54 protein-coding genes (1 of these 54 running past the window's edge) are annotated in these 56,669 nt (G+C 70.3%); 21 read left to right on the plus strand and 33 right to left on the minus strand.

Annotation, left to right across the window (positions count from 1 at the left end; translation table 11 throughout):
• On the plus strand, nt 1–911 hold a 911-nt coding region (locus HQQ79_RS01195; protein ID WP_254066046.1), incomplete at its 5' end, for an Ig-like domain-containing protein.
• A 102-nt stretch (nt 912–1,013) separates the two neighbouring features.
• Entirely contained in the window at nt 1,014–1,439 is a 426-nt protein-coding gene (locus tag HQQ79_RS01200; RefSeq protein ID WP_173032232.1) for a DUF3060 domain-containing protein, read from the plus strand.
• A 212-nt stretch (nt 1,440–1,651) separates the two neighbouring features.
• Here HQQ79_RS01200 and HQQ79_RS01205 read toward each other — a convergent pair whose 3' ends face one another.
• From HQQ79_RS01205 to HQQ79_RS01225, 5 genes are read right to left on the minus strand one after another with little or no spacing between them, the layout of a single operon-like run.
• On the minus strand, nt 1,652–2,743 hold the full coding sequence (locus HQQ79_RS01205) for an NAD(P)-dependent oxidoreductase (RefSeq protein ID WP_173032233.1): 1,092 nt from the start codon (nt 2,741–2,743) through the stop codon (nt 1,652–1,654).
• A complete protein-coding gene (locus HQQ79_RS01210) occupies nt 2,740–3,606 on the minus strand; it encodes a glycosyltransferase family 2 protein (RefSeq protein WP_173032234.1) in 867 nt (288 codons plus the stop codon). Before HQQ79_RS01210 ends, HQQ79_RS01205 begins: the two co-directional genes overlap by 4 nt.
• Nucleotides 3,603–4,862, minus strand: coding sequence for an O-antigen ligase (locus tag HQQ79_RS01215; protein ID WP_173032235.1), 1,260 nt, complete (start codon nt 4,860–4,862; stop codon nt 3,603–3,605). The genes HQQ79_RS01210 and HQQ79_RS01215 overlap by 4 nt, the downstream gene beginning before the upstream one ends.
• Nucleotides 4,859–5,902, minus strand: coding sequence for a glycosyltransferase family 4 protein (locus tag HQQ79_RS01220; RefSeq protein WP_173032236.1), 1,044 nt, complete (start codon nt 5,900–5,902; stop codon nt 4,859–4,861). Before HQQ79_RS01220 ends, HQQ79_RS01215 begins: the two co-directional genes overlap by 4 nt.
• Nucleotides 5,903–5,943: 41 nt before the next feature.
• Nucleotides 5,944–6,696 (minus strand): WecB/TagA/CpsF family glycosyltransferase, encoded by a 753-nt coding sequence (locus tag HQQ79_RS01225; protein ID WP_173032237.1) that lies wholly within the window; start codon nt 6,694–6,696, stop codon nt 5,944–5,946.
• 83 nt (nt 6,697–6,779) lie between these two features.
• Between HQQ79_RS01225 and HQQ79_RS01230 the strand changes: the two genes are divergently transcribed.
• On the plus strand, nt 6,780–8,042 hold the full coding sequence (locus HQQ79_RS01230) for a hypothetical protein (RefSeq protein WP_173032238.1): 1,263 nt from the start codon (nt 6,780–6,782) through the stop codon (nt 8,040–8,042).
• A gap of 76 nt (nt 8,043–8,118) precedes the next feature.
• Here HQQ79_RS01230 and galE read toward each other — a convergent pair whose 3' ends face one another.
• The 3 genes from galE to HQQ79_RS01245 form a co-directional block, all read right to left on the minus strand.
• Nucleotides 8,119–9,078 (minus strand): UDP-glucose 4-epimerase GalE, encoded by a 960-nt coding sequence (galE, locus tag HQQ79_RS01235; protein ID WP_071246145.1) that lies wholly within the window; start codon nt 9,076–9,078, stop codon nt 8,119–8,121.
• A gap of 76 nt (nt 9,079–9,154) precedes the next feature.
• Nucleotides 9,155–10,573, minus strand: coding sequence for a polysaccharide biosynthesis tyrosine autokinase (locus HQQ79_RS01240; RefSeq protein WP_173032239.1), 1,419 nt, complete (start codon nt 10,571–10,573; stop codon nt 9,155–9,157).
• Nucleotides 10,573–11,679: a polysaccharide pyruvyl transferase family protein gene (locus HQQ79_RS01245; RefSeq protein ID WP_173032240.1), complete on the minus strand. Its 1,107-nt coding sequence runs from the start codon at nt 11,677–11,679 to the stop codon at nt 10,573–10,575. Before HQQ79_RS01245 ends, HQQ79_RS01240 begins: the two co-directional genes overlap by 1 nt.
• Before the next feature lie 83 nt (nt 11,680–11,762).
• Between HQQ79_RS01245 and HQQ79_RS01250 the strand changes: the two genes are divergently transcribed.
• Together HQQ79_RS01250 and HQQ79_RS01255 are read left to right on the plus strand one after the other, a co-directional pair.
• Nucleotides 11,763–12,947 (plus strand): acyltransferase, encoded by a 1,185-nt coding sequence (locus HQQ79_RS01250; RefSeq protein ID WP_173032241.1) that lies wholly within the window; start codon nt 11,763–11,765, stop codon nt 12,945–12,947.
• Between the two features lie 86 nt (nt 12,948–13,033).
• A complete protein-coding gene (locus HQQ79_RS01255; RefSeq protein WP_173032242.1) occupies nt 13,034–14,221 on the plus strand; it encodes an ankyrin repeat domain-containing protein in 1,188 nt (395 codons plus the stop codon).
• Nucleotides 14,222–14,328: 107 nt separating this feature from the next.
• On the opposite strand, the gene HQQ79_RS01260 is transcribed toward HQQ79_RS01255, so the two are convergent.
• The 7 genes from HQQ79_RS01260 to HQQ79_RS01290 all read right to left on the minus strand — a co-directional run bounded on the left by HQQ79_RS01260 (nt 14,329) and on the right by HQQ79_RS01290 (nt 23,215).
• Nucleotides 14,329–15,513 (minus strand): glycoside hydrolase family 1 protein, encoded by a 1,185-nt coding sequence (locus HQQ79_RS01260; protein ID WP_216852199.1) that lies wholly within the window; start codon nt 15,511–15,513, stop codon nt 14,329–14,331.
• A gap of 36 nt (nt 15,514–15,549) precedes the next feature.
• Entirely contained in the window at nt 15,550–16,422 is an 873-nt protein-coding gene (locus HQQ79_RS01265) for an alpha/beta fold hydrolase (protein WP_051596585.1), read from the minus strand.
• Nucleotides 16,419–18,215, minus strand: a complete 1,797-nt coding sequence (locus tag HQQ79_RS01270) for an ABC transporter ATP-binding protein (protein ID WP_216852143.1) — start codon at nt 18,213–18,215, stop codon at nt 16,419–16,421. Before HQQ79_RS01270 ends, HQQ79_RS01265 begins: the two co-directional genes overlap by 4 nt.
• Complete coding sequence (locus HQQ79_RS01275) at nt 18,212–19,153, minus strand: ABC transporter permease (protein WP_110858726.1); 942 nt, start codon at nt 19,151–19,153, stop codon at nt 18,212–18,214. Before HQQ79_RS01275 ends, HQQ79_RS01270 begins: the two co-directional genes overlap by 4 nt.
• Nucleotides 19,150–20,130, minus strand: coding sequence for an ABC transporter permease (locus tag HQQ79_RS01280; RefSeq protein ID WP_017886395.1), 981 nt, complete (start codon nt 20,128–20,130; stop codon nt 19,150–19,152). The genes HQQ79_RS01275 and HQQ79_RS01280 overlap by 4 nt, the downstream gene beginning before the upstream one ends.
• Nucleotides 20,127–21,869: an ABC transporter substrate-binding protein gene (locus tag HQQ79_RS01285; protein WP_216852144.1), complete on the minus strand. Its 1,743-nt coding sequence runs from the start codon at nt 21,867–21,869 to the stop codon at nt 20,127–20,129. The genes HQQ79_RS01280 and HQQ79_RS01285 overlap by 4 nt, the downstream gene beginning before the upstream one ends.
• A 245-nt stretch (nt 21,870–22,114) precedes the next feature.
• Entirely contained in the window at nt 22,115–23,215 is a 1,101-nt protein-coding gene (locus HQQ79_RS01290; protein ID WP_173032243.1) for a LacI family DNA-binding transcriptional regulator, read from the minus strand.
• 228 nt (nt 23,216–23,443) lie between these two features.
• Here HQQ79_RS01290 and HQQ79_RS01295 point away from each other — a divergent pair, with 228 nt between their 5' ends.
• The gene (locus tag HQQ79_RS01295) at nt 23,444–23,593 is read left to right on the plus strand and encodes a hypothetical protein (protein ID WP_155896754.1); all 150 of its coding nucleotides are present in this window, start codon (nt 23,444–23,446) and stop codon (nt 23,591–23,593) included.
• Between the two features lie 79 nt (nt 23,594–23,672).
• Here HQQ79_RS01295 and HQQ79_RS01300 read toward each other — a convergent pair whose 3' ends face one another.
• The gene (locus tag HQQ79_RS01300; protein ID WP_231495634.1) at nt 23,673–24,374 is read right to left on the minus strand and encodes a GntR family transcriptional regulator; all 702 of its coding nucleotides are present in this window, start codon (nt 24,372–24,374) and stop codon (nt 23,673–23,675) included.
• Nucleotides 24,375–24,472: 98 nt separating this feature from the next.
• Here HQQ79_RS01300 and HQQ79_RS01305 point away from each other — a divergent pair, with 98 nt between their 5' ends.
• On the plus strand, nt 24,473–25,684 hold the full coding sequence (locus HQQ79_RS01305; RefSeq protein WP_173032244.1) for an MFS transporter: 1,212 nt from the start codon (nt 24,473–24,475) through the stop codon (nt 25,682–25,684).
• A 77-nt stretch (nt 25,685–25,761) separates the two neighbouring features.
• Here HQQ79_RS01305 and HQQ79_RS01310 read toward each other — a convergent pair whose 3' ends face one another.
• Together HQQ79_RS01310 and HQQ79_RS01315 are read right to left on the minus strand one after the other, a co-directional pair.
• On the minus strand, nt 25,762–26,928 hold the full coding sequence (locus tag HQQ79_RS01310; protein WP_110864925.1) for a Vms1/Ankzf1 family peptidyl-tRNA hydrolase: 1,167 nt from the start codon (nt 26,926–26,928) through the stop codon (nt 25,762–25,764).
• The gene (locus HQQ79_RS01315; protein ID WP_173032072.1) at nt 26,909–27,250 is read right to left on the minus strand and encodes a hypothetical protein; all 342 of its coding nucleotides are present in this window, start codon (nt 27,248–27,250) and stop codon (nt 26,909–26,911) included. The genes HQQ79_RS01310 and HQQ79_RS01315 overlap by 20 nt, the downstream gene beginning before the upstream one ends.
• A 247-nt stretch (nt 27,251–27,497) precedes the next feature.
• Between HQQ79_RS01315 and HQQ79_RS01320 the strand changes: the two genes are divergently transcribed.
• From HQQ79_RS01320 to HQQ79_RS01340, 5 genes are all read left to right on the plus strand, one after another.
• Nucleotides 27,498–28,817: an ABC transporter substrate-binding protein gene (locus tag HQQ79_RS01320; protein WP_254066047.1), complete on the plus strand. Its 1,320-nt coding sequence runs from the start codon at nt 27,498–27,500 to the stop codon at nt 28,815–28,817.
• The gene (locus HQQ79_RS01325) at nt 28,814–29,929 is read left to right on the plus strand and encodes a carbohydrate ABC transporter permease (protein WP_173032246.1); all 1,116 of its coding nucleotides are present in this window, start codon (nt 28,814–28,816) and stop codon (nt 29,927–29,929) included. The genes HQQ79_RS01320 and HQQ79_RS01325 overlap by 4 nt, the downstream gene beginning before the upstream one ends.
• The gene (locus HQQ79_RS01330; protein ID WP_138802466.1) at nt 29,926–30,861 is read left to right on the plus strand and encodes a carbohydrate ABC transporter permease; all 936 of its coding nucleotides are present in this window, start codon (nt 29,926–29,928) and stop codon (nt 30,859–30,861) included. Before HQQ79_RS01325 ends, HQQ79_RS01330 begins: the two co-directional genes overlap by 4 nt.
• Nucleotides 30,858–33,920, plus strand: coding sequence for a glycoside hydrolase family 2 TIM barrel-domain containing protein (locus tag HQQ79_RS01335; protein ID WP_173032247.1), 3,063 nt, complete (start codon nt 30,858–30,860; stop codon nt 33,918–33,920). Before HQQ79_RS01330 ends, HQQ79_RS01335 begins: the two co-directional genes overlap by 4 nt.
• Before the next feature lie 160 nt (nt 33,921–34,080).
• Nucleotides 34,081–34,431, plus strand: a complete 351-nt coding sequence (locus HQQ79_RS01340) for an SdpI family protein (RefSeq protein ID WP_173032248.1) — start codon at nt 34,081–34,083, stop codon at nt 34,429–34,431.
• A 140-nt stretch (nt 34,432–34,571) separates the two neighbouring features.
• Here HQQ79_RS01340 and HQQ79_RS01345 read toward each other — a convergent pair whose 3' ends face one another.
• On the minus strand, nt 34,572–34,997 hold the full coding sequence (locus HQQ79_RS01345; RefSeq protein WP_138802464.1) for a DUF3151 domain-containing protein: 426 nt from the start codon (nt 34,995–34,997) through the stop codon (nt 34,572–34,574).
• A gap of 274 nt (nt 34,998–35,271) precedes the next feature.
• Between HQQ79_RS01345 and HQQ79_RS01350 the strand changes: the two genes are divergently transcribed.
• Nucleotides 35,272–36,903 carry an ABC-F family ATP-binding cassette domain-containing protein gene (locus HQQ79_RS01350; protein WP_173032249.1) on the plus strand — a complete coding sequence of 544 codons (1,632 nt, stop codon included), beginning with the start codon at nt 35,272–35,274 and terminating at the stop codon, nt 36,901–36,903.
• An 18-nt stretch (nt 36,904–36,921) separates the two neighbouring features.
• On the opposite strand, the gene HQQ79_RS01355 is transcribed toward HQQ79_RS01350, so the two are convergent.
• The 4 genes from HQQ79_RS01355 to HQQ79_RS01370 all read right to left on the minus strand — a co-directional run bounded on the left by HQQ79_RS01355 (nt 36,922) and on the right by HQQ79_RS01370 (nt 39,742).
• Nucleotides 36,922–37,617 (minus strand): SDR family oxidoreductase, encoded by a 696-nt coding sequence (locus HQQ79_RS01355; RefSeq protein ID WP_173032250.1) that lies wholly within the window; start codon nt 37,615–37,617, stop codon nt 36,922–36,924.
• A 10-nt stretch (nt 37,618–37,627) separates the two neighbouring features.
• Nucleotides 37,628–38,119, minus strand: a complete 492-nt coding sequence (locus HQQ79_RS01360) for a VTT domain-containing protein (RefSeq protein ID WP_027464919.1) — start codon at nt 38,117–38,119, stop codon at nt 37,628–37,630.
• A gap of 71 nt (nt 38,120–38,190) precedes the next feature.
• The gene (locus HQQ79_RS01365; protein WP_111094900.1) at nt 38,191–39,222 is read right to left on the minus strand and encodes a YihY/virulence factor BrkB family protein; all 1,032 of its coding nucleotides are present in this window, start codon (nt 39,220–39,222) and stop codon (nt 38,191–38,193) included.
• Nucleotides 39,223–39,226: 4 nt separating this feature from the next.
• Nucleotides 39,227–39,742, minus strand: a complete 516-nt coding sequence (locus tag HQQ79_RS01370; RefSeq protein WP_173032251.1) for a hypothetical protein — start codon at nt 39,740–39,742, stop codon at nt 39,227–39,229.
• 63 nt (nt 39,743–39,805) lie between these two features.
• Between HQQ79_RS01370 and HQQ79_RS01375 the strand changes: the two genes are divergently transcribed.
• Nucleotides 39,806–40,546, plus strand: a complete 741-nt coding sequence (locus HQQ79_RS01375; RefSeq protein ID WP_173032252.1) for an MBL fold metallo-hydrolase — start codon at nt 39,806–39,808, stop codon at nt 40,544–40,546.
• 193 nt (nt 40,547–40,739) lie between these two features.
• Here the strand turns inward: HQQ79_RS01375 and HQQ79_RS01380 are convergent, their stop codons facing one another.
• The 7 genes from HQQ79_RS01380 to HQQ79_RS01410 form a co-directional block, all read right to left on the minus strand.
• A complete protein-coding gene (locus HQQ79_RS01380; protein WP_027464923.1) occupies nt 40,740–41,783 on the minus strand; it encodes a Gfo/Idh/MocA family protein in 1,044 nt (347 codons plus the stop codon).
• Between the two features lie 73 nt (nt 41,784–41,856).
• A complete protein-coding gene (locus HQQ79_RS01385; RefSeq protein WP_173032253.1) occupies nt 41,857–42,783 on the minus strand; it encodes a prenyltransferase in 927 nt (308 codons plus the stop codon).
• On the minus strand, nt 42,780–43,211 hold the full coding sequence (locus HQQ79_RS01390; protein WP_173032254.1) for a lycopene cyclase domain-containing protein: 432 nt from the start codon (nt 43,209–43,211) through the stop codon (nt 42,780–42,782). Before HQQ79_RS01390 ends, HQQ79_RS01385 begins: the two co-directional genes overlap by 4 nt.
• The gene (locus HQQ79_RS01395; protein ID WP_027464925.1) at nt 43,208–43,540 is read right to left on the minus strand and encodes a lycopene cyclase domain-containing protein; all 333 of its coding nucleotides are present in this window, start codon (nt 43,538–43,540) and stop codon (nt 43,208–43,210) included. Before HQQ79_RS01395 ends, HQQ79_RS01390 begins: the two co-directional genes overlap by 4 nt.
• Nucleotides 43,540–45,180 carry a phytoene desaturase family protein gene (gene crtI, locus HQQ79_RS01400; protein WP_139178940.1) on the minus strand — a complete coding sequence of 547 codons (1,641 nt, stop codon included), beginning with the start codon at nt 45,178–45,180 and terminating at the stop codon, nt 43,540–43,542. Before crtI ends, HQQ79_RS01395 begins: the two co-directional genes overlap by 1 nt.
• Entirely contained in the window at nt 45,177–46,115 is a 939-nt protein-coding gene (locus HQQ79_RS01405; protein WP_110858704.1) for a squalene/phytoene synthase family protein, read from the minus strand. The genes crtI and HQQ79_RS01405 overlap by 4 nt, the downstream gene beginning before the upstream one ends.
• A complete protein-coding gene (locus HQQ79_RS01410) occupies nt 46,112–47,170 on the minus strand; it encodes a polyprenyl synthetase family protein (RefSeq protein ID WP_071246198.1) in 1,059 nt (352 codons plus the stop codon). The genes HQQ79_RS01405 and HQQ79_RS01410 overlap by 4 nt, the downstream gene beginning before the upstream one ends.
• Nucleotides 47,171–47,191: 21 nt before the next feature.
• Here HQQ79_RS01410 and idi point away from each other — a divergent pair, with 21 nt between their 5' ends.
• The 6 genes from idi to HQQ79_RS01440 all read left to right on the plus strand — a co-directional run bounded on the left by idi (nt 47,192) and on the right by HQQ79_RS01440 (nt 54,708).
• Nucleotides 47,192–47,734 carry an isopentenyl-diphosphate Delta-isomerase gene (gene idi / locus HQQ79_RS01415; RefSeq protein WP_071246200.1) on the plus strand — a complete coding sequence of 181 codons (543 nt, stop codon included), beginning with the start codon at nt 47,192–47,194 and terminating at the stop codon, nt 47,732–47,734.
• A 246-nt stretch (nt 47,735–47,980) separates the two neighbouring features.
• Complete coding sequence (locus HQQ79_RS01420; protein ID WP_071404930.1) at nt 47,981–49,030, plus strand: magnesium and cobalt transport protein CorA; 1,050 nt, start codon at nt 47,981–47,983, stop codon at nt 49,028–49,030.
• Between the two features lie 117 nt (nt 49,031–49,147).
• Nucleotides 49,148–50,167: a LacI family DNA-binding transcriptional regulator gene (locus HQQ79_RS01425; protein ID WP_017886425.1), complete on the plus strand. Its 1,020-nt coding sequence runs from the start codon at nt 49,148–49,150 to the stop codon at nt 50,165–50,167.
• A gap of 562 nt (nt 50,168–50,729) precedes the next feature.
• Nucleotides 50,730–52,253 carry a multiple monosaccharide ABC transporter ATP-binding protein gene (gene mmsA, locus HQQ79_RS01430; protein ID WP_138803433.1) on the plus strand — a complete coding sequence of 508 codons (1,524 nt, stop codon included), beginning with the start codon at nt 50,730–50,732 and terminating at the stop codon, nt 52,251–52,253.
• Nucleotides 52,250–53,542, plus strand: a complete 1,293-nt coding sequence (mmsB, locus tag HQQ79_RS01435) for a multiple monosaccharide ABC transporter permease (RefSeq protein ID WP_173032255.1) — start codon at nt 52,250–52,252, stop codon at nt 53,540–53,542. Before mmsA ends, mmsB begins: the two co-directional genes overlap by 4 nt.
• A gap of 62 nt (nt 53,543–53,604) precedes the next feature.
• On the plus strand, nt 53,605–54,708 hold the full coding sequence (locus tag HQQ79_RS01440) for a sugar-binding protein (RefSeq protein WP_027464932.1): 1,104 nt from the start codon (nt 53,605–53,607) through the stop codon (nt 54,706–54,708).
• Between the two features lie 175 nt (nt 54,709–54,883).
• On the opposite strand, the gene HQQ79_RS01445 is transcribed toward HQQ79_RS01440, so the two are convergent.
• The 3 genes from HQQ79_RS01445 to dcd all read right to left on the minus strand — a co-directional run bounded on the left by HQQ79_RS01445 (nt 54,884) and on the right by dcd (nt 56,423).
• Nucleotides 54,884–55,231, minus strand: coding sequence for a HepT-like ribonuclease domain-containing protein (locus HQQ79_RS01445; RefSeq protein WP_173032256.1), 348 nt, complete (start codon nt 55,229–55,231; stop codon nt 54,884–54,886).
• On the minus strand, nt 55,228–55,743 hold the full coding sequence (locus HQQ79_RS01450; RefSeq protein WP_173032257.1) for a helix-turn-helix domain-containing protein: 516 nt from the start codon (nt 55,741–55,743) through the stop codon (nt 55,228–55,230). Before HQQ79_RS01450 ends, HQQ79_RS01445 begins: the two co-directional genes overlap by 4 nt.
• Before the next feature lie 92 nt (nt 55,744–55,835).
• A complete protein-coding gene (gene dcd / locus HQQ79_RS01455; protein ID WP_027464935.1) occupies nt 55,836–56,423 on the minus strand; it encodes a dCTP deaminase in 588 nt (195 codons plus the stop codon).
• Nucleotides 56,424–56,506: 83 nt separating this feature from the next.
• On the opposite strand from dcd, the gene HQQ79_RS01460 reads away from it, so the two are divergent.
• Nucleotides 56,507–56,669: the 5' end (the start) of a GNAT family N-acetyltransferase gene (locus tag HQQ79_RS01460; protein ID WP_173032258.1), read on the plus strand. It continues 929 nt past the right edge of the window; 163 of the gene's 1,092 nt are visible here — the first part of the coding sequence; it begins with the start codon at nt 56,507–56,509; its stop codon lies beyond the right edge, outside the window.

A 56,669-nucleotide genomic window follows, 5' to 3' on the forward strand; every position in this document is an offset into this window, starting at 1 on the left:
AAGCAACCTCTGACGTCACCCTCGCACTGGGCAGCTACGCCGGCAAGGCATGGCAGACCGTCAACGGCAAGACCACCACGGCGGACTTCCGCTTCACCGTCGTGCAGGCGATCGCCCCGGTGACGCTGGCCGCCCCGGCGATCGGCGCCGAGGTCACCAACACCAAGCCCGTCTTCACGGGTGAGGGCCAGCCCGGCGCGACCGTCGAGGTCAAGGGCACCTACGGCACCCTCCTCGCCACCGCCACCGTGAAGGACGACGGCACCTGGGAAGCAACCTCTGACGTCACCCTCGCACTGGGCAGCTACGCCGGCAAGGCATGGCAGACCGTCAACGGCAAGACCACCTCGGCCGACTTCCGCTTCACCGTCGCCGCACCCATGATCCCCGTTTCGCTGACCGCTCCTGCACAGAACGCGGTGGTCGTCACCCCGAACCCGGTCTTCACCGGTAAGGGGACTCCGGACGCCGACATCACCGTGACCGGTGCTTCCGGGTCCCAGCTCGCTTCGGGCAAGGTGCGGAGCAACGGCGAGTTCGACGTCACCTCGACGATCGCGCTCGGAGCCGGTTCCTACTCCGGGACCGTTCGACAGGTCGCTGACGGCAAGGTGACCACCGCCCCGTTCCAGTTCCGTGTCGAGTTCACTGCGGTGACGCTCGAGAGCCCCGAGATCGGCGCGACCCTGACCGGCGGCACGCCGGTGTTCTCCGGGGAGGGCACGCCGAAGGCGCCTCTGGTCATCAAGGGCTCTGGTGGCACCAGCCTGGCCACGGGAACGGTCAAGGACGACGGCACGTGGACGCTGACGTCGACCGTCACGCTGCCGGCGGGTCGCTACACCGGCACCGTGCTGCAGTCCCTGCCTGGCTCGGACACGACCGCACAGTTCTCCTTCACGGTGAGCTGAGCACTCCGAATCCGGAGCACTCGTCGAGGCCCAGGCTCGCTCACCGCGACCTGGGCCTCGCCCCTTCCCAACCACACAATGCAATCGACGTCAGGATCTCTCATGCAGTTCATCAAGCCACTCGCCATCGCCACGGCCGCCTTTGCCATCGCCACCCTCGCGGGCTGCACGGCGGCAGAGACGAACACGGCCAAGCCCAGCTCCAGCCCGACGTCCGCAGCGACGACCCCGCCCGTGGTCAAGAAGGACGTCGCGTGCAAGGACGGGACCGCGAAGGTCACCGACGACAGCGCTGAGCTCACCGTGCAGGGCGACTGCGAGAACGTCGAGATCTCCGCGTCCAATTCGCTCGTCACGGTGTCCGGAGCCGTCGGGCACGTTTCGATCACGGGTGCCATCAACACGGTCCGTGCGGAGTCGATCGGATCGGTGACCATCGGTGCCGGCTCGAACGGCAACGTGGTGAAGGCCGCGAACACCCCCACGGTCGACGACAAGGGCGAGCAGAACGAGATCACCGCGGAGTAGCACGCGCACGAGCGTGTTGTTCCCGCACACCACGAGATGCCCCGGCTGCTCATTACGAGCAGCCGGGGCATCTTCGTGCGCTCCCCAGCATCGCCCTGGTTGATTGCGGCGGACGACGTGTGCGTCGATCAATGACCGGAAGGTACTCAGCGGGAAGCAAGAAGCCCCGACCGCTCCACACGGGAGCGGTCGGGGCTTCTTGTGCGAGCGCGTCAGCCCGCCAGCCGTGCCTCGACCGGCGTTCCGAGCTGGCCGTCGATCCAGTCCTGCAGGCGCACGACGCCAGCGTCCAGGTTCCACTGCGGCTGCCAGTCGAGCGCAGCGACCGTCGGAGCAACGTCACACGCGGCGAACCGGACGTCGCCGTCACGGAACGCCCCGGTGATGTGCGGCGCGGGTGCTCCGTGGTGATGGGCGATCGTCCGAGCGAGATCGTTGATCGTCGAAGGCACGCCGGACCCCACGTCGAACGTCGTGGTCCCGACCGAGCGAGCGGTCCCGAGGGCAGCGACGAAGGCGTCGGCGATGTCGTCGATGAAGACGAAGTCGCGGGTGATCTCGCCGTCCTCGTAGATCGGGATACTCTGACCGGCACGGGCGAGCTGCGAGAACAACGAGACGATCCCGGTGTAGCTGTTCGTCAGGGACTGGCCGGGCCCGAACACGTTCTGCAGGCGCAGCACGGTCAACGCCGTGTCGCGCGCTCCCACCCATGCCGCCAGGATCTGCTCCTGCGACAGCTTGGTCGACCCGTAGACGCTCGTCGGATGCGGGACGTTGTCGCCGGCGCGTGCGGGGAGCGGCACCAGTCCGTCGAAGTCCCACGCCCCACGCTCGAGCTGTCCGTGACTGCGCTGGCCCGGGTACCGGACGTCCCCCCGCTCGGAGATCCAGCGCCCCTCGCCGTACACGGCACGACTGCTGCTGAGCAGGATCCGCTCGGGGACGATGCCGTGACGACCGAACCCGTCGAGCATGCGCGTGGTGCCGACGACGTTCACCTCGGCATGACGCGAAGCCTCGTCGAGCGACTGCGCTGTTCCTGTCTCTGCAGCGAGGTGGATCACGATGTCCGGGCGGATGTCCGAGAGCACACGGTCCCAGGTCGCGCTCTTCGTGATGTCGCCCACCACGAGCTCTGCCGAGTCGTGGAGTCCATCCGGTCGGACGCGCTCGGGGTGCACCTGTGGGTGCAGCGAGTCGACCACCACCCAGCGGGTGAACGAACTCGCGAGCCGCTGGGACAGGGCGCAGCCGATGAAGCCGGCACCCCCGGTGATGAGGACGGTCTTGGTGGTGTTCATCTGTTTCTGCTTCCTTCTTCTGAGGGACGGTTGAGACGCCGCCGTTCGCGAACGGCGTCGCGAGCTGACACAGCGACGTACCGGAGCACCTCGAGGGCGCGACGTGGTGGGGCGCTGGCAGCACGGAGGTAGGGCGCGATGGGAGTCGCACCGGCTCGAGAGCGGCCGGCCGCGAGGACACGGGCGGTGATCGCACGACGGTGCCGCTCGTTCTCCCACCAGTAGCGCCACGGCCGGACGGCTCCAGGGGACGCGTAGACCACGACGGGTGCGGGGTCGGGCACGACGGCTCCTGGGCGCCATCCGCGTGCGAACAGGTCGTAGTCCTCGCACCAACGGATCTGTGGGTCGTACCCGCCGGTGTCGAGGTACCACTCGCGGCGGAACGCACTCGCCGGGTGCGCCACCGGCATCTGACCGCGCTCGAACATCGCGTCGACGGCATCGGAGTCGGGTGGGAAGCGATCGGCGAGGATCGTCCGCGAGCCACGCTGCTCGACGAGCCTGCCGAACGTCGCGACCGCGTGCGGGTTTCCCCGGAGCTGTCGGACGTGTGCCGCGAGCCTTCCAGGAAGCGCGACATCGTCCGCGTCAGCGATCGCGATCACCGCTGCGGTCGTCGCTCGGATGGCGCGGTGGCGTCCGACCGATCGACCGACGTTGTGCGGGGAACGGATCACGCGGAGCCTCGGATCGGCGAGTGATCCCAGCGCGAGATCGGTCCCGTCGGTCGATCCGTCGTCGAACACCACGACCTCTACGGCGACCTCGGTCTGGTCGAGGAGCGAGCGCACGGCGGGGATGATCGTGTCGACGGCGTTGTACGCGCTCATCACGACTGCGATGTCGGGGCGACCGGTCATCGGGATGCTCCGAGGAGTCCGCGGTCGCCGATTCGAGGCTCTCGTGCGCGCGCTCCCTTCGTCGGTTGCTCGGAGAGACCGACCGGGAGACCGAGCGACAGCCCGATGAGGACCGAAGCGGGAAGCAGGACGAACGGGTAGACGAGGACGTTGTCCGTGGCGGCGGCAGCGAGTGTCGCCGTCAGGGCGAACAGCGCGGCCCAGTGGATCGGCTGGTCCGTCCGTGCGATCCGCTTGATGACACGGACGAGCACGAGCAGACAGCCCAGGACGAACGGGATCAGTCCGACGAGCCCCTCGTCGTGCAGGACGCGGAGGTACTCGTTGTGCGGCTGCGTGATCCCACCGAACCGCTCCGTCACGAAGACGACCGCGGAGCCAGGACCATGGCCGAAGAAGGGCGCGTGCATCGCGTTCTGGCTGACTGCTTCCCAGAGCGCCGAACGGCCGGAGGTGTTGATCGCGAGGCCACCGACCTCGACCGCGTTGTCGCCGACGAGGAAGCGATCGCGCAACGGTGCGAAGGACGTCAGGAGCACCCATGTGGCGAGCGCGACGCCGGTCACCGCGCCACAGGCGAGCAGGAGCCGGTGTCCGCGGCGGAGCCGGACGACGAGTCCCACCAGCATCAGGATGCTGATCGCGGACGCAGTGCGGGACAGGCTGAGCACGATGGCCCCGACGATCACGATCGGAGCGGCACGGGCAAGGAGGTCCGTCGGTGGCAGCACCACCGCAGCGGACAGCAGCACGAGGGCAGTGAGGGCGAACGCACGGGTCATGTAGACGTCCGCACCCGACACACTGCCAACAACGAACACGACGGCGACCAGGACACCGACACCGGCGAACACCCGGAGCGTCGCGCCGGCGATCTCCACCGTCGCAGACCGCGCCGAGAACGCGATGCCGAAGGTGAACATGGTGAGGATCGCCGCGTTCTGGAGCCCGTCGGGGTTGGGAGCGAGGACGAGACGGACGACGACGAAGCCGTAGAACAGGAGCAACGGCAAGGGGACGGTTGCGAGTCCCGCTCCCACGACGAGCGGTGCCAGCGCGATGAGCACCGCCATCACACCGAGCGAGATGAACGCGGAGAGGCTCACCGGCCCCAGACCGACACGGCCACTCGTGTCGATCACGACCGCCATCGCCACCGCCACCCAGGTGAGCCAGGGCAGGGCAGGGGCTCGCCAGCGGTGTCCTCGGAACGATCGACGGCTCGGAAGGAACGTCGTGCCGGGACCGACGCTCATCGGGTGCTCTCGTCGAGGACGTGTCGCCAGGCGTCCGTGTAGGCGTGCTCGGACAGACGCGCCGAGAAGGTCCGCGAGGCACCAGCGGACAGACGTCCGCGGAGTGCAGGGTCTCTGATCAGGGACTCGATGGCATCGGCGAACGCATCATCGTCGCCGACGTCGACGAGGAAGCCGTTGACACCGTGCTCGATGAGGTCCGGAACGCCGCCGACGCGGTACGCGACCACAGGCGTGCCGCTCGCGAACGCCTCGACGATCGTCAACGGCTGCGCCTCTTCGAGCGACGACGTGAAGGCAAGACACGTCGACACCGCCAACGCTTGCCACTTCTCCGCCGCACCGAGCGCGCCCACGACCGCGACACGCGCCGTGGCGTCAGCGTCGACCAGTTCCCGTTCGACCGCTGCGACGACGGCTGCATCGGCGGGCGAACCCGCCAGCGTGAAACGCCAGCGCTCGGTCCCGGAGCGACCACGGAGGAGGCCGGCGATCCGCGCGAAGTCCTCGGCGCCCTTGCCGGGGATGAGGTTCGACAGGAAGAGGACGCTGCACGGGTCGGCCGCGGTGGTCACTGCCGGCACCGGGCCCGGAGTGTTGGCGAGACACAGTGCAGCGCGGCCCGGCAGGTCTGCGAGCAGGGACGGACCGAGTGTGACGATCCGGTCGCTCGAGCCGAGGAGACGATCGACACACCACGCCCACAACCGACCTCGACGACGGAGGTCCTCGAAGCCGACCGAGTGCACGTAGAGCACCAGAGAACTCCGGAAGAGCCGCAGGAGCTCGGACACGGCCCAGTCGACGAGGAACGATCCGCCCCGGGTGGTGACGAACACCACGACCACCTCGGGCCGGAAACGGACGCTCGTCCAGACGACACGGGTGAGCAGTCCGACCACCGCGACCACCTTGCGCAGCGAAGGCACACCGACCTCGGCGACCGTCGCACTGAACCGACGGTCGATGAGTCGTGACGGTCGCCCCAGCCGCTCCAACACGTCGAGGAAACGGAGGGTCATCACGGTCTGGCCGTGCACGGGCGGAGGAACCTGGCTGACGACCGCCACGCGTCCGCCGGTCATCGGCGTCGCCGCAAGGCGGCGCGGAGGAACACGAAGTTCCCGATGAGGTAGCGCTTCCAGAGACGGCGCGGTTCGCTCGCGAGCCGGAAGACCCACTCCAGCCCGGCACGGGTCATCCACTCCGGAGCCACTGGCTTCGTCCCCGCGATGAAGTCGAACGCCACCCCGACCCCGATCGCGACCTTCCCGAGGTGTTCGGCGATCCGTCGCGTCTCGACGTCCTGCAGCGGTGTGCCGAGGCCGACCCAGATGATGTCCGGATCAGCGGCGACGATCTCGGCGTCCTGCGCGGCGAGCTCGTCGTCGATCAGCGGCCGGAAGTACGAGCGGTGCGTCCCGACGATCGAGACGCCCGGGTACCGCCGCTCGAGTTCGGCGCGGAGGGATGCCAGCACCTCGTCCGTGTTGCCGAGCAAGAAGTGCCGGAGTCCCCGGGCCCGCCCCCGGTCCATCATGTCCGGGAACAGCGACGGGCCCCTGACCTGCGACAGCGCGCGGCCCGGGAGCACTCTCGACACCCACGTGAGGGGCTTCCCGTCCGGGTAGACGGCCGCCCCGGAGGCGATGAGCCGGTGGTAGTCCTCGTCCTGCGCGGTGAGGGAGATCACGTACGAGTTCGCCAGGTGGACGTCACCGGCACCACCGCTCTGCGCGACCGCCGCGATCTGTTCGATCGCTTCGTCACGGGTCGCGACGATGATCGGCACGCCCGCGATCTCGGTTCGCTCGAACTCGGCAAATGTCAGCATCTCGGTCCTTCACTCATCAGGTGGGTCGCCCACAGGTCGGTGATATACTAACACGTGACATCCATAATGAGAGAGGCGCGAACATGCAGCGACTCGGCCGACTCGCGCTCCCCTTCGCCGCTCAGGCAATGCTGAGCCTGGGCCAGATGGGCATCACGATCGTCGGCACCGCCCGCCTCACTCCCGACGGATGGGGCCGTTTCGCCGTTCTGCTCTCCGTGTTCTTCATGGCGGCCGGCTTCGTACGCGGGTTCGGAGCACTGCCCGTCGTCATCTACCTGTCAGGCGACCCGGAACGGTCTCGAGCCGCACGCCGCGCTGCGGTGCTGCTCACCCTCGTCGCAGCGGCTCCCGCGTCGATCACGATCGCGGTCGTCGGTCTCGGTCTCGCAACCGCCGCATCCGGACTCGCGCTCGCAGCCGCACTCGTCACGTACGCCCTGTACGACACGACACGATCGGTCGAGATGTCGGCTGTCCGCTACGGCCGCGTCGTCTCGACCGACGCCGTGGTGATGGTGGTCCTGGCTGGACTCTGTGCTGTCGGGCTGTTGCCCGGCGTCGACGCGTCGGTGGCGCTGCCGGTGGCGATGACGATCGCGTACGGAGTGGGTGCCGCAGGACTCGCACTGCGCGGACGCCCGACCGGGTCGTGGAGCGTCCGGGTCTTCCTCGATGAGTACCGGCGGGACATCCCGTTCCTCGCGCTCGACGGCGTCCTGATCGGCACCACGATGAGCGCGGTGGTGATCGCGCTCGGCGCATCGACGTCACTCGCCGTGGCCGGCGCGTTCCGGAGCTGCACCACCCTCATCGCGGGACCGTTCCAGATGCTGCAGACAGGACTCTCCCCGACCGTCATCCGCTCGATGCGAGGCCGCGCGCTCGAGGAACGATCGGCCGATCACCGGGATCCCACTCGAGCTGTGCCGTCGTCCTTCCGCGCACGGTTGCGGTCGCTCGCCTTCCCCGCAACGATCGCCGCGAGCGCGATCCTGGCCGGCGTGCTCTGGGGCACGACGGCTGCTGCGGTCGTGCCGTTCGTCCTCAGCGCCATCCGCCTGACCGCGCTCTCCGACGCAGTCCCGTTCAGCGTCGTCGCTTGCCTCCTGGTGGCAGCACTGTGGACCAGCACCGTGTTCTCGACGTTCCAGCGCTACCGCCGATCGAACGCCGAGCTCACGACTGTGCGGGTCGTCACGCTCGCGTGTTCGCTCGGCATCCTCGTCGCCGTACCGTCGGACATCGCTGTGCCCGTCCGGCTGATCGCCGCGACCGCGCCGTGGGTTGTCTTCCCTGCGCTCCATGCCGTGCTCCGCTGGGTGCCCGTGTCGCGGCGACTCTGACGAGTCCCGAGCCGAGAACGCAGCGGCTCCCGGGCGCTCCGCGCGTCGATGCGAACAGCGCGCTCATCAGCGTGCGTCAGGAGTGGACTGCTCCGAGGGCGGACCGGACGATCGCGTCGAGACCGTGACGAGCCCGCCACCCGAGCTGATCGGCTGCGACGGACGGGTCCGCGACGACCGCGGCGGGATCGCCAGCACGAGCTGCGGCGACCCGCAGGGTGCTCGGTCGACCGAGGGCGCTGCTCACCTCGGCCACGACCTCTCGGACGGACGCCCCCTTGCCCGTGCCGATGTTGACCGGGCCGGCGAAGTCGCTGGCGTCGCGGAGCGTGTCGACCGCGGCGAGGTGCGCCCGTGCGAGGTCTGCGACGTGGATATAGTCGCGGATGCAGGTGCCGTCCGGGGTGTCATGGTCGTCGCCGTAGACGACCGGTGACTCACCGCGAAGGATCCGATCCACCACGATCGGGATGAGGTTCTTGGCAGCCGTGTCCGCGAGGTCGTCCCATCCGGCGCCGGCGACGTTGAAGTAGCGCAGCGAGATCGCCCGCAGCCCCCAGGCGTGGTGCGCTGCGTCGAGCATCCACTCACCGATCAGCTTCGTCTGGCCGTACGGATTGATCGGCGAACACGGGGTCCGCTCCGTGACGACGACGTCCTGCACATCGCCGTACACGGCAGCCGAGGACGAGAAGACGATTCGGGTGACGCCGACAGACCGCATCGCTTCGAGCAGATGCCCGAGTCCTCCGACGTTGACGCTGTAGTAGCGCTCCGGTTCGTCGACCGATTCCGCGACGTCCTTGAGGGCTGCGAGGTGAATCACCGAGGACACGTCGTGCTCGCGCATGACGTCGATGAGTGCTGACGTAGCGTCGGCGGCCGCGAGGTCGAGTTGGACGACGACGGCTCCGACCCGCGACCTAAGGCCGCTCGAGAAGTCGTCGACCACGACGACCGACTCGCCTCGCTCCTCGAGGAGGCGCACCACGTGCGAGCCGATGTACCCGGCGCCGCCGGTGACGAGGATTGACAAGTTCAGCTCCCAGAGGGTTCGGGGTCGGTGAGGGCGGCGCCGACCGGGCGCGCGACGGTCGAGCTGACACCGTGGGTCATGTGGTCAGACCGCGTCGGCCGCGCCGCTCCTCGGGCACCGGCTCGATCACCGGGATGTCGCCGTCGTAGTAGGCGTACTTGCCGTAGGACCCACCACCGGCACCGCGCAGCGGCAGCATCTGGCCGACCACGCCGAACGTGACCGCCTTGACCGCGTCGAGCGCCCGGAGTGCCGCGATGACATCCGCCTTGCGGACCTTGCCGGCGGCGGCCACGAAGAGGATGCCGGCGACCGCGCTGAGCACGGCGGCATCGGCGACCAGCAGGACCGGAGGCGCATCGATCACGACGTAGTCGAAGTTGCGCTCCAGGTGTTCCACGGTTGCACGCATCGCAGCGGAGCCGAGCATCTCGCTCGGGTTCGGGGGGATGCGTCCGGACGGGAGCACCGAGAGCGCTTGCTCACCCCACGGCTGCAGGACGTCGGCGATCTCCGCACGTCCGATGAGCAGGTCCGTCAGCCCGGCGTTCCCCTCGATGCCGAGGTAGTCCGCCACACGGGGGCGCCGGAGGTCCGCATCGACGAGGACGACACTCGCTCCGGTCTCGGCAAGGGCGATGGCCAGGTTCGCTGCGACGTAGCTCTTGCCCTCGCCCGGCCCGGAACTGGTCACCACGAACGAGCGGCCAGCGTCGCCGAGACCGACGAACTGCAGACTCGTCCGGAGTCGACGGAAGGCTTCCGACCGTGGGCTCCTCGGGTCGGCGTGGACGATGAGGGGGCGTTTCTGGGCGTCCGGATCGACGAAGATCCCGCCCAGGTAGGGGCGACGCGCGACTGCCTCGATCTGCTCCGCGGTCCTGACCCTCGTGTCCAGGTTCGTCCGGAGCACCGCGATCCCCACCCCGGTCACGAGACCCACCGCGAGGCCGATCGCGAGCATCAGCGGGATCCGTGGAGCACTCGGCGCGCTCGGTACGGTTGCCGGCGCGATCGTCTTCACGGCGATGAGGGACGGCCCGACGCTCGGCTTCTCGAGGTCCTCGGACACGACGCGTGCGAAGGACTCCCCGACGGCGTTCGCGATCTCGGCCGCACGCTTCGCGCTGGTGTCCGTCACGGAGACCTCGAGGAGCACGGTGTTGGCAGGGGACGAAGCGCTGACGAGCGGCGCGAGTTCGGCTGCCGTCATGCGCGGCTCCAGCTCGCGTCCGGCGCGATCGAGGACGATCGGGCTGTTCACGACGTCGACGTAGGTGGAGATCGCTTGTCGCGCGAAGCTCGTCCCCTGGTTCAGATCCGTACTGGCTGCGCCTTCTTGCGCACGGACCGAGACGTAGAGACGGGTCGCCGCGGTGTAGGCGGGTGTCGACGCAGCAGCGAGCGCACCACCGCTGAGGATGCCGAGCAGCGCCGTCGCCGTGATGAGGAGCCAGCTCTTGCGCAGGATCCGGACGTACTCCTGAGCCTCCATCAGGCAACACCTCCGTGGGCACCAGCGGGTTCGACCGTCTCGAACGGGAGCGGCTCGCGGAGCTGGTCGGTCATGGTGACGCCCTCGCGCCAGTCGGCTATCCGTTGCACCCCGACCACGAGGCGCTGGCGGAGCGTGCTCGCCAGCGCCTGGGTCGCCGAGCGCTCCAGGGGGTCGAGTGCCCGCATTGCAGCATCGACGATCTGCTGCTCCGTCGAGCCCGGAACGACCGTGGGCCGTTCACCCGTGACGCTGAGCCAGAAGTCGTCACACTTCGAGGCGTAGGCGAGCGGCACCGTGGGGACGCCCAGGCCGACCGCGGCGACGGCGCCGTGCAGTCGCTCGGTGAGCATGAGACTGCACCGGCTGATCTCCGAGGTCGTTGCGCGGACGTCGCCGTCGAACCGGTGGATCCGCGACGGGCGGTGCAGTTCGGACTGCAGGGTTCGACAGGCGGCGAGGTCGTTCGGGGACAGCGCGAACAACACGATCTCGGTGTCCGCTCCGGTCGTCCTGCGCACCGCCGCTGCAACCGACCGCGGGTCGAACCGCGACACCGGATCAGCGCCGACGCTCACACCGACCGGGCCGTCGGCGTCGTGGACGTGTTCGATGCCCGCCACGACCGGGTACAGCAGAGCGGGGTCGCCGACGACCGCAGGACGACCCCAGGTCCGCTCGCACTCCACCGCTGTGAGCGGACCGCGGACACCGAGCAAGATCGATCGGAGCTCCGCCCAGCGCCGCCAGTCGCGCTCCTGCAGGCCCAGGGCGAACGTGTCGGTCGACTCAGCCGCCCCCGCTCCGAGTGCGACCACTGCGTCTGCGCGGTACACCCGAGCAGCATCTGCCACGTGCCGTGCCCAGTTCTGGAAGCCGAGCACCGTCCCGCCACCGAGGAGGAGCATCCGCTCGGTACGGCCTCCGGTGCGGTACGAGTGGATCGCGCTCCGGACATCGGCGAGTCGCTCCCGTCGAGTCACCGGCGAGACGGCGTCGATCCCGAGGGCGAGACGCCACGTCTCGAGGAGGAGTTCATCGCCGTAGTTGCCGTGCCCCGTCCAGCCGAGGTAGACGACCTCGCGCGCTGCGGTTCGTGTGGTCATGTCATTAGTATATCACCTGCAATATCCATAGCACGCGCTCGATATCATCACGTATGTTTGTATTTTGCATGTAGAATTGCTACATGCCGACCCGACAGCAGCCCTTCCGTCTCATCCAGGCCCTGCGGTACGTCGCAGCCGCCCTCGTGGTGGTCGTCCACGCGTGCTACTACTCGGCGGAGCGCTTCGACGAGCACACCCCGCAGCTCGACAGGATCGGCGGACTGGGCGTCTGGCTGTTCTTCGCGATCAGTGGTTTCGTGATGGTGCTCGTCGGCGACGACCTCGGTCAGGCGCCGGGGTCCTGGCACCGCTTCGCCCGGGCGCGGCTCGCGCGGGTCGTCCCGCTCTACTGGCTGATGACCACCATCAAGGTCGCCGCGGTGGTCCTGGCCGGCTCGTTGGTGGTCAACTCGGCCCTCAGCCCGGGCACGGTCCTTGCGTCGTACCTGTTCATCCCCAGTCACGACGAAGCCGGTGCCATCCATCCGCTCTGGGGCGTCGGGTGGACGTTGGTCTTCGAGATGGCGTTCTACGCGCTGATGACGCTCGCCCTGGCCATCCGGATCGACCCGTTGGCACTCTGCGCACCGATCCTCACGCTCGCGGCCGCCGCGTCACTCCTGCGCCCGGCCACCGGGTCAGCATGGTGGTTCTACGCCGATGACGTGACGCTCTACTTCCTCGCCGGCATGGTCATCGCCCGCGGGTGGCGAGCACGACGACCGGTCCTGACCGTCTTGTCGCTCGGCGGCATCGCGGTCTGCATGGGCACCCTGGCCTCGTTGCGAGCCGAGCGGCTCGAGGTCTCGGCGGCCGTCGTCCCGCTCGTGATCTCCGCTGTCGTGTTCTCGGCGGTCTGGCTGGACGATCGGATCGGCCGGTTCGTGCCCCGCTGGGTGATGGCCGGCGGCGCTGCCTCGTACGCGCTGTACCTCGTTCATCCGCTCCTGGCGCCGGTGGTGCCCGCAGCACTCGCCGCCGTGGGCGCGTACTGGGTGCCGTGGTTCGTGGTCGTCACGATCACCGTCGGTGCCATGCTCGCCGTGGCGCCGCTCGCCCACCGCTTCGTCGACCGTCCGCTCACTCGCGGAGCCAGCCGCCTGCTGCTCCCCGGGGCTCGCTCCGGCCATGGCCGCAGGTCCTCGAGCCGAGCAGTCGCGCGATCAGGACCCCTGGACGCAGCCCGTACCGCAACTCGGGGGACGGTCCGCGGCGGCATGTCTTCAACATCTCACATTCCGGACGGCGCTGCTCCGGAAGGGTGACACCTGTGGAGAACTGCGGAGCTGGACGAGAGCACGCGACGAGGCCCTCCGCGGGGAGACGGACCACTGCCGGGTAGGGTCGTCCCGTGCGATGGAGTCGAGTGAACTGGCCCTCCGTTGGCTACGTCTCCCTCGAGGACTTCGACGGCCAGCGCGAACACGTGACCCGGTTGCTCGAGGACGCCCCGCCCACGGTCGCCGCGCTCCTGACCGTCAAGTGGACCGACTCGAGGATCGAACGCTGGGTCGTGGAGTCCGCCGATGCCGTCGTCGACCCGGACGCCGACGAGGACGACGTGACGACCCCCGTCGACCTGCCGGGCCACGGTGTGCCGGACCCGGTCGTCGTGCACGCCGACATCGTGGTCCGCAACGACGAGGTGCTCGACACCCCGAGCGGCCTGTGGCGCCGCTGGAACCACGCCAGGGTGTCGCTCCGGCTGCGGGACGCCGTCATCGACCCGCCGGGGGTCGACGCCGCGGCACTGCTCGCCGGTGACGCGCACGTCGCCCGGGGCGAGCTCGAGTACCTGAACGAGCACGACGCCTGGGAACTCCGCCTGCTGATCTCCCCCGTCGGTGAGGTCGCGATCCGGTTCCGGGGCGTCCGGGTGGCGATCCGGAGCGTCGCCGAGTCCGTGTACTCCGGCCTCGAGTCGCGCCCGGCACGCGGCTGGCACGGCCCGGTGCCGGACGGTTGGGTGGAGTGGGCGACCGAGGTGGTACGGGCCGCGGCGTACGGCGACCTCGGCGGGCTGCACCTGGCCGACGACGCGAGTGACGTCGACGACGTCGACCCCCGCTGGGGCTTCGCCCCGCTGCACGCCGCCGCGTGGTTCGACCACCCCGAGATGCTCGAGGAACTCCTGCGCCGCGGGGCGACCCTGCAGCTGGAGGACACCGAGGGACGGACGCCGCTGACGCTGGCGATCGACCGCGACGCGCGACGGGCGGTCGACGTGCTGGTCGCAGCGGGCGCCGACCTGGAGGCCCGTGACGGCGACGGCAACACCCCGATCGTCCGCGCTGCGTGGGGCGGGCACACCGCGATCGTGCGTGCCCTCGCCGCCGCGGGTGCGGACACCAGGGCGCGCGGGTCACGGGGCGCGACGCTGCTGATCGCGGCCGTCGACTCCGGCGACCTCGACACGGTCCGCGTCGTGCTGTCGCTCGACGTCGACCGGGACGCCGCCGACGACGAGGGCTCGACCGCTGCGGACCGCGCGGAGCTGCTCCGCGAGACGGCCGTCGCCGACCTGCTCGCCGACGCCTGAGCGCTGTCCGCACCACGGCCCGTGGGCCGACCCGTGCCGGACGTGACGAAGCGCGGCGGACGGGAGCAGGGCCTCCCGTCCGCCGCGCGCCTGCGGGGTCGACCGTCCTAGACGGCGACCGACTCGAGGGCGTTCGCCTGGGCGACCCGCCCGTACCAGCGTGCGGAGTCCTTCGGCGTGCGCTCGAAGGTCTCGCGGTCCCACGCGACCAGCCCGAAGGTCGGGCGGAAGCCGGAGGCCCACTCGTAGTTGTCGAGCAGCGACCAGTGCTGGTAGCCGAGGACCTCGATGCCGTCCTCGATGCAGCGGTGGATGCCCTCGAGCGCGCCCTGCGTGTACGCCTGCCGGCGGGAGTCGTCGGCCGTGGCGATGCCGTTCTCGGTGATCATCAGCGGGACACCACCGGAGAGCTCCCACGCGCTGCGGAGCCCGTCGGCCGAGGCCTCGGGGTAGAACTCCCAGCCGGTCAGGGTGGTCTCGACGTCGTCGGCGACGGGCAGGGGCCCGTCCGGACCGATGAACGTGCGGGTGTAGGCCTGCACACCGAGGAAGTCGTCGCCCGCGGCGTTCTCGAGGTACCAGTCGTCGCGCGGGTAGCCGTACTCGCGGAGCATCGCGTCCGCGCCCGGCTCACCGTTGGACTTGAACGCCTGGGTCGCGACGGTCCAGCCTGACTGGAGGCCCGACACCTGTGACAGGACCTCGCGCGACCGCTTGTGGCTGGCCAGCAGGGCGTCGGCGACCCCCAGGTCCGGGTTCGGCAGGCCGAAGGCCACCAGGTTGGCCGCGTCCTCGCCGCCGGCGAGCATGGCCGCGATGTTCGGTTCGTTGATCGTGCAGACGTAGCGGACGCCGTCCTGCACCACGGGGAGCGCGGCCTCGGTGTAGCGGGCGAACAGGTCGGCGGCGTCCGGTGCCCGCCAGAAGCCGTCGCGTTCGAACCAGCGCGGCACGGTGAAGTGCATGAGGGTGACGATCGGCTCGATGCCGAACTCGTGGCAGGCGTCGACCATGCGGCGGTAGTGGTCGACCTCGGCGCGGCTGACGAACCCGCGCTCGGGCTCGATGCGGGCCCACTCGATGCTGAACCGGTAGGAGTTCAGCCCGAGCTCGGCCGCGATGCGGATGTCCTCGCGGTACCGGTGGTAGCTGTCCGCCGCGTCACCCGAGGGCTCGACGATGGTGGTGTCCGGCTCGTGCTCGTGCACCCACCAGTTGCTGTTGACGTTGTTGCCCTCGATCTGGTGGGCGGCGGTGGCGGCACCCCAGAGGAAGCCGTCGGGGAACTGCAGCGTGGAGATGATGGTGCCTTTCAGTGCGTGTTCGAGTCAGTGCTGGCTCAGGAATGCGTCGAAGACGGCGACCGTCCCGAGCGGGTTCTCGACCTGGGGACCGTGGTAGCTCGCGGGGATGACGACGTACTCGGCGCCGGTCTGCTCGGCCATCGCCCGCTGCCACGGGATCGGCCAGGCGTTGTCCCACTCGCCGTGGGCGACGAGGACCGGCAGGCCGGTGGCGCGCAGGGCGTCGGAGGCGTCGGTGTGGTCCTCGAGGATGTGGCCACCGGCGACGACGCTGAGCGGGCTCGTCGCGTCGAAGCGGTCGCGCACCATCCGGACGTCGTCGGGCAGCTCGTCGTCCGGCCGGTACGCCCAGAGCGGGTTCGTCGAGTCGAAAAGCTGCCGGAGGTTCCCGCCCGTGTCGTGCAGGATCGTCAGCTCGGCGACCTTGCGGTACGGCCAGCCGTGCGGCCCGGAGCAGAACTGCACGACGTCGCGGAACGCCGTCGGGTCCTGGAGCGCGGCGGCCCGGACGATCACGCCGCCGAGCGAGTGCCCGACCAGGTGCACGGGGGCGCCGTCGTCGAGCAGGCGTGCGACCCGGACGACGTCAGCCGCTTCTTCGTCGAGGGAGTAGTCGCGGGGTTCGGTCGGTGCTGCCGAGTCGGCCTGACCGCGCCGGCTGATCGCGACCGCGGTCCACCCGGCGTCGCGGAGGACGGGTAGGAAGGTCCGCCAGTCCTCCTTCGAGCCGGTGTAGCCGGGGACGATGAGCACGGTGCCCTTCGACACCCCCTCGGGCACGATCCGGTAGGCCGTGAGCCGCCCGACCGGGACGTCGATCCCGACGACGTCGACGCCGTCCGGGGTGGGCAGGTGGCCGAACGGCGGGACCGTCGGGAAGTCGTGCAGGTTCGTCATGCGCGCAGGGTCCTCCGCGGGTTGGGAACAGCGTCGAGGAGGGCGATCGTGTACGGGTCCTGCGGGTCCTGCAGCACCTGGGCCGTGTGACCCCGCTCGACCACGGCGCCCTCGTGGAGCACCATGATGTCGTCCGTGATGAGCCGCGCACTCAGCAGGTCGTGCGTGATGTAGAGGAGCGAGACTCCCCACTGCTCGCGGAGGTCCTCGAGCAGTGCGAGCACACCGGCACGCAGCGTCACGTCGAGCATCGACACCGGCTCGTCGGCGATGATCACCTGCGGGTCGCTCGCGAGCGCCCGGGCGATCACCACGCGCTGCCGCTGCCCGCCGGAGAGCTGGTGCGGGAGCTTCTGGGCGAACTGCTCGACGGGGGTGAGCCCGACCGTCTCGAGCAGCTCGAGCACCCGGCGTCGGGCATCGCGGCCGGTCAGCCCGGTGTAGTTCGCGATCGGCCGGGACAGCGTGTACTCGACCGTGTGCAGCGGGTTGAGCGCCGAGTACGGGTCCTGGAACACCATCTGGACCTCGGAGCGGAGGTCCCGCAGGCCGCGCTTGCCGAGGCGGGCGACGTCGAGGTCCCCGAACCGGACGGTGCCGGTGGTCGGCTTCTCGACGCCGGTGAGCAGCTTCGCGATGGTCGACTTGCCCGAACCGGACTGGCCGACCAGGGCGAGCGACTGCCCGGGCTCCAGGGTGAACGACACGTCGCGCACGGCCTGCACCGGCTGCTCACCGCGGCGGGGAGCCGGGTAGGTCTTCACGATGTGGTCGACGACGATCGGGTTGCGGGCGGCACTGCGCTCGCGGGACCCGACGGTGCTGAACGACGAGGTCGTCTCCTGCCGCTTCTCGCCGGCCTCGGCTCGGAGCGAGCGGTCCGGGAAGCCCGGCAACGACACCACCTCGGCGCGGGGGTCGGCGTAGTGCGACAGGAGCATCTGCGTGTACTCGTCCTGCGGGTCGCGGAGGATCTCGCGGGAGCCGCCGTCCTCGACGATCCGGCCCTCGTGCATGACGAGGACGCGCTCGGTGGCCTCGAGGACGATGCCGAGGTCGTGGCTGATCAGGATCGCCGTGAAGCCCTCGGTGCGCTGCAGCTCGATGATCGTGTCCATCACGGCGTGCTGCACGAGGACGTCGAGCGCCGTCGTCGGCTCGTCGAACACCATCAGCTGCGGCTCGAGCGAGAGCGCCAGGGCGATGGAGACGCGCTGGCGCATGCCGCCGGAGAGCTCCCCGGGGAACCGGGCGAGCATCGAGGTCGGCAGCTTCACCTTCTCGATGAGCTCCTTCATCCGGGCGTCCCAGCGGTCGCGCGACACGTGGCCGTGCGCCTTGAAGACGTCGATGAAGTGGTTCCGGATGGTGCGCACCGGGTTGAGCGCGTTCATGCCGGACTGCAGCACCATGGCGAAGCCGCCCTGCCGCTGCTGGCGCAGGGCTTCGTCGTCGAGGTCGCGGATGTCCTTGCCCGCGAAGACGATGCTGCCGCCGTTCGTCCGCGCCGGCGGCTTCTGCAGCCGGGTCAGCGCGTAGCCGAGCGTCGACTTGCCGGAACCGGACTCGCCGACCAGGCCGACGAACTCGCCCTTCTTGAGCTGGAACGACACGTGGTCGACGGCCTGGACGGCACTCTGGCCGGCCGACTCGTAGACGACCGACAGGTCGCGGACGTCGAGCAGGACGGAGGCGTCGCCCTGGACGGCACCACTGTCGGACTGGAGGCCCGTGGCGGCGCCGGTGGGCGCCTCCAGGCCGTCTGCCGGGTGCGTTTCTGGCAAGCCGCTCATGCGCGCTTCTCCTTACGGGGCCGTGCGCCGTCGCGCAGCCGCGGGTTGGACACGGCGTCGACGCCGAAGTTGATCAGGGTGAGGCTCATCGCGAGGAGCGCGATGCAGAGACCCGGCGCGAAGAGCAGGATCCACTGCCCGGTGAGCAGAGCATTCGAGTTCTGCGCCCAGTACAGGATCGTGCCCCAGCTGACGATCGACGAGTCGCCGAGTCCGAGGAACTCGAGGCCCGCCTCGGCGAGGATGGCGCTGGTGGCGGCTCCGAAGAAGCTGCCGACGATGAGGCTCGTCATGTTCGGCAGGATCTCGCGGAACACGATGCGGGTCGCGCCCTCACCGGAGAACTGGGCGGCGGTGACGAAGTCCCGGCCGCGCAGTGACTGCGTCTGCGAGCGGAGCACGCGAGCGCCCCACGCCCAACCGGTCACGACGATGACCGCGATGATCACCGCGATGCCGCCGTTCTGCAGGTAGGCGGCGATGACGATCATCAGGGGCAGCCCCGGGATCACGAGGAAGAGGTTCACGATGAACCCGATGACCTCGGCGATCCAGCCGCGGACGTAGCCCCAGCTGAGGCCGATCGCGACCGCGACGAGCGTGGACAGGATGCCCGCGACCGCGCCGACCATGACCGAGATGCGGGCGCCGTAGATGATCTGGGACAGGACGTCCTCGCCGGCGGCGGTGGTGCCCATCCAGTGGTCGGGCGTCGCGTCGGCGGACCGGGCGAAGCCGTTCTGGCTGGCGCCGTACGGGGCCAGGAGCGGGGCGAAGACCGCCACGAACACGAAGACGCCGAGGATGATGATGCCGATCCGGGCCTTCTTGTTCGACCAGACGACGCCGAACTGGCGGGCGGCTGCGCGCCACTTGGACGGCGCTGCTTGTTCTTCCGTGTCTTGCGTTCGCACGGCGATGGTTGCGTTGTTGGTCATCGACGCGTCCTCGGGTCCAGGACGCCGTACATGACGTCCACGATGAAGTTGGCGATGAGCACCGACACGGTGATCATCAGGAAGAGGGCCTGCATGAGCGGGTAGTCCTGCCCGATGACGGCGTTGAACAGCAGGTAGCCGATGCCCGGGTAGCCGAAGACCTGCTCGACCAGGACGGAACCGCCGACCACGCCACCGAGCGCCAGACCGAAGCCGGTCAGGTTCGGCAGGATCGCGTTGCGGGCCGCGTAGCGGATGGCCACGGTGCGTCCGCGCAGGCCGTTGGCCTCGGCGAAGGTCACGTAGTCGTCACCGAGGGTGTTGATCATCGCGTTGCGCATGCCGATGATCCAGCCGCCGAGGCTCGTCACCAGGATCGTGACCGCCGGCAGCACCGCGTGCTGCAGTGCGTCGCCGAAGAAGGCACCGTTCAGGCCCGGCGTGGTCGTCGCCGAGTAGGCACCCGTGGTCGGGAACCAGTGCAGCACGTAGCCGAGGAAGAACAGCAGCAGCAGGGCGGTCCAGAAGTACGGGAACGTCGACATGAAGCTGCCCGAGAGGGTGGGGAGCGAGTCGAGCCAGGTGCCGCGTTTCCACGCCGCCGCGACACCGATCAGGGTGCCGAGGACGAACGCCAGGATCGTGACGACCCCGACCAGGATCAGCGTGTACGGCAGGGCCTTCGACACGAGGTCGCCGACGGGCTGTGGGTAGAACGTGTAGCTCGTGCCGAAGTCGAGGGTGATGACCTGGTGCAGGTAGCTGACGTACTGGTCCCAGAGGTTGCCGGTCGGCACCCCGAGCTGGGCCTCGATGGCCTTCTTGGTGGCGTCGGTGACCGGACCGTTCTGGCTGAGCTTCGCGAGTGCGGCGTCGGCCGGGCTGCCGGGCATCAGGCGCGGGAGCACGAAGTTCAGCGTGACCGCGGCCCAGAGGGTCAGGACGAAGAGGACGAGTTTCTGGAGGATGTACTTCACTTCTGGTCCTCCTGCTGCGCGGCCTTCTGCTCCTGCAGGATCTGCTTGCCGGCGGCGCTGTCGCGCAGACGGAGCTTGGTGAAGATGAGCAGCGGTGCCGAGTCGTAGTTCTGCGGTGCCATGTAGGGGTCCTTCGCGCTCGGCCAGCCGACGAACTTGCCGGTGTTGAACAGGCCCCAGAGTCCGCCGTAGTACATGCCGATGACGGGGAGCTCGTCGTAGACGGTCTGCTGCAGCTGGTCGAGGATCTCCTGCTGCTTCGCGGTGTCCGTCGTCGCCTTGTACTCGTCGAGGAGCTTCTGGGTGTCGGCGTTCTTGTACCGCTCGTAGTTGTTGACGGTCGACTTGCCGACGGGCTGGTAGAACTCGCTGCTGAGCAGGGAGTTGAACGCCTGGTAGACGTCACCGTTGCCCATGCCGCCCATCGCCATGTCGAACGTGCCGTTGTTGATGTTCTGCTGGTACCCGGCGGGCTGCGGCGCCTGGATCGTCACCTTGATGCCGATGGCGGTGAGTTCGCGGCGGACCTCCTGCGCGGCGCGGAGCCAGTCGGAGTAGCCGTTCGCGGTCATGATCGTGATCGCGAGCTGCTTGCCGTCCTTGACGACCTTGCCGCCCTGCACGGTGTAACCGGACTTCTCGAGGCTGGCGAGTGCCGCCTTCGTGTCCTGGGTGATCATGCCCTGGTCGGGGATGTCCGGGTTGAGGTAGCGCTCCTGGTTCGGCAGGATCAGGCCGGTCTGGCCCGCCGCCGTCAGGTTGCCCTCGGACGCGGTCTCGGCGATGGCGTCACGGTCCAGCGCGAGCGAGATGCCCCGGCGGACGTTGACGTCGTTGTACGGCGCCTTCGTGAGGTTCGGGATGAGGCCGATCACACCGCCGGCCGGGAACCACCACTCGTTCGTCTTCGACGCGGCACCCCAGGTGCCCTTGACGTCCGAGATGAACGAGTACGCCCAGTCGTAGCCGCGGGTGACCGTGTCGAGCTGCGTGTTCGTCGCCGGCAGGATGAGGTGCTTGATGGCGATCTTGTCGGCCTGCCAGTACTTCGGGTTCTTGTTCATCGAGTACTGCTGGTCGGTGTAGTTGCCGAGGACGAACGGACCGGTGCCGACCGGGTTCGGGTCGCGCCAGGTCGTCGGGTCCTTCACGCCGCTCCAGTGGTCCTCACCGAGGATGTACGTCTGCCCGATGATCGTCAGGCTCGGGACGTCCTCGCTCTTGAGGTGGAAGACGACGTGGTCGCCGTCCTGCTCGATGCGCTCGATGTGCTGCCAGGCGCCCTTGACGTCCATGGCGGGGAACTTCTTGAGCAGGTCGAAGGTGAAGACGACGTCCTTCGCGCTGAACGGCGACCCGTCGGACCACTCGACACCCGAGCGGATCGTCATGTCGATGGTCTTCGCGTCGGGCTGGCTCCACGCGCTGGCGAGCCACGGGTTGCGCTTGCCGTCGAGGGGGTTCACCTCGATGAGGGGCTCGTACATCCACTTGGAGGCCGTGCGGGCGTTCGCGATGTACGGGTTGAAGTTGCGGTCGAACAGCGGGTTGCCGCGGTCCGCGTTGATGAGCATCGTGTCCTTGCCGATGGTGGGATCGGGTTCGGAGCGGACCTGGATGCTGCAGCCGGTGGCCACGAGGGCCACTGCGGCGAGGCCGGCGATGGCCGCGACGAGGCGGCCTCGGCGGCGGGGGCCTGGGTCACGCGTGCCGCGCGTGCGCTGTGGGGGAAGCGTCATTGCTCGGTCGACCTCCATGTCGAGTCGGTACGTGCTCAATGTATGCGCTTACATCGCGGCGTGCAAGCGCGGGTGTTGTTTCGCGGGGTGGCACGGTGCGAGGTGCCGTCGGCGAGGGGCGTCGCACGGTGCGAGGGGCGTCGCGCGTGGTGCGAGGTTCCGTCCGTGGTGCGAGGTCGCGAGGCTCGCACCGAACACGGAAGCTCGCACCACACGCCCCTCGCACGGTGCGAGCCGCCGCGCGCCTACAGCGCGGGCGGGCAGCTCTCGCGCAGCAGCACCTCGACGGGCAGGCGCACGGCGCGCGGCGGCCCTTCGCGGCGCTCCAGCCGGTCCACGATCGCCAGGACGGCAGCACGGCCGAGCGCCCCCATCGGCTGGTGCACGGTCGTCAGGCGCGGCGACGAGAACCGACCGGCGTCGATGCCGTCGAACCCGGTCACGACGATGTCCTCGGGCACGCGGAGCCCCCGGGCAGCGGCGGCGTCGAGCACCCCGAGCGCGGACTGGTCGTTCGAGCAGACGACGGCGCGTGGGACGTCGTCGGCCAGCAGCGACACCGCGAGCTCCCGCGCCCGAGCCCGCCCGAAGTCGCCGTGCACGGTGCGCACCGTCGAGGCCGGCACCCCGTGGTCGGCCAGCGCCGCGCGGAACCCCGCCGAGCGCTCCATGTCGTCGGGCGAGTCGATGGGCCCCGCGACGTACGCGAGGGACCGGATCCCCAGGCGCCCGATCACGTGTGACGCCAGGGTCCGCATGCCCGCGGCGTTGTCCACGCTCACCGAGTCGAACCCGTGCGAGCGCCGGTCGTCGGCGAGCACCACGACGGGGATGCGGCGGGCGACGTGCTCGAGCAGGTCGTCGGGCACGGTCTGTGCCAGCACGGCCAGCCCGTCGACCCGGCCGGCGACGTCGTTCACGATGACGTCGCGCGACGACCCCCGCCCGGCGGCGACCATGAGCGCGAGCCCCCGCTGCCAGGCCTCGGTCTCGGCCCCGCGCAGGACCTCGTCGAAGTACAGGTTGGACGAGAACGGCTGCGTCACGTGCCGCCGGTCGTCGACCACGCGGACGCCGCCGTCGGTGACCAGGTCCGGCCGCTCGTCGGGCACCACGTCGAACCCGGGCAGCAGCAGTCCGACGACGCCGGTGCGCTTGCCGGCGAGGGCCCGGGCGTTGCCGGACGGGACGTACCCGAGGCTCCGGATCGCCGCCTGCACGCGGTCCCGGGTGCCCTCGCGGACGGCGTCGGGCGTGCGGAGCACGCGCGAGACGGTGGCGATGGACACGCCGGCTGCAGACGCGACGTCGTAGACCGTGGGAGGTGCGGTGCGCTGGTCGGCCAACCCGTGCCTCCCCTTCGACGTCCGCTGGTGCCGCGCCTCGCGCTGTGCGGCCGGACCATCCTAGGCATGCCGTGTCCCGGGAGTTCTCCACACGGTGCCGGAAACGCTTGCGGGACAGCGGGGGTCGCGCGACACTGTTCCGACCTCAGTACGTCCCGTGAGGAAGCGCACCAGCGGGCCGCGTGCCCGCACCGATCAGGTTGCCCACACGCAGGGGAAGGACACGACATGTCACAGTCGACACGTTCCGGGAGCAAGCTCGCACTCCGCGCGAGCCACGACGAGGCCGAGGTGCGCGACGCGCTGCTCGAACGCACGGATTCGATCCGCACGTTCGACGATCTCGACGCGCCGCAGGAGACGACGGACCTGCGCTAGCGGCTCGCGCCCGGCCTCCCCCCGGACACGGCCAGGAGGCCCGGGCAGGCGCCCGCAGACCACTCACGTCCGCGGACACTCAGCCCTCGGTCGCGCCCACGATCGTCATGCCCGCTCCACGCAGGCGTCGGCGCTCCTGCGCGATCCAGCTGAGCAACCGGTCGTTCGTGCCGGCGACGTGGGCGGCCACGAGCTCCGCCGCGCGGTCGGCGTCGCCGTCGCGCACGGCGTCGATGATGGCGCTGTGTTCGTCCCACGCGGCGTCGCGCGCCTCGGGCGTGCGGACCTCGATCCAACGCGTGCGCTCGAGCCGCGTCAGGGCGTCGGCGATGGCGTCGGTGACGAACCGGTTGCCACCGAGCGCGGCGAGGTCGAGGTGGAACGTCGACCCCATCCGGATGCCGGCCTGCTGGTCGGGGGTGGGCCGGAGCGCATCGAGGTGCCCACGGACCTCCGCCAACTGCTCGGGGGTGGCGCGCTGGACGGCCAGCCGAACGGCAGCGGGCTCGAGGATGCCGCGGAGTTCGGCGAGCGAGGCGATCTCGTCGAGGTCTATCGGGGTGACCGTCCACGAACGACCCTCGTGCAGGATGAGCCCCTCGCGCTCGAGCCGCGACAGTGCGGCGCGGACCGGCGTGCGCGAGGCGTGGAACCGTGCCTCGAGCCCCCGCTCCGAGATGCGCTCCCCCGGTGCGATGTCGAGGGTCAGGATGGCTGCGCGCAGGTTGTCGTAGAGCTGGGCCGTCTGCGACACGGGCGCGGCGTCGGTCGTGTCGGTCACGGCGGACAAGCCTAGCGGCGTGACGGCGGGAATGGTATACCGTTCTGGTATACCAATCCGTTCCGCGATGGAACGACGACGAACGGCCGACACGACCCATGCCCACGACCGACGCCCCGCAGCGATCCACCACGACGCCGCCGGTCTCCGCCCGCGCCTGGACGATGCTCGCCCTCGGGGTCGCGGCCCAGGCGGCGGGGACGCTCGTCGTGTCCGCGCCGGCGCTCCTCATCCCCCACCTGCTCACCCGCGGCACCTCCCTGCCGGTCGCCGGGGTCCTCGCCGCCGCCCCGACCTTCGGCATGGTCCTGACGCTCATCGCCTGGGGCGCGATCACCGACCGGTTCGGCGAGCGCGTCGTCATCGCCGGCGGGCTCGTGCTCACCACGCTGGCCGTGGTCGCCGCCTGGCTGGCTGCGGGCGACCCGGTGCTGCTCGGGTTGGCGTTCCTGGCCGGCGGCATGACGAGTGCCTCGACGAACGCCGCGAGCGGCCGGGTCGTGGTGGGGTGGTTCCCGAAGGAGCGCCGGGGACTCGCGATGGGCATCCGGCAGATGTCGCAGCCGCTCGGGGTGACGCTCGCGGCGGTCACGGTGCCGCAGCTCGCCGAGGGCTCCGGGATCCGTGCGGCCCTGGTCCTGCCGATCGTGCTGTGCGCGGTGCTCGCCGTGTGCTGCGCGATCGGGATCACCGACCCGCCACGCCCTGCCCGGGCCACGGTGGCGACGACGGCAACCGCGAACCCCTACCGGTCGAGCGGCTTCCTGTGGCGGGTGCACGCGGTGTCGGTCCTGCTCGTGGTGCCGCAGTTCACCCTGTCGACGTACGGACTCGTCTGGCTCGTGGACCTCGGTTGGTCGACACCGGCGGCCGGGCTGCTCGTCGGCGCCGCGCAGTTCGTCGGGGCGATCGGCCGGATCCTGGTCGGTGGCTGGAGCGACCGGGCCGGGTCGCGCGTCGGACCCCTCCGGATCGTCGCGGTGAGCGCCGCGGTGGTGATGGCGGTGCTCCCGGTCGTCGACGCGACGCACCTGGCCGGGGCTGCGGTGTTCCTGGTGCTCGCGACGAGCGTGACGGTCGCCGACAACGGGCTCGCCTACACGTCGGTCGCCGAGGCGGCGGGACCGTTCTGGTCGGGCCGGGCGCTCGGGGCGCAGAACACCGGGCAGTTCATCGCGGCGAGCGCCGTCGGTCCGGGCATCGGGGCACTGGTCGGTGCGCTCGGGTTCGCGGCGTCGTTCGGCATCGTGGCGGTGCTCCCGCTGCTGGCGGTCCCGCTGGTGCCCCGCCGCGACCGCTCGCACGACTGAGCGCGAGCCGCGCCGAGACGGACGGGAGGCCCGGTACCAGCTGGCACCGGGCCTCCCGTCCGTCGTCCGGTCACCGTTCAGGCGGCCGGCACCGCCGGTCCCACCGGCCACCGCAGCAACGCCGCGGCGGGCGCGCCGTTCGGGAGCGACGCGGCGTTCACGAGCAGCAGCTCCGCGTCGGTGAGGGCGACCGCCCGGACGATCGCGCACACGGCCGGGACCGGTCCGATGACCGGTGCCCCCGCCGCCTGCTCGGGTGCCGTGGCGATCCACGGCACCGCTCCCAGCGCGAGCAGGGTGCGGTCGCCGATCGCGGCGGCGTCGATCGCGACGACCGAGGCCTGCGCCTGCTGCAGCGCCTCGACGACGGAACCGAGACCGGTGACCGTCTGGTTGTCCCCGCGGCCGACGTGGGTGCGGAGCAGGTCCTCGAAGTCGTGCCGGCGGGTCGCGATGACCCGCGCGAGCGCGATGTCGACGTGCTCGACGAGCGCGGTCTCCGACGCGTCCGACGCCCGGGTGTCGACCGGGACCTCGGAGACGACGGCGCGCGCTTCGGTGGACAACTGGTCGAGCAGGAGCCCCCGTGCGCGGATGTCCCCCGCGACCACGATGAGCTTCGGCTGCAGCCGCCGGAACGCCTCGTCGACCGCCGTGGCGACCTCGTTCTGGTTGTCGCGCCAGATCTCCTCGGTGTGGTGCTGCCACCGCAGGTGCGACCAGCCGCCGCCCTGGAACTTGTGGAGCGTGTCGGTGCGGCCCTGCACGCGCTGCTCGTCGCGACGGTCCGGCACGTCGGCGTGGCCCAGGCGGTAGGCGCGGTAGCCGCCGCCCTCGCGACCGACCTCGACGATCAGGAACGGCAGGTCGAGCGGCCGGTGCGCCAGGAGCGGCAGCAGGTCGGGCACGGGGTCGTGGCCGATCGACGTCGGGGCGTGCATCGCGCCGGGCAGGACCTCGCTGAGCACGAGTTCGCCGTCGTGCACGAGCACGTACCGGCTGACGGGTGCCGGCACCCCCGGCGTCTCCTCGAGCTCGGCCATCACCGTGTCGATGACCTCGGCGTCCGCCCCGGCCGACCGCAGCACGTCCTCGGCCTTCCGGCGCTGCAGGGCGGCGAGGTGCTGCGGGTCCTCACGGTCACCGGACGCGTCGACGTAGGCCCACGTCCACGTGCCCCCGCGCTTCAGGCGTTCGGCGATGCCGGACTGCAGGTGCGGCGCGTCATTCTGCGTCAGAGCCATCGGCGCTGCCCTCCCCGGTCTCGGTGCGGTACACGGTCGCGTCGGCTCCGTCGCCCTCGCCGGTGGGCAGCGGGTCGGCACGGTCGGCGTCGTCCTCGGGGAGCACGTCGGTGGTGTCGTCCTGCAGCTCGCCCTCGAGCTCGCCGTCGTAGCCCGACGCGGCGAGGGCCTCCGGGCTGTCGGTGTCGTCGGGGACCGGCTCGGACTGCCGGAACTCCTCGACGTGGGCGTTGCTACCGTGCCCCTGGACGATGCTCTGCGCCTCGTGCGCGAGCTGCTCGTCGAATTCGGGGCGATGGGTGGTGTTCCCGCGTTCGATCATCGCTTCTCCTCCCGGTCGTGCCACCGGCGGCCTTCGCCGTCCGGGGCGTCGGTGTCTGCTCTGTGACCCCACCGTCCGCGCCCGGGCCTGGGGCCGTTCCAAGGTGCGCCGGGAACGCGCAGTGTCGGTACGGTCACGAAACCACAACGGCGTTCGGTTCTGTGGTTGGGTGTGGACAACCCCGATCAACGACGAACGGAGTGCGGCAATGGCGCCACGACCACGACCCATCACGAGACGACACCTGTTGGGCTTCGGCCTCGGCACCGCGGCGGCGGGACTCCTCGCCGGCTGTGCGGTCCCGGGCTCGACCAACGTCAACAAGGCGGCCCTCGTGCCCGCCGCGGCCTCGGGTGAGACCGTCCAGCTCACCTACTGGGCCTGGCTCAAGGACCTGCAGAAGGTCTGCGACGTCTGGAACGAGACACATCCGAACATCCAGGTGTCGGCGAACTGGATCCCCGGCGGCAACAGCGGCGGGTACCAGAAGATGTACTCCGCGCTCGCGGCCGGCGGCGGCCCCGACATCGGGCAGGTCGAGCTCCGGCAGATCCCCGAGTTCATGCTCGCGAACGGCCTGGTCGACCTGGCCCGGTACGGCGCGAAGGACTTCGAGTCGAAGTACGACGAGGCCGCGTGGGCGCAGGTGTCGTTCGTCGACGGCATCTACGGCATCCCGCAGGACACCGGCCCCATGGGGTTCTACTACCAGACCGCGATCCTCGAGCAGGCCGGCGGCGAACCCCCGACGACGTGGGACGAGTGGCGTGACCTGGCCGACAAGGTCCGGAGCACCGGGAAGCAGAACTACCTCGAGGTGTTCCCGGTCGCCGACGCCTCGCCGTTCGCCGCGTACGCACAGCAGGCCGGCGCGCGCTGGTTCAAGGTCGACGGCGACGAGTGGGTCGTCGACATGACCGACGACAGGACCCTGATGGTCGCGGACTTCTTCGACGGTGTGATCGACGACAAGCTCGTCGACACGAGTGCCGGTGCGTACTCCCCCGGGTGGTACGCCGCGGCCGCGAGCGGCAGGATCGCCGCGGTCACCAGCGCGAGCTGGGGTGACGCACTGATCGAGTCGGTGCAGGGCGGCGAGGGCAAGTGGAAGGTCGCCCCGATGCAGAAGTGGGGCGCCGACGGCTTCGGCTCGAGCGCCATCGGCGGTTCGACCGCCGCGGTGCTGGCGAACGCGAAGCACCCGAAGGAGGCGCTCGAGTTCATCACGTGGATGACCACCTCGAAGGCGGGCATCGACGCGATGATCAAGTACTGCGGCATCGGCTGGTCGCCCGCGGTCGACTACATCGGGGCGCAGCGCGAGAAGCCGTCGAAGTGGTTCTCCGGCCAGAACTACAACGAGGACGTCTTCGTGCCGGCCTCGAAGGAGCAGAACATCGACTGGTCGTGGTCCCCGGTGACCCAGTCGGCCTTCACCAGCCTGCAGAACCAGTTCCGCCGCAAGCTCACCTCGGGCCTGAAGCTCAGTGACGCCGTGGAGCTCGCACAGCGGGAGATCGTCCAGTCCTTCAAGGACAAGGGCCTCAGCGTCAGGACGGCACGATGACCCAGCAGACCACCACCCCACGGTCCACCGGTCGACCGGCCGGCGGCACCCCCGCGTTCCGCACGAGCACGAAGGCCACGAGCGCGCAGAAGCGTGCCCCGTGGATCCTGCTCGCCCCGTTCCTGGCGCTGTTCCTGCTGACGTTCGTCATCCCGATCATCAGCGCCCTGTTCCAGTCGTTCACCACCGTCGACCGCGAGGGCCTGTTCGGCGAGGACGGCGTCGTCGGCCGGTTCGCCGGGTTCGACAACTACGCGATCGCCCTGCAGGACAGCGGGTTCGTCGCCTCGATCGGCCGCATGCTGCTCTTCGGCATCGTCCAGGTCCCGGTGATGATCATCGCCTGCACGATCCTCGCGCTGCTGCTCGAGTCGGCGAGCGCCCGCTGGCCGGGCTTCTTCCGGGCGATCTACTTCATGCCGTACGGCGTCCCCGGGGTCATCGCCACGATCCTGTGGTCGTTCCTGTACGTGCCCGGCCTGTCACCGATCGTGTCGCTGCTGCAGTCGATGGGGCTGCAGCCGGACTTCCTCGGCGCGAACAGCGTGCTGTGGTCGATCGCGAACATCGTCACGTGGACGTACACCGGCTACAACATGCTCATCATCGTGGCGCAGCTGAAGTCCATCCCCGGCGAGGTCTACGAGGCCGCCAAGGTGGACGGAGCGAACGCTTTCCAAGTCGCGTGGCGGATCCAGATCCCGCTCATCGCGCCGGCCCTCGTGCTCACGACGGTGTTCTCGATCATCGGCACCCTGCAGCTCTTCGCGGAGCCGCAGATCCTGTCGACGGTCGCCCCGGCGATCGACACCGAGTACACGCCGAACTACGCCGCCTACACGAACGCGTTCGCGTTCAACGAGTACGGCGTCGCGAGTGCGCAGGCGGTCATCATCGCGTTGGCCGCGTTCATCCTGTCGTTCACGTTCCTCGCGCTGACGAACCGACCACCCAAGGACGAACGCGACCGACGCAAGCGCGCACGGCGCGACGGCCGGGAGGCCCGCACCGCGCTCCAGACGCGCGCTGCGGCGGGCAGCACGGTCACCACCCAAGCCGACCCGGTCCTCCAGGCCGGTCGCGTCGCGACCACCGAAGGGACTGACCGATGACCAGCGAAGCCATCGAAGCGCCGGCCACGGCGAAGTCCGCCGTCCCCGTGGACACCACGTCGATCTCGGCGCACCAGCGCCGGAAGCTCGACCGGTCCCCACGCTCGCAGATCGTCGTCACGGGGATCCTCGTCGTCGTCGCGCTGTACTTCATCGTCCCGCTGTACTGGGTCGTCATCGCCGCGACGAAGACCACGGGCGCGCTGTTCTCGACCAACGGGTTCTGGTTCGGCGGCGAGTTCGCGCTCTGGAGCAACCTGCAGCAGGTGTTCACCTACGACGGTGGCATCTTCGTCCGGTGGATCGCGAACAGCATCCTGTACTCCGGCGTCGGTGCCGTCCTGGCGACCTACTTCGCCGCAGCCGGCGGGTACGCGCTGGCGAAGTACGACTTCCGGGGGCGTCAGTTCGTGTTCGGCACGATCCTCGGCGGCGTGCTCGTGCCGGGGACCGCGACGGCACTGCCGCTGTTCCTGCTGTTCTCGTCGATGGGCCTGACCGACACTTACTGGAGCGTGCTCATCCCGAGCCTGGTGTCGCCGTTCGGCCTGTTCCTGTGCCGGGTGTACGCCGCCGCGTCGGTGGACACCACCCTGCTCGAACAGGCACGCATCGACGGTGCCGGCGAACTGCGGATCTTCCACACCGTGGTGCTCCGGCAGATGACCCCGGCGCTCGTCACCGTGTTCCTGTTCCAGGTGGTCGGGATCTGGAACAACTTCTTCCTGCCGCTCATCATGCTGGCAGACCAGAAGCTGTACCCGATAACACTGGGTCTGAACAACTGGCGCTCGCAGGTCGACCGCCTGCCGGAGTTCTACCAGCTCACCACCGGCGGGGTGCTCGTCTCGGTCATCCCGCTCGTCATCGCCATCATCGTCCTCCAGCGCTTCTGGCGTGGAGGCCTCACGGAAGGATCGGTCAAGGGTTGACCCACTCCGCACTCTCGTCCACCGCACCCGGCTCCGACTCGCGGCTGGCACCCCGTGCCTGGCTGCACACCGACGCCCCGTCCCTGTCGCTGAACGGGGACTGGCGGTTCCGGTGGTCGCCCGTCGCCTCGGTCTCCGAGGACTTCGCGACCGAGGGTGGGGAGGACGACGACCCGGCCTGGGGCGAGCTCCCGGTGCCGTCGCACTGGGTGCTGCACGGGCACGGCGCTCCGAGCTACACGAACCTGCAGTACCCGTTCCCGATCGACCCACCGCACCCGCCGGAGGAGAACCCGACCGGTGACCACCGCCGCTCGTTCGAGCTGCCGTCGTCGTTCGACGGTGCCGGCCGGGTGCTGCTGCGGTTCGACGGGGTCGAGTCGCACTTCCGGGTGTGGCTGAACGGGACGCTCGTGGGGTGGTCGACGGGCTCGCGCCTGGCGACCGAGTTCGACGTCACCGAGCTGGTGCGCCCGGGGGCGAACGAGCTCGCGGTCCGGGTGCACCAGTGGTCGGCGGCGTCCTACCTTGAGGACCAGGACCAGTGGTGGCTGCCGGGCATCTTCCGTGACGTCACCCTGCTCGCTCGGCCCACGGCGCCGATCGACGACGTGTTCGTCCGTGCCGGTTGGCGAGCGACGCTCGGCACGGCTGCGTCGGCGGGCACCGCGGCGTCGGGACGGCCGGAGACGGGGACCGGCACGATCACGTTCCCGACGCTCGACGCGGTGTTCCCGGTGCGGTTCGCGGTGCCCGACCTGGGCGTGGACGTGACCTGGACCACGGCGGACGACGTCGCGCCGATCGAGGTCGAGGGCGTCGAGCCGTGGACTGCCGAGCTGCCGAAGCTGTACGACGCGACGCTGTCGACCGGCTCCGCGGCGGCTGGCGCGGCCGGCGGCTCGGGCGCTTCGGGCGGCTCGGGCGGCGAGACGGTGTCGCTCCGGCTCGGGTTCCGCACCGTGTCGATCGTCGGCGACCGGTTCCTGGTGAACGGCGAGCGCGTGGTCTTCCACGGCGTGAACCGGCACGAGACCCACCCCGTGCGCGGCCGGGTGTTCGACGAGGAGCACGCCCGCGCCGACATGGCGCTGATGAAGCGGAACAACGTCAACGCCATCCGAACCTCGCACTACCCGCCGCACCCCCGCGTTCTCGACCTGGCCGACGAGCTCGGGTTCTGGGTGATCCTGGAGTGCGACCTGGAGACCCACGGGTTCCTGTTCACCGACTGGGTCGGCAACCCCTCCGACGACCCGGCGTGGGCCGAGGCCTACCTCGACCGCATCGCCCGCACCGTCGAGCGCGACAAGAACCACGCGTCGATCGTGATGTGGTCGCTCGGCAACGAGTCCGGCACCGGCCGGAACCTCGCGGCGATGTCGCAGTGGGTGCACGACCGCGACCCCGAGCGCCCGGTGCACTACGAGGGCGACTACACGGGCGAGTACACCGACGTCTACTCGCGGATGTACCCGACGCTGCAGGAGACCGAGTCGATCGGCGGCGGCACCCCGACGCCCCTGCTCGGCTGCGGCCCGGCCGAGGCCGCACGGCAGCGGTCGAAGCCCTTCATCCACTGCGAGTACGTGCACGCGATGGGCAACGGCCCCGGGCAGATCGCCGAGTACGAGGCCCTGGTCGACCGGTACCCACGGCTGCACGGCGGGTTCGTGTGGGAGTGGCGGGACCACGGCCTGCTCGCGAAGACGCCCACAGGCGAGGACTTCTACGCCTACGGCGGGGACTTCGGCGAGGTCGTGCACGACGGCAACTTCGTGATGGACGGCCTGGTGCTGCCCGACGACACCCCGACACCAGGGCTCGCCGAGTTCGCCGCCGTCGTGGCCCCGATCCGCCTGGCGGTCTCGGACACCACGGTGCTGGTCGAGAACCGGTACCACTCGGCCTCGACCGCCGGGCTCCGGCTGTGCTGGACCCTGTCGCGGAACGGCGTCGTCGAGGCCTCGGGGCGCCTGTCCACGGGCATCGTCGCCGCCCGGGAGTCGGCGACGGTCCCGGTGCCCTCCGAGGTGCTCGACGCGGCCACGTCCGACCTCGCACCCGGCGACGAGCTCTGGTTCGACCTGACCGTGGAACTGGCGGGGCCGACCGCCTGGTCGGACACCGGCCACGTCGTCGCACGCACCCAGCGGCTCGTCGCGGCGCGCGCGGCGGACGCACCACGGGCCTCCCGGCAGGGGTGGGACGGTGACCGACTCGGTGACGGCACCTTCAGCGCCCGCGGTGACCTGGTGTCCTGGAAGGGCCACGAGGTCGCCGGGCCCCGTCTGGAGCTCTGGCGTGCACCGACCGACAACGACAGCCTGGCGTCACAGGGCGGCTACGAGACCGCGGACCCGGTGCTCACGCACGGTGTCGGCGACCCGACCGCTCCCCCGTCCGCGTCGCGCTGGCGCGACCGAGGGCTGGACCGGCTGACGCACCGGCTGGTGTCGGTGTCGCGGACCGACTCCGGTCTGGAGCAGCGCGTCCGCGTCGCGGCGGCGAACAGCGGGTGGGGCCTCGAGGTCACGCACCGCTGGACCCTGACGTCCGAGGGGCTCGTGCTGCAGACCGACGCCGTGCCGTTCGGTGCCTGGGACGTCACGTGGCCGCGGATCGGGGTGCGGTTCGACCTGCCGGCCGGGCTGGCCGACGAGACGGCCACGTGGTTCGGTACCGGGCCGCTCGAGTCCTACGCAGACTCGTCGCACGCTGCTCGCGTCGGCCGGTTCACCGCTCCGGTGCGGTCGCTCGGGGTCGAGTACTCGCGGCCGCAGGAGACCGGGCACCGGCCGTCGCTCCGGTCGCTGGCGGTCGGGCCGTTCACGGTGTCGACCGTGGGGTCGCACCGTGCGGGGTTCACCCTGTCGCCGTGGACCGCGCAGCAGATCGACCGCGCCGAGCACCCGTACGAGCTGCCGACGTCGGACCACCTGTACCTGTACCTCGACGCCGCGCAGCACGGGCTCGGCAGCCGGGCGTGCGGGCTCGACGTACTGCCGGAGCACCAGCTCTGGCCGCAGGCGTTCAGTTGGAGCGTGCTGCTGGGTTAGTCGGGGTCGGCGGCGCGGGGTTCGGCGCTCGCTCGCACAACCAAAGTCCCTTCGAACCACGGGTTGCCGCGGTTCGAGGTGACTTTGGTTGTGCTCCGTGCAGTGGCGCTGCCCCGCGACACACCTTGACACAACTGGAATTGCACGTTTCAGTAGGCAGGTGCTCCTGTCGGCGGTGATGCTCATGGCGAGCGGATTGGTCGTCTCCACCGTCGCCGAGCTGACGGCGCGCGGCGTCCTCGGCCCGAACGGCGGTGCCGGGATCCGCCTCGCTTCCGTGATGCGATCGAAGGCAGCGTGGACGGCCGGTCACCGTGCTGCCAGAGCGTGGCTGCACGGAGGGGCTGCAGCGCTGATCGGTTCGGGAGTCCTGAGCGTCGTGGCGTCAACGCGCATCGTCGAGGCCGCGCTGCCCATCGGGATGGCACTCGCGCTCGGTTTCCTGATCGTGAGCGGCGTCGTCGCGAGTCGAGCCGCTCGGCGGTCGGACGCCGCAAGCGACGACCGCTGACCTGCGCAGACGGCCAGCCTGGCGCCGCCGACGCGCCGACGCTCCGACGCGCCGGCGCCCGTGCCCATGCACAACCAAAGTCACCTCGAACCACGGGTTGCCGCGGTTCGAGGTGACTTTGGTTGTGCGGAGCGCGACGCCTACGCGCCGGCGGAAAGTGCGCGCAGGGCCTCGGGGTCGCTCGCGTTCAGGAAATCGGTCAGGCGCTCGGGCTCGCCGGGCTCGTCGATCGCCTCGGCGGCACGGCGCAGGGCGAACAGCGCCCGCAAGACCCCACGGTTGGGGCCGTGCGACCACGGCACCGGGCCGACACCGCGCCAGCCGGCCTTGCGCAGGGCATCGAGCCCGCGGTGGTACCCGACGCGGGCGTACGCGTAGGACTCGAGGGTCGCGCCGCGCGCCCACGCCTCGTCGGCGAGCAGCGCCCACGCCAGGCTCGACGACGGGTAGGACACCACCACGCTGGCGACGGGGGCCTCCGCCTCGATCGCGGCGGTCACCTCCGGCTCGGCGGGCAGCAGGGTCTCGGGGTTCGACGACGGGGTCGGCAACAGGTTCTCCGGCATGCCCCCAGCCTGTCATCCCTTGCGGGTGCCCGTGTCACGGGATTACCGTGGAGGTCACCTCGTCGTCATCGCGGGGCCGCCGGGGCGGGAGACCGACCGGCGGAACGGATGGCGGACACGGGGGTCCCCCGACGGAAGCAGACGGATTGCTGTCGATCACCGGTACCGCTCAGCCCACGCGCTGACACCGTGATCGCGCGCCCCGTCGGGCGCTCCACCGCACCGCGGTGGCCTCGGTGTCGTGCGCCCAGCATCGACACCGGGAGACACCCCCATGCCCACCAGTCCGTCCGTCGTCCTGCACGACGTCACCTTCGCCTGGCCCGACGGCACCGTCGCGCTCGACCACCTCACCGCCGCCTTCGGACGTGGCCGGACCGGCCTGGTCGGGAGGAACGGGGCCGGCAAGTCCACGCTGGTCCGGCTCGCGATCGGCCAGCTCCACCCCACGTCGGGCAGCATCGCGACGTCGGGTCCCGTCGACCACCTGCCGCAACGCCTCTCCCCACCGGCACGGCCTGATCGCCGCTGGCGCGTCGATCAGGAACCGGCGGCGTGGGCGCACGCCAGCGCCGACGACACGGTCGCCGACCTGCTCGGCGTCCGGCCCACCCTCACCGCGCTCCGGGCCGTCCTGGCCGGCGACGCCACGGCCGCGCAGCTCGAGGCGGTCGGCGACGACTGGGACCTGGAGGAACGGGCCGCCGCGGTGCTCGACCGGGTCGGGCTCGACGGCACCGATCTCGACCGGCCGGTGTCGACGCTGTCCGGCGGGCAGTCGGTGCTCGTCGCCGTCGCCGGGGTCCGGTTGCGCGCGCGGCCGATCGTGTTCCTGGACGAGCCGACGAACAACCTGGACCGCCGGGCCCGCGGGCTGCTCCTCGACCTGGTCGACGACTGGCGCGGCACCCTGGTGCTCGTCAGTCACGACCGGGAACTCCTGGAGCACGTCGACGAGACCGTGGAGCTCCGCGCCGGGGCGATGACCGTGTTCGGCGGGACGTTCAGCGCGTTCGAGGAGCACCTGGCCGTGCAGCAGGCGGCCGTCGAGCGCGAGGTCCGGGTCGCCGACCAGCGGCACCGCACCGAGAAGCGGCAGCGCATCGAGGCGGAGACCAAGATCGCCCGACGTGCGAAGGCCGGCGAGAAAGCGGGCCGCTCGATGCCGAAGATCCTGGCGAACGAGCAGCGGAAGAAGGCGCAGGAGACCGCCGGCCGATTGCGCGTCGGGTACGCGGACGACGAAGCTGCCGCCCTCGCCGCCAAGCGCGAGGCCGAGCTCCGTCTGCGCGACGACGAGTCGATCCACGTCACCCTGCCCGACCCGGACGTACCGGCATCGCGTCGGATCGCCACCGTGACCGTGCGGGGTCGTGACGTCGTCGTGCAGGGGCCGGAACGGATCGCCGTCACCGGGGACAACGGGGTCGGCAAGTCCACCCTGCTCGAGCAGCTCGTCGGCGACCCCGCTGCCCGGGAGCACCCGCTGCCCGAGACCGGGGCCGTCGCCCACGTCGACCGGATCGCGTACCTGCCGCAGCGGAAGGACACCCTGGACGACACCGCCACGGTGCTCGACAACGTGCGCCGGGACGCCCCGCACGTGCCCGTCGCCGAGGTCCGCAACCGGCTGGCGAGGTTCCTGGTGCGCGGGGACACCGTCGAGCGCCCGGCCGGGGACCTGTCCGGCGGGGAGCGGTTCCGGGTGGCGCTTGCGGCCCTGGTGCTCGCCGACCCGCCGCCGCAGCTGCTCGTGCTCGACGAGCCGACGAACGACCTCGACCTGACGAGCGTCGACCAGCTCGTCGATGCGCTGCGGGCCTACCGGGGAGCACTCGTCGTGGTGAGCCACGACGAGACGTTCCTGGAACGGCTCGAGCTCGACGACCGGATCGAGCTGCGGTGACCCGTCGAGGGACGGGCGTCAGCGCCGTCGGGTCGGCCGGATCGCAAGTGACTCGACGGTGCCGCGCTCGGGCAGGTCGACGACGGTGCGGACCGCGGCGGCCACGTCCTCGGGCGCCAGGTAGTAGTCGGTGTCGTAGGACTCCCCGAGCTTCGCCACGAGCTGCCGCTGCATGTCCGAGTCGGTCCGGCCCGGGTGCACGCTCGACACCCGCACGCCGTTCGCCCGCTCCTCTTCGCGCAGGGCATCGGCGAAGGCCCGCAGCGCGAACTTCGACGCCGCGTACACGCCGCCGCCGGGGCCCGAGTGGAACCCGGAGCCGCTGTTGATCGGCACGACGATGCCCCGGGCCGCCCGCAGCGCCGGCAGCGCCGACCGGGTGAGCTCGGCGACCGCGAACACGTTCGTCGCGAAGACCTGCTCCCACACCGCGCGCGGGGTGTCGGCGACGGTGGTGCCCTGCTCGACACCGGCCGAGTGCACGAGGACGTCGAGCCGATCGGGCAGCGCCGGGACCTCGCCCGCACCCAGGTCACCGACGAACGGCGCCGCGCTCGGCAGCTCCGCGACGAGGGCGTCCACGGCGTCGGCGGACCGGCCGCCGACGAGCACGTGGTGGGTGCGGCCGAGGTCGGCGGCGATCGCGCGGCCGATGCCGCGGGTGGCTCCGGTCACCAGGGCGACCGGACGGTTCTGGAGCTGGTCTGTCGTCACGTGGGCCAGCCTACGGAAGCCGGGCCGGGCCTCCTGTGCGGTCGCGGCGACGACGCAGGACCGTCAGCGCCACGCCGGCGACGACCACCAGTCCCACGAGCGCCGCGATGCCCCACGGCGAGCCGGCGAGCGCCGCGACGACCGCCCAGAACACGGCGAGGCCGACCGTCGCGTACAGGAACGCCCAGGCCACGCATCCCGGAACCATCGCGATCGTGTACCGCCACCAGGCGACCCGTGCCAGCCCCGCTGCGGCGTTCATCACCGTCTGCAGGCCGACCACGACGAAGCTCACCGTCACGACGGGCAACCCCCAGCGATCGAGCAGTGCAGAACCGCGACGGACAGCCGGCGAGCGCAGCCAGCCGCCCCACCGCGATCGGGACGCCCCCGTCACCGCGAGCCGCGCGACCCAGTACGTGGCCTGCGCACGGCAGAACACGATCACGAAGAGCGCGAGGACGAGCCACCGGAACGGGAGCCCCTCGAGGAAGGACGGCACGCTCGCACCGTAGCGTCCCGACCCGGAGAGCGCCCGTCAGCGCCGCTCAGCGCCGATCGGACGAACGACACTCAGTCGTTGTCGACGCCCTGGCGGATGCGGATGCCCTCGAGCACGTCCTGCGCCCGCTTCTCGTCCTGCTTCTCGATCTGGCGGGTGTCGCGCTCGGGGAGCTGGATGTCCTCCTCCGCGCGGATGCCGGCCTGCAGCTCGCGACCCCGCTCGATCTCGGCGTCGAACTCGGCACCGAAGAGCAGGGCGTTGTTCGTGATCCAGATCCACAGCAGGAACACGATGACCCCACCCAGGGAGCCGTACGTGGCGTTGTAGTTCGAGAAGTTCCCGACGTAGAACCCGAAGCCGACACTGGCGATGATCCAGATGAGGAGCGCCAGGATCGAGCCGCCGCTGACCCAGGTGAACTTCGGCTGCTTGACGTTCGGCGACCAGTAGTAGAGCACCGCGACGACGATGATCGCGATGACGAGCAGGATCGGCCACTGCACGATCGACAGGACGGTGACGGCCACGTCGCCGAGGCCGATGACGTCCCCGAAGCTACGGGCGAGCGGAGCGCTCACCAGGACCAGCAGGCCGACCACGAGCAGGACGACGGTGGTGACGGTCACGCCGAGCATGGTCGGGCGGAGCTTCCAGATCGGGCGGCCCTCGCGGACGTTGTAGATCCGGTTCATGGCACGGCCGAACGCGCCCACGTAGCCGGAGGCCGACCAGAGGGCACCGACGACACCGACGATGAACGTGATCGGGGCGGCGGGCGAGCGGACGAGTCCCTCGAGCGGCTCCTTGATCAGGTCCACGACCTGGTCCGACCCGATGTTGCCGATGATCTGCAGCATGGTCTTGATCGTGTTGTCGGCCTGCCCGACCAGGCCCAGCAGCGACACGACCGCCAGCAGCCCGGGGAACAGCGCGAGCACCGAGTAGTACGTCAGGCTCGCCGCCAGGTCGGTGCACTGGTCGCTCGTGAACTCGCGCAGCGTCTTCTTCAGCGTGTAGACGAGCGTCGGCTTCTTGAGGTCGGTGGGGTTGTCGGGCTTCCGGGCGTCGTCCGGGTCCGGCTTGTGCTCTTCGTGCGCCATGTGACTACCCTCTCGCCTTCACGGCCTGCTTCGACCGCTTGACCGCCTGCTTGCGGTTCTTGTTCGCCCGTCGCTGCACCGCCGCGATGCCGACCTGCTGCTTCACGCGGCCGCGGTGCGCCGGGTCACGCCCGAGGGCTTCCTCGGCCGCCTTGGCCCGCGCCTTCCGTCCCTTGCGACCTGCCTGCGCCTGCTCCTTCGCCGAGGGGGCGTCGCCACGCGCGCCGAACGGCAGCAGCGCGGTGAAGGCCGAGTTCGCCGGCGGCTGAGCAAGGTGCCCGGCGGGCTTGTTCCGGAGCGCGATGCCGAGGACGATCGCCGCGACGCCGGTCAGTCCGGTGATGCCCATCGCGACCAGGGGCGTGGGGTCGCGGTGCCACCGCTGCTTCGTCTTGGCGACGGCGAGCCGCGTCCGGGCGGGCAGGTCCGCGCGTCGCTTCAGCTCCGTCACGGTGTCCGTGATGCCCTCACGGGTGCGCACGTTGGCGAGTTCGAGCTCGGGCAGACTGTCCTTGGCCATTCCCCATTTCGTACACGTCCCACCCGGGATCGTGCCCAGCAGGCCGCGTCTACCGTGCCGCACATGCTCTTCCGGGACGCCGCCGAGGGGATCCACCGCCTCGAGATCGCACACACCAACACGTACCTCGTCGAGACCGGCGATCGGTTGCTCGTCGTCGACGCGGGGTTGCCCGCCGCATGGCCGCACCTGCAGCTCGCCGTGCACGACCTGGGCTACACGCCCGACCAGGTCGAGGGGCTCCTGCTCACGCACGGGCACTTCGACCACGTCGGCACCGCCGCACGGATGCACCGCGACTGGGGCACGCCCGTGTTCGTCCACCCGGGCGATCGGCACCTCGCCGCGCACCCGTACTCCTACCGGCCGCAGACGAACCGCTTCGGGTTCGTCGCGCTCCACCCGGGTGGGCTGCGCCCCCTGGGCCGGATGCTGCTGGCCGGTGCGGTCACGGTCGACGGCATCGCGGACACCGAACCGATGGAGAGCCGCGCCGACGTGCCGGGCAACCCGTGGATCATCGAGACCCCGGGGCACACCGACGGCCACGTGGCGCTGCACTTCGCCGACCGCGACGCCGTGATCGCCGGAGACGCGCTCGTCACCTTCGACCCGTACACGGGCGGGATCGGACCCCGGATCGTGGCACCCGCGGCGACCTCCGACGTCGAGACGGCGGTCGCGTCGCTCGACCGGCTCGCGGACACGGAGGCGAAGCACGTGCTGCCCGGCCACGGGCCGGGCTGGTCGCTCGGCGTGCGGCGGGCCGTCGCGCAGGCGCGGCGGGTGGCCGGGGCCGCCTGACGCGGCGACCGGCTCGCGAGTCCACGCGCTCAGCGACACCCCACGGGCGCTCTGACGCGTGGACTGTCGGTGGGCGCGAAACGCCGCCGTAGGGACATGCGCGAAACGTCGCCGACGCGGTGGACGCGACCAGAGCCGGCCTGGAGGCGCGGGGCGGTCCCGCCCCGCGCCTCCAGGCCGTGGGTGGTCGCGGTCAGGACGGGACGACGACGTCCTCGGGCAGACCGGACGCCGCGGAGCGGCCGGCGGCCTCCATCAGTGCGAGGCTCCGCAGGTTGTCGCGCCCGCTCGTCTCGGGAGCGGGGCCGCCCTGCACCGAGCGGGCGAACGCCTGCAGCCCACCCTGGCGGTCGGTGTGCGCGAGCACGGGGAGCTCGACCGGCTCGGCGACGTCGTCCTGCGTGCGGCGGACGGTGACCCGGTCACCGTCGACGGCGTTCGGCTCACCGTCGCGGCTCGTGAACCAGAGCTCGCCGTCCTCGCCCTCGATGCTCCACTCGCCGGCCCAGGCGGTGCGCGGGCCACGGCTCAGCCAGCTGCCGCGATAGTTGACGACCGTGCCGCCGTCGAGCTCGATGATCATCGAGGCGACCGCTTCGTCCTGGTACTTGCTGTAGGCGGGGTAGCTGGCCTTGGCGAAGACGCGGACCGCCTCTTGCCCGGTGATCATCCGGAGCAGGTCGAAGTGGTGGATCGCCATGTCGTTGATCATCGCGTGCGGGAACCGGTAGTGCGGGTACGTCTCGGCGGGCTGGTCGTTGTCCCACTGCCGGAAGTCGACGTTGATCGCGGAGACCTCGCCGACGACGTCCGCCTCGAGCATCTCCTGCACCACCCGCGGTGCCGGGTACCAGCGGTAGTTCTGGCTGACCTGCAGCACCAGGCCGAGCTCCTCGGCGCGACGGACCGCGGTGACGGCCTCGTCGGTGGTGTTGGCGAACGGCTTCTCGACCAGGACGTGCTTGCCGGCGTCGAGGGCCTCGAGCGCGAGCGGCACGTGCGTCACGGCCGGGGCGGTGATGACGACGGCATCCGCCTCGACCGCGGCGAGCGCCTCGGTCAGGGACCCGAACGCCGCGGAGGCCGGGAGCCCGAGGTCGGTCCGCACGGCCTCGAGCGTCGGCGCCGACGGGTCGACGATCCCGACCACCTGCACTTCCGACACCTCTGGGATGGCGGTGCGGGCCCAGTTGCCGCCCCACCCTCCGAGACCGACGTGGATGATCCGGACGCTCATGCGTGCACTCCTTCGTGGCTGCCGTCGTGGCTGGTTACGCACCACGGACGCCGCGGTGCGTGCGTCCAGTCTGTCAGTGCGTGAACGCGTACGCGATGAGCGCCATCGTCACGATGAAGCCCGCCAGGTAGTTGATCCAGAGGAACCGCTTCCACCCGGCGTTCGCGGCCTCGGCACCCTGGTCCGTGATGTTCCACCACGGCAGCACGTTGAGCGCGTACGGCACGACGACGACCGCGGCGATCGGGCCCGGGAACGCCGAGAACAGCAGCGCGATCCCGGCGACCAGGTAGGCGAAGAAGGCCAGGCGGACGGTGGCCCGTGCGCCGATCACGGTCGCGACGGAGCCGATGCCGCCAGCGCGGTCGGCCAGGACGTCCTGCACGGCACCGAACGCGTGCGAGGCCACACCCCACAGGAAGAACGCGATGCAGACGGCGACGAGTTCCCCGGTCCAGTGCGGGCCGGCCAGGGCGAGGCCGTAGATCGCCGGTGAGACGAAGTGGGTGCTCGACGTGAGCGAGTCGAGGAACGGCTTCTCCTTGAACCGCAGGCCCGGGGCCGAGTACGCGATCACCGCGAACACGCTGATCGCCAGGACGAGCCACGACCACGGCCCGTTGCCGCTGACCGCACCGAGCACCACGAGCGCGACGAGGAAGGGGACGTTCGTGACGACGACGGCCCACAGCGTGGTGCGGTGGACGCTCTTGTCGAGCAGGGCGCCCTCGACACCGCCCTTGCGCGGGTTGCGCAGGTCGGACTCGTAGTCGAAGACGTCGTTGATGCCGTACATCGCCAGGTTGTAGGGCACCAGGAAGTACACGACGCCGACCAGGAACGCGACGAGCGAGAACCCGCCGCCGCCCTCGACGCCGACCCCGCTGCCGAGCAGGTACGCGGCGCCGAACGGGTAGGCGGTGTTCACCCAGCTGATCGGGCGTGACGACACGAACAGGGCGCGCAGGGTCGACGGCCTGGAGGCGGTGCTGGCGTTCACTTCATGTCCTCTGCTGGTGCTGGCTCCGCTGGTGCTGGGGTCGGGTCGGGCGCGCGGCGCGCGCCGGTCCGGTCGCGTGCGCCGGTCCGGTCGAACAGGACCCACAGGCTGGGCAGCAGCACGATGGCGGACATCGCGTAGGCGAGGTCCTCGACCGGGATCGCACCGATCTTCGCACCGCTGATGAGCGACGGGTCGTAGGCGACGATCCGCAGCGTGACGATGACGTTGTCGAACACCATCGTCATCACCAGCAGCGCGACGCCGGCGATCACGGACGTGAGCACCGCGACCCGACGCCCGACCCCCGGCCGTCGACCCGCTGCACGGGCCCGGCGGGCGGCGACGACGCCGGCGACAACGGCCACGACGGCCGTGACGCCGAAGAACGGCAGGGCCAGAAGCGCGTACGCCCCGGTGCCGTTCACGCACGCCGCCGATCGGTCGCACGCTGCACCAGGGGCCGGACGAAGCCGACCAGGTCCATCGTCGAGTAGCAGAGCAGCAGCAGGAAGAAGAGCTCCTCGAGCGGGACCTCGGGCGCCAGGAGCACCCCGGTGAGCAGGTTCTGCGGCCCGATGAAGAAGATGCCGGCAGCGACACCGGCGACGTCCCACACCATGAAGAACGCGACACCGACGACCATCACGGCCGCCGCCCGCCACGGTGCCCGCCAGAAGAACAGCCGGAAGCGGGCGTCCAGCACGGTCATGCCGACCAGGGACACCACCAGGCCGGCGAGGTAGACCCCGGGCATCAGGCGGTCTCGGTCCGGTCCCGCGGAGCCCCGAGGGGCGTCGGCAGCGGCTCGGTGCTCCGGTCGCCGTGGATGCGCTTGAGCAGGACCTCGGCGCTGATCAGGCACATCGGCAGACCGATGCCCGGGATCGTCGAAGCGCCGACGTAGTACAGCCCCTCGACCTTCTTCGACGCGTTCTTCTCGCGGAAGAACGCACTCTGCTTCAGGGTGTGCGCCGGGCCGAGCATCGAGCCGTTCCAGGCGTTCAGGTCGTCGGCGAAGTCGCGCGGTCCGATCGTGCGTCGGACCCGGATGCGGTCGCGCAGGTCCGGCACCCCGGCGCGCTCGGCCAGCACGTCGATGGCACGGTCCGCGATCTGCTCGACCTGGTAGTCACCGGCACCGTCGATGCCGCCCTTGCCGATCGACAGGTCGGCGGGCAGGGGCACCAGGATGAACAGGTTGCTGGTGCCTGGCGGGGAGACGCTCGGGTCGGTCTCGGAGGGGGCGCAGACGTAGATCGAGGCGGGGTCCGGCACGTGCCGGTCGTCCCCGAAGATCGCGCCGAAGTTCGCCTTCCAGTCCGCGGTGAACATCAGGGTGTGGTGCAGCAGGCCCGGCGTCGGACCGTCGATGCCGAGGTACACGAGCACCGCGCTCGGGCCCGGGTCGCGCTTCTTCCAGTGGTCGGCGCCGTGGGTGCGGTGCTCGCGGTCGAGCAGCTGCATCTCGGTGTGCTGCATGTCGGCAGCGCTGACCACGAGGTCGGCGGGGGCCGTGTGCTGCACGCCGTCGCGGTCGCGGTGGACGACGCCGGTGGCGACGCCGTCCTCGACGACGATCCGTTCGACCTTCGCACCGGCGATGATCTTCGCGCCCTCGGCCCGGGCGACCCGCTCGACGGCGGAGATCACCTCGGTGATGCCGCCCTTCGGGTAGAGCACGCCGTCGGCGAGGTCGAGGTGGCTCATCAGGTGGTACATGCTCGGTGCCGCGTACGGGCTCGTGCCGAGGAACACCGCCGGGTAGCCGAGGATCTGCCACAGGCGACGGTCGCGCACCGCGGTCTCGGCGAAGGTGGAGAGCGGCTCGAGCAGCAGGCGCGCGAGCTTGGGCAGGCGACGCAGGACGTCGGGTGCGGCGAGCTTCGTGAGGTCCTGGAAGCTCGTGTAGAGGAACCGGCGCACGGCCATCGTGTAGGTGTCCTCGGCCGACGCGAGGTACTTCCGCATCCGCTCGCCGGCACCGGGCTCGATGGACTCGAACAACGCGATGTTGGCCTCGGCGTCGGCCCGCAGGTCGATCGGCTCGTCGTGGCCCTCGCTGTAGACGCGGTAACCGGGGTCGAGCTTCACCAGGTCGAGTTCGGCCTCGGCCGACGTCCCGAGCAGCTGGAAGAAGTGGTCGAAGACCTCGGGCATGAGGTACCACGACGGTCCGGTGTCGAACCGGAACCCGTCCTGCTCCCACGAGCCGGCACGGCCGCCGAGCTGCGTGCGCTGCTCGAGCACCGTCACCGAGAAGCCGTCGCGTGCGAGCAGAGCCGCGGCCGCCAGGCCGCTGATGCCGCCGCCGATGACGACGGCGCGGCGTGCGGGCACCTTGCGCCGGGTGGTGGTGACGACCGTCGTCGGTCGGGAGGCGCGGGGCGGGGTCATGAGGAGCCTCCCGGCCGGTGGGTGGTGACGCGCGACCGGAGCGGTGCGCGTCCGGCGAGGACCTGCGCCGCGAGGCGCACCTTCACCGGGTTGGGGACGCGCACGCGCGTCGTGACGAGGCGGCTCGCCGGCGTGCGCGCGAGTCGGTCGTTGAGTTCCTGGAACAGCGCGTGTGCGAGTCCGACCGCGTTGCGGGCGTCGGCCGGCAGCAGCCGGATCGTCCGTGCGGCGTGGTCGAGGTCGGCCTGCACGTCGGCGACCAGGCGGTCCTTCGTGGCCTCGTCGAAGGACCGGATGTCGACGCCCGGGAAGTACGAGCGACCGAGCACCTCGAAGTCGGCGTGCAGGTCACGCAGGAAGTTCACCTTCTGGAACGCGGCGCCGAGCGCACGCGCCCCGGCGACCAGTTCGGCCTGGTCGAACGTCGGACGACCGGCCCGGTACACGAACGCGCGCAGGCACATCAGGCCGACGACCTCGGCGGAGCCGTACACGTACGCGTCGAACGAGGCGTCGTCGTGCTCGGTGCGGTCGAGGTCCATGCGCATCGAGGCGAAGAACGGGGCGGTGAGCTCGGCACCGAAGCCGGTGGCGCGGGCGGTGCGGGCGAAGGCGTGGACGACCGGGTTCACCGAGAAGCCGAGCGCGATGGCCCGTTCGGTGTCGGCCTCGAGCTCGTCGAGCACCGTGCGGGCGAGCTCGCGGTCGAGACCGGCCTCGGTCGCGGGGCCGTCGACGACCTCGTCGGCGACGCGGACCAGCGCGTAGACGTTCCGGATGTGCTCGCGCGTGTCGCGGGCGAGCATGCGGCTCGCCAGCCCGAACGACGTGGAGTACCGGTCGATGACGACACCCGACGCGGCCTCGGCCGTGGCGTCGTAGAGCTGGAGGCGAGCCGGACGGGATCCGGTCGCCGTGGTGGTGCTGTGGGTCACCGGGCGCGCTCCACGAGTTCGGTCACGAGGGCCTCCAGGCGGTCGGCGAGGTCGTACGGCAGCCGGGCGAGCTCGGCCCGGGCGAGTGCGGTGTGGTCGGCGACGCGTTCTTCCGCGGCGCCGCGCGCACCGCAGGAGACCAGGGTCGCACGGACCTCGTCCGCACGGGCCTCGGTCAGGTCCGGGTCGCCGAGGTACGGCTCGAGGTCCGGCCAGCAGTCCGTGGTCGCCGCGTAGGCGATGAGCATCGTGCGCTTGCCCTCGCGCAGGTCGCCCAGCACGGTCTTGCCGGTCATGGTCTCGTCGCCGAAGACCCCGAGCAGGTCGTCGACGATCTGGTACGCGATGCCGATCTCGCGACCGAAGGCACCGAGTGCGGTGACGATCTCCTCGTCGGCACCGGCCAGCACGGCGCCGGACTGCAGCGGAGCCTCGAACGAGTACACGCTCGTCTTCGCCCGCTCCATCGCCAGGACCTCGTCCACCGTCGGCATCACGCCGAGCGCCAGGTCGACGTCGGTCATCTCGCCGGCCGCGCTCGCGAACACGGCTTCGTCGAACAGTTCGAGCAGTCGCTCGCGCCGGGTGCCGTCGACGCCAGCGGCCTCGATGAAGCGGGGGGCCCCGGCGAGCGCCAGGTCACCGGCGATCACGGCGGCGCTCATCCCCCGGTGCTCGGCGGTCGGCAGCGGCAGGCCGCCCGTCGTCCCGTTGTCACGGAAGGACCCGGCGACGTTCGGCTGCCCGCGGCGCGACCAGTCACGGTCGATGACGTCGTCGTGCACCACGAGTGCGGTGTGCAGGAGTTCGTACGCCGCTGCGACGTTGGCGGCGGCGTGCGCGTCGGTGCCGCCCATGCCGGCGTACGCGGTCATGACCATGCGGGGCCGGAAGCGCTTGCCGCCCATGCTCGCCTTGCGGAGCACGCGCCACAGTTCTTCCGACGGTCGGCCGTAGCGCTCGGCACGCGCCGACGACACGGCGAAGAAGCGCTCGAGGCAGTCGTCGACGAGCGCGAGGTCGATGTGCGGCACGGTGGTCGCTTCCTCGCTCATTGGCCTAACCTATCGACACAGATGAACGCTTTCCCTGAATCCGTGGTGCTCCTGGCCGACGACCGTACCCCGATCGGCACGGCGGACAAGTTCACGGTGCACACAGCCCACACGCCCCTGCACCTGGCGTTCTCGTGCCACGTCCGGAACACCGACGGTGACGTCCTGGTGACCCGGCGAGCACTGTCGAAGAAGACCTGGCCCGGGGTGTGGACGAACACCTTCTGCGGCCACCCCGGTCCGGACGAGTCCTTCGAGGACGCGATCGCTCGTCGGGCCTCCCGCGAGCTCGGCATCACCGTGCGCGACGTCGAGGTCGTGCTGCCGGAGTTCCGGTACCGCGCGGTCGACGCCTCGGGCATCGTGGAGAACGAGGTCTGCCCCGTCTTCCGCGCCGTGACCGACGACACCCCGGCGCCCGCGGACGACGAGGTCGCCGAGTGGGCATGGGTGTCCGAAGACTCTCTCAGGCAGGCCGTCGCCGGCGCGCCGTTCGCCTGGAGCCCGTGGCTCGGGTGGCAGCTCGCCGAGCTCGAGACCGCTGGGCTGCACGTCACGCGCTGACGCTCCTGCGCCTGCCGCGACGGGTTGTCCGACCCGTGCCGCAGGCGTACGCTCGACCGTCGGCAGCGCTCCGGGCGCCGCCACGACGAGACGAGAAGGGCAGGTGAGGCGCGATGTCGGGTGACCATCCTCGATCGGGCCGGCCGCCCGTGTCGGTCGTCGCGCCCGCTCGCTGACCCTGCCCCGCCCCGGATCGCCGCCGGGGCGCCATCGCGCCCGCCTGCTCCCCACCGAAGGAGCACGCACATGGCACTGATCGACAACGCGATCTACGTCCGGGGACGCCGCGTGGAGTCTCCGTCGACCCTGTCGCGACCGGCTCGTGGCGACCTGACGTGGATCGGGCTGCTCCGGCCCGACCCGCACGAGCTCGAGGCCGTCGCCACCGAGTTCGACCTGCACGAGAACGCCGTCGAGGACGCCCGCAAGGGACACCAGCGCGCCAAGCTCGAGCGCTACGGCGACACCCTGTTCCTGGTGCTCCGGCCGGCCTGGTTCGACCCGTCCGAGGGCACCGTGGAGTTCGGCGAGGTGCACCTGTTCGTCGGCGACCACTTCGTGGTGAGCGTCCGGCACGCCGCTCGACCCGACCTGGCGGTGCTGCGGGCGCAGGTCGAGGCGGACCCGGAGTTCCTGGCGAAGGGGTCGGAGGCGGTGACCGCGGCCGTGCTCGACGAGGTGGTGGACGGCTACGGTCCCGTCGTTCAGGTGCTGCAGGAGCAGATCGACGCCATCGAGGACCAGCTGTTCGCCGGGCAGGTCGACCCCGGGGTCTCGAAGCGCATCTACCAGCTGCTCAGCGAGGTCCTGGCGTTCCAGCGCGCCACCACCCCGGTGCCGGCGATGGTCACGGGGCTGCTCCGCGGTGCCGACAAGTACGGCGTGGACGACGACGTGCAGCACCGACTCCGCAACGTGCACGACCACGCACTCCGTGTCACCGAGCGCGTCGACTCGTTCCGCGCCCTGCTCGAGAACGCCCTGACCCTGCACGCCACCCTGGTGTCGCAGGAGCAGAACGAGGCGATGCGCCGGATGACCAGCGCGAGCCTGGCCCAGGGTGAGGAGAGCCGGCAACTCGCCCGGGCGGCACACCGCCAGGGCGAGGAGGTCAAGAAGATCTCGTCGTGGGCGGCGATCCTGTTCGCACCGGGCCTGATCGCCGGTGTGTACGGGATGAACTTCGACCACATGCCCGAGCTGCACTGGCACTACGGGTACCCGGTCGCGATCCTCGGCATGCTCCTGCTGATGGGCGTGCTCTGGGCGATCTTCCGCAAGCGCAACTGGCTCTGAGCGGACGGTGGATCGACGCACAGGTGGCGTCGATCCGCCGGACGTGCATAATGATCTGGCCCGGAATGTGAACGTGCACATCGATGTGCCACGACGCCCGGGCGGAAACGAGCAGCAATGGCGTCATCGCGGACACAGCAACCGCGTTCGCCCAGCATCCGTGACGTCGCACGGATCGCGGGCGTCTCGCACCAGACCGTCTCGCGGGTGCTGAACAACTCGGATGCGATCCGGGCCGAGACACGCGACAAGGTCCTCGCGGCCATGGAGCAGCTGCAGTACCGGCCGAACCGGGCCGCACGCGCCCTCGTCACGAGCCGGACCCACACGATCGGCGTCCTGACGGCCCGCCGCGCCCACTACGGTCCCGCCGTGGCACTGCAGGCGATCGAGGACGCCGCGATGCTCCGCGGCTACTCGGTCACGACGGCGAACATCGCCGAGGCGACCGATGCCGCCGTGCGTGAAGGACTCGGGCACCTGCTCGACCTCGACGTCGAGGGCATCGTCGTCATCGCACCCCAGCAGCGGGTCTTCGACCTGATCGCGGAGCTCGGCATCCGCACCCCCTACGTCACCATGCGCGCCAGCGTCGGCGAGGACCCGACGGCGCTGTGGGTGGACCAGATGGAGGGCGCACGACTCGCGACCGCGCATCTGCTCGACCTGGGGCACGAGTACGTCCGGCACATCGCCGGACCACAGGACTGGATCGAGGCCGACGCCCGCATGCAGGGGTTCCTGCGCGAGATGTCCGACCGCGACATGGCCGTCGCGCCGCCGATCCTGGGCGACTGGACCGCCGACTTCGGCTACCACGCCGGCCGTGAGCTGCTGCGGTGGCGGGACTGCACCGCGATCTTCTGCTCGAACGACCAGATGGCGCTCGGGGTGATGCACGCGGCACGCTCGTACGGACTCGACGTCCCGGGCGACCTGTCCGTGGTCGGCTACGACGACATCCCCGAGGCGAAGCACTTCTGGCCGCCGCTCACCACGGTGCAGGTCGACTTCGCCGAACTCGGGCGTCGCTGCGTGGACCTGCTGCTGCCGAGTGAGGGCGAGCTCCTCCGCCCGATCGACATCGTCCCGCAGCTGGTCGTGCGCGCCTCCACCAGCGCGCCCCGCACGCGCTGACGCACCTCGGGCCGCGCCACGCCCCGAGTACCTGCCACGAACGGGCACACCTGCCACGAACTTTCGACCAGGTACGCCCGGAAGCACCAGCCACGCCCGGAACCGCACGGCGGCGGCGCACCGGCGAGCGCGGCTCCGGACGCGACCACGAAGCGGACGGGAGGCCCGTGGCCGGCCCACCACGGGCCTCCCGTCCGCGCATGCGGATTCGCGCAACAAAACGCCCGCCCCCGGGGCCCCTGGCCCCAACCCGGGGGACGTTCCCTCCGGATCACGCACGCCGTTACGAAAACGCGACCAATCCGAATTGACAGCCGCACCGAGGCTGTGCGTAAATTGCCTCCGTCCAGCCGATGTGACCGTTCACATGAGCGTCACACCGAGCCGGATCCGGACGCGACAACGAAGTCCACACAGGCCCCCTGTGCTTTCGCTGCCGCAGCAGAACCACCCGAACACACTGCCGCACCGAAGCGGCAGAAGGAGATGCACTGTGGCGTCAACCCCGATCGACACCGGCCTCGAGACCCGGTCGATCACCGCACCCGAGACGATCCTCGAGATGCGCTCGATCACCAAGGAGTTCCCTGGTGTGAAGGCGCTGGCCGACGTCTCCCTCAGCGTCCGTGCCGGCGAGATCCACGCGATCTGCGGCGAGAACGGCGCCGGCAAGTCGACCCTGATGAAGGTCCTGTCGGGCGTCTACCCGTACGGCACCTACAGCGGCGAGATCGTCTACGAGGGCGAAGAAGTCCGCTTCTCGAACATCAAGCAGTCCGAGCAGGCCGGCATCGTCATCATCCACCAGGAGCTGGCGCTCATCCCGGAGCTCTCGATCACCGAGAACCTGTTCCTGGGCAACGAGCCGAGCCGCGGTGGCGTCATCAACTGGACCGCCGCGCAGCTGCGTGCGCAGGACCTGCTCGCCCGCGTCGGCCTGGCCGACGACCCGGACACGCAGATCAAGAACCTCGGTGTCGGCAAGCAGCAGCTCGTCGAGATCGCGAAGGCCCTGCACAAGGACGTCAAGCTCCTGATCCTCGACGAGCCGACCGCCGCGCTCAACGAGAACGACTCGCAGCACCTGCTCGACCTGATCGTCGGGCTGAAGGCCAAGGGCATCGCGAGCATCATCATCAGCCACAAGCTCAACGAGATCGAGCAGATCGCCGACGAGATCACGATCATCCGCGACGGCAAGGCCATCGAGACGCTCAACGTCAAGGCGGACGGCGTCAACGAGGACCGCATCATCCGCGGCATGGTCGGCCGCTCGCTCGAGTCGCGCTTCCCCGACCGCACCCCGAAGATCGGCGAGACCTTCTTCGAGGTCCGCAACTGGACCGTGCAGCACCCGGTCGACTCGTCGCGTCTGGTCTGCAAGGCCTCGAACTTCCACGTCCGCCGCGGTGAGATCGTCGGCTTCGCCGGTCTGATGGGCGCCGGACGCACCGAGCTGGCGATGAGCCTGTTCGGTCGCTCCTACGGCACCTGGCTCGACGGCCAGATCATCAAGGACGGCCGCGAGATCAAGGTCACGAACGTCCAGCAGGCGATCGAGAACGGCCTCGGCTACGTCTCCGAGGACCGCAAGGCGCTCGGCCTGAACCTGCTCGACACCGTGAAGCGCTCGACGGTCGCCGCCGACCTGCGGAAGATCTCGAAGGCCGGTGTCGTCGACTCGCTCGAGGAATACTCGGTCGCCGAGAAGTACCGCAAGATGCTCCGCACGAAGGTGCCGAGCGTCGAGGACAACGTCGGCAAGCTCTCTGGTGGCAACCAGCAGAAGGTCGTCCTGTCCAAGTGGATGTTCACCGACCCGGACATCCTGATCCTCGACGAGCCCACCCGCGGCATCGACGTGGGCGCCAAGTTCGAGATCTACGGGATCATCCAGCAGCTCGCCGCCGAGGGGAAGGGCATCATCCTCATCTCGTCCGAGCTCCCCGAACTCCTCGGTCTCTCCGACCGGATCTACACCATCTTCGAGGGCCAGATCACCGCTGACCTCCCGGCCGACCAGGCCGATCCCGAATCGCTCATGCGCAGCATGACCTCCGCGCGGAAGGGCGCCACCGCCTCATGAACAACCTGAAACTGCTCTTCGGCAAGGGCAACAGCATCGGCCAGTACGGCATGATCATCGCGCTCATCGTGCTGCTGATCTTCTTCTCGATCACGACGAACGGGCTCATCCTCGAGCCGACCAACGTCATCAACCTGTTCCTGCAGTACTCCTACATCCTGATCCTGGCGCTCGGCATGGTCATGGTCATCATCGCGGGGCACATCGACCTGTCGGTCGGTTCGGTCGCAGCGGTCGTCGGCATCGTCGTGGCGCAGTCCATGGCCGTGTGGGACTTCCCGGTGTGGGCCGCCATCATCCTGGGTCTCGCGTGCGGTGCCCTGATCGGTGCGTGGCAGGGCTTCTGGGTCGCGTTCGTGAAGGTCCCGGCCTTCATCGTGACGCTGGCCGGTCAGCTCATCTTCCGTGGTGTGAACCAGATCATCGGCAACTCGACGTCGGTCCCCGTCCCGGACGCCTTCACCCCGATCGGCGCCGGCTTCCTCGGTGACTTCGGCCCCGACTTCGGGTTCAGCAACGGCACGCTGCTCATCGGCCTCGTCACGATCCTCGCGCTCATCATCATCGAGGCCCGTGGCCGTGCCCGCCGTCGGAAGATGCAGGCCGAGGTCCCGCCGCTGTGGGTCTCGATCGTCCGCACCGGCATCCTGGTCGCCGTCACGCTCGTCGCCACGTACCTGTTCGGCCACGGCCCGGTCGGCACCTCGGTCCCGATCGTCGCGATCATCCTCGGCATCCTGACCATCGTCTACGGCTTCGTCACGAAGAACACGATCTTCGGTCGCCAGGTCTACGCCGTCGGCGGCAACGCCAACGCAGCCGTCCTGTCCGGCGTCTCGGCGCGGCGGGTCAACTTCTTCGTCATGATGAACATGTCGGTCCTCGCCGCGATCGCCGGCATGGTGTTCGTCGCCTACTCCGGCGCCTCGGGCCCCGCGGACGGCACCGGCTGGGAGCTCGACGCGATCGCCGCCGTGTTCGTCGGTGGAGCGGCGGTCGCCGGTGGTGTCGGCACGATCTCCGGCTCGATCATCGGTGGTCTCGTGATGGCGCTGCTGTCGAACGGTCTGCAGCTCATGGGCCTCGAGTCCAACCAGGTGCAGATCATCCGCGGCCTGGTCCTGCTCGTCGCCGTCGCCTTCGACGTCTACTCGAAGTCGCAGGGACGCCCGTCGCTGATCGGCGGCATGATGCGGCAGTTCCAGCGGAAGGACACCGAGCAGAACACGGTGGCCGCCCAGCAGCCGCGGTCCATCGAGGACCAGCCGGACAAGATCACCCTCCCCTAGTTCACCCCTCCCCACAGCGGGGCTCCGGCCCCACACCTCCTCAACGAAGAGAAAGCAATCACATGCGCAAGAAGATCGTCGCCGGCCTCAGCCTGGCGCTCATCGCGGGCCTCGCCCTCAGCGGATGCTCGGCACGCGGCTCGTCCGACGACGCCGGCAGCACCAGCAGCATCAAGAAGGGCGACCTCATCGGCGTCGCCCTGCCGGCCAAGACCTCGCAGAACTGGGTCCTCGCGGGTGCCGCGTTCAAGAAGTCGATCGAGGACGCCGGCTTCAAGGCCGACATCCAGTACGCCAACGCCGGCAACCCGGTCCCCGACCAGCAGTCGCAGATCTCCGGCATGATCACCAAGGGCGCCAAGGCCGTCATCATCGGTGCCGCCGACGGTTCGCAGCTGACCGCGCAGGTCAAGTCCGCCAAGGACCGTGGCGCCGTCGTCATCGCCTGGGACCGCAACATCCTGAACACGAAGAACGTCGACTACTACGTGGCGTTCAACAACTTCAAGGTCGGCCAGCTCCAGGCCGAGGCGCTGCTCAAGGGCCTCGAGGAGAAGAAGGGCGACAAGCCGTACAACGTCGAGCTCTTCGCCGGTTCGCCGGACGACGCCAACGCGACCGTGTTCTTCAACGGTGCGATGGACGTCCTGCAGCCGAAGATCGACGACGGCACGATCAAGGTCGTCTCCGGTCAGACCACGTTCCAGAAGGTCGTCACGCAGGGCTGGCTCGCGCAGAAGGCCCAGTCGCGCATGACCGACCTGCTCTCGCAGTACTACACGGGTGACACCGAGCTCGACGGCGTCCTGTCGCCGAACGACACCCTCGCCCGTGCGATCCTCACCGCGACCAAGGCCGCTGGCAAGGACAACCCCGTCGTGACGGGCCAGGACTCGGAGACCGCGTCCATCCCGCTCATCATGCAGGGCACGCAGTACTCGACGATCTTCAAGGACACGTCGAAGGAGGCCCAGGCGGCCGTCGACCTCGTCTCCACGCTGTCGAAGGGCGACAAGCCCGACACGAAGATGGACAAGACGAACAACTACAACGGCAAGAAGACGGTCCCCGCGATCGAGCTCACGCCGGTCCTGGTCACCAAGGACAACGCCGTCGAGGCCTACAAGGGCAACGACACCCTCGAGGAGCTCGCCAAGAAGGGCTGATCTCCCCAGCACCACGGACGGCCCGTCTCGCCTCGGCGAGACGGGCCGTCCTGCGTCGTCCTGCGGCCGGCCACACGGCGGACGGGAGGCTCGGTGCACGTCGTGATCCGTGCCTCCAGTCCGCCGGGTGGTCCGCCCAGGGCACGTGGTCGCGCCCGGTCCGCGCCCGCGTCCGTCAGGGGTGGGCAGCGCGCAACCGGCGCGCGGCGTCGGCGAGGTGCGGGACGTCGGTGCGGGCGGTGCCGAACACCAGCGCACGCGTCGTGTCGAAGTACCGCCGGGTCAGCCGCTCCCCCAGGTCGGACACCCGCGACCACGGGATGCCGGGCTCGCTCGCGGTGACCCCGACCGGGAGCACCCGCACGGCCTCGCCGATCTCGACCAGGCGCATCCGGACCGCGTCCTGCACCAGGTCCTCGGGCAGCCGCTCGTCGTCGACGTAGCGCCGGATCGCCTCGCAGGCCCGGATGACGTCGTCGAGGCGGTCGCCGACGGCACGTCGGACGCCCGGCTCGGTGCTCACAGCGGCACCGCGGTCCGGACGACCCCGGGGTGCATGCCCGCGGCGTCGACCACGTCGACGCGGACGCCGAGCAACCGCTCGGCGGCGTCCTGGATCCGCATGAGCGCGAAGATCCCGAGCCCCGCGTCGACGTCGACCATCAGGTCCACGTCGCTGTCCGGGCCGTCCTCACCCCGGGCGACGCTGCCGAAGATCCGGGGGTTCCGCCCGCCGAACCGCTGCACGATGTCGACGAGGTCCTGCCGGGCGGCGACCACCCCTTCGAGGAGCGGCTGGGGTTCCTCGACCGGCTGCAGGTCGATCGTCGTCGTGAAGCCCGCCGCCCGGAGCATCCGCTGCAGGGCGGCGAGCGACGGTTCACGCCGACCGTTCTCGTAGGTGCTGATGACGCTCTGGGTGACGCCGGCGCGCTGGGCGAGCTGGACCTGGGTCAGTTCGGCGCGTTCACGGGCGTCGCGGATGAGCACCGCGGCCGACAGTGGCGGGGCGGACCGTGGGGGGACAGCGGACATGCTGCAACGATACACAGCATGCGACATTTCGTCTGCTGGCGGAACCGACGGGTCTGTGCATGGCCGGACGAAACGGGACGGTCCGGCGCTCGTCAGCGCGGGTCTGAGACGTCCGCCCGGTGGAAGTTCTGCGCCGAGCGGGACGCGGTCGGGCCACGCTGACCCTGGTAACGGGACTGGTACTCGGCGGAACCGTAGGGCTTCTCGGCCGGGCTCGACAGCTGGAAGAAGCAGAGCTGCCCGATCTTCATCCCCGGCCACAGCTTGATCGGCAGCGTCGCCACGTTCGACAGCTCGAGCGTCACGTGCCCGGAGAACCCGGGGTCGATGAAGCCCGCGGTCGAGTGGGTCAGGAGCCCGAGGCGACCGAGCGAGCTCTTGCCCTCGAGCCGCGCCGCGATGTCGTCGGGCAGCGTCACGACCTCGAACGTGGAGCCGAGGACGAACTCACCCGGGTGCAGCACGAACGCTTCGTCCGGGTCGGTCTCGACCAGGCGGGTCAGGTCGGGCTGGTCCACCGCAGGGTCGATGTGCGGGTACTTGTGGTTGTCGAACAGCCGGAAGAACTTGTCGAGCCGGACGTCGATGCTCGACGGCTGCACGAGCGAGGCGTCGTACGGGTCGAGGCCGATCCGGCCTTCGGCGAGCTGGGCGGTGATGTCGCGGTCGGAGAGCAGCACGGACGAAGCCTAGCGGCAGCGGGCGTCGCGCCGGTATGCTGCCAGGCTGCCCACCACCCCGGCGGGCGGCGTTCGGAGCAGTGATGACCACGTACACCGTCGACGAGATCACGGTGCCCGCCACCATGGACGACGACCCGGCCGTCGTCTCGGTGTTCCGCGAGTGGGTCGACGTGCAGAACCGGGCCGAGGTCGCGACCACGCACCTGCCCGAGCTGCTCTGGACCCCCGAGGAACAGCTGCCGT

Origin of the sequence: Curtobacterium sp. VKM Ac-2852 (assembly GCF_013205045.1) — a bacterium.
GTDB classification, from domain to species: domain Bacteria; phylum Actinomycetota; class Actinomycetes; order Actinomycetales; family Microbacteriaceae; genus Curtobacterium; species Curtobacterium flaccumfaciens.

Bases quoted from the DNA above. Each gene is read 5' to 3' on its own strand.
- HQQ79_RS01200 (WP_173032232.1), top strand. From the start codon at position 1,014: ATGCAGTTCATCAAGCCACTCGCCATCGCCACGGCCGCCTTTGCCATC.
- HQQ79_RS01205 (WP_173032233.1), bottom strand. From the start codon at position 2,743: ATGAACACCACCAAGACCGTCCTCATCACCGGGGGTGCCGGCTTCATC.
- HQQ79_RS01210 (WP_173032234.1), bottom strand. From the start codon at position 3,606: ATGACCGGTCGCCCCGACATCGCAGTCGTGATGAGCGCGTACAACGCC.
- HQQ79_RS01215 (WP_173032235.1), bottom strand. From the start codon at position 4,862: ATGAGCGTCGGTCCCGGCACGACGTTCCTTCCGAGCCGTCGATCGTTC.
- HQQ79_RS01225 (WP_173032237.1), bottom strand. From the start codon at position 6,696: ATGCTGACATTTGCCGAGTTCGAGCGAACCGAGATCGCGGGCGTGCCG.
- HQQ79_RS01230 (WP_173032238.1), top strand. From the start codon at position 6,780: ATGCAGCGACTCGGCCGACTCGCGCTCCCCTTCGCCGCTCAGGCAATG.
- HQQ79_RS01240 (WP_173032239.1), bottom strand. From the start codon at position 10,573: ATGGAGGCTCAGGAGTACGTCCGGATCCTGCGCAAGAGCTGGCTCCTC.
- HQQ79_RS01245 (WP_173032240.1), bottom strand. From the start codon at position 11,679: ATGACCACACGAACCGCAGCGCGCGAGGTCGTCTACCTCGGCTGGACG.
- HQQ79_RS01250 (WP_173032241.1), top strand. From the start codon at position 11,763: ATGCCGACCCGACAGCAGCCCTTCCGTCTCATCCAGGCCCTGCGGTAC.
- HQQ79_RS01265 (WP_051596585.1), bottom strand. From the start codon at position 16,422: ATGACGAACCTGCACGACTTCCCGACGGTCCCGCCGTTCGGCCACCTG.
- HQQ79_RS01270 (WP_216852143.1), bottom strand. From the start codon at position 18,215: ATGAGCGGCTTGCCAGAAACGCACCCGGCAGACGGCCTGGAGGCGCCC.
- HQQ79_RS01275 (WP_110858726.1), bottom strand. From the start codon at position 19,153: ATGACCAACAACGCAACCATCGCCGTGCGAACGCAAGACACGGAAGAA.
- HQQ79_RS01285 (WP_216852144.1), bottom strand. From the start codon at position 21,869: ATGACGCTTCCCCCACAGCGCACGCGCGGCACGCGTGACCCAGGCCCC.
- HQQ79_RS01295 (WP_155896754.1), top strand. From the start codon at position 23,444: ATGTCACAGTCGACACGTTCCGGGAGCAAGCTCGCACTCCGCGCGAGC.
- HQQ79_RS01305 (WP_173032244.1), top strand. From the start codon at position 24,473: ATGCCCACGACCGACGCCCCGCAGCGATCCACCACGACGCCGCCGGTC.
- HQQ79_RS01310 (WP_110864925.1), bottom strand. From the start codon at position 26,928: ATGGCTCTGACGCAGAATGACGCGCCGCACCTGCAGTCCGGCATCGCC.
- HQQ79_RS01315 (WP_173032072.1), bottom strand. From the start codon at position 27,250: ATGATCGAACGCGGGAACACCACCCATCGCCCCGAATTCGACGAGCAG.
- HQQ79_RS01325 (WP_173032246.1), top strand. From the start codon at position 28,814: ATGACCCAGCAGACCACCACCCCACGGTCCACCGGTCGACCGGCCGGC.
- HQQ79_RS01330 (WP_138802466.1), top strand. From the start codon at position 29,926: ATGACCAGCGAAGCCATCGAAGCGCCGGCCACGGCGAAGTCCGCCGTC.
- HQQ79_RS01345 (WP_138802464.1), bottom strand. From the start codon at position 34,997: ATGCCGGAGAACCTGTTGCCGACCCCGTCGTCGAACCCCGAGACCCTG.
- HQQ79_RS01350 (WP_173032249.1), top strand. From the start codon at position 35,272: ATGCCCACCAGTCCGTCCGTCGTCCTGCACGACGTCACCTTCGCCTGG.
- HQQ79_RS01365 (WP_111094900.1), bottom strand. From the start codon at position 39,222: ATGGCGCACGAAGAGCACAAGCCGGACCCGGACGACGCCCGGAAGCCC.
- HQQ79_RS01370 (WP_173032251.1), bottom strand. From the start codon at position 39,742: ATGGCCAAGGACAGTCTGCCCGAGCTCGAACTCGCCAACGTGCGCACC.
- HQQ79_RS01375 (WP_173032252.1), top strand. From the start codon at position 39,806: ATGCTCTTCCGGGACGCCGCCGAGGGGATCCACCGCCTCGAGATCGCA.
- HQQ79_RS01380 (WP_027464923.1), bottom strand. From the start codon at position 41,783: ATGAGCGTCCGGATCATCCACGTCGGTCTCGGAGGGTGGGGCGGCAAC.
- HQQ79_RS01395 (WP_027464925.1), bottom strand. From the start codon at position 43,540: ATGCCCGGGGTCTACCTCGCCGGCCTGGTGGTGTCCCTGGTCGGCATG.
- crtI (WP_139178940.1), bottom strand. From the start codon at position 45,180: ATGACCCCGCCCCGCGCCTCCCGACCGACGACGGTCGTCACCACCACC.
- HQQ79_RS01410 (WP_071246198.1), bottom strand. From the start codon at position 47,170: ATGAGCGAGGAAGCGACCACCGTGCCGCACATCGACCTCGCGCTCGTC.
- idi (WP_071246200.1), top strand. From the start codon at position 47,192: ATGAACGCTTTCCCTGAATCCGTGGTGCTCCTGGCCGACGACCGTACC.
- HQQ79_RS01420 (WP_071404930.1), top strand. From the start codon at position 47,981: ATGGCACTGATCGACAACGCGATCTACGTCCGGGGACGCCGCGTGGAG.
- HQQ79_RS01425 (WP_017886425.1), top strand. From the start codon at position 49,148: ATGGCGTCATCGCGGACACAGCAACCGCGTTCGCCCAGCATCCGTGAC.
- mmsA (WP_138803433.1), top strand. From the start codon at position 50,730: ATGCGCTCGATCACCAAGGAGTTCCCTGGTGTGAAGGCGCTGGCCGAC.
- mmsB (WP_173032255.1), top strand. From the start codon at position 52,250: ATGAACAACCTGAAACTGCTCTTCGGCAAGGGCAACAGCATCGGCCAG.
- HQQ79_RS01440 (WP_027464932.1), top strand. From the start codon at position 53,605: ATGCGCAAGAAGATCGTCGCCGGCCTCAGCCTGGCGCTCATCGCGGGC.
- HQQ79_RS01450 (WP_173032257.1), bottom strand. From the start codon at position 55,743: ATGTCCGCTGTCCCCCCACGGTCCGCCCCGCCACTGTCGGCCGCGGTG.